This window comes from Pseudomonas sp. NPDC087342, from assembly GCF_044744265.1.
Classification (GTDB): domain Bacteria; phylum Pseudomonadota; class Gammaproteobacteria; order Pseudomonadales; family Pseudomonadaceae; genus Aquipseudomonas; species Aquipseudomonas nunensis.
Genome location: NZ_JBIUXZ010000003.1, coordinates 1 through 57,277, shown reverse-complemented (window position 1 = coordinate 57,277; position 57,277 = coordinate 1). Strand labels below are relative to the sequence as shown.

The window sequence follows — 57,277 nt, the reverse complement described above, 5'->3', positions numbered from 1 at the left end:
GTGCTGGAAGAACGGCAGTAAGACGTCTATCTCGACGATAAACTGGCTAAGTAGGCGAAACCGCCTAGCTTGAATGGATTGATGCGTATTTTTTCGGGGAGTGGTTTGTTTTGATGTCTTCGCCAAGTTGGACGGTCTCGCGGCTTTTGCTGGCGGCATTCGCGGCGCTATGGGTATTACCGTCCCAGGCGGCGCAACAGGTGCGTGTCGGCGCCGCGCATTTCCCGCCTTACACTGTGCGCCCGGAATCAGGTGCCGACACCGGTCTGTTGCCGCAATTGGTCGAAGCCCTGAATCAATTGCAAACCGATTATCAGTTCGTGCTGGTGCCCACTTCTATTCCCCGGCGTTTCGGTGATTTCAAGCAGGGCCGGGTGGACATGGCGATCTTCGAGAACCCGGATTGGGGCTGGAAGGAAATTCCGCACACCACGGTCGACATGGGCCTGGAAGACGCCGAGATTTTTGTCGCGCAACGTAAACCCGATCGTCAGCAGAGTTACTTTGCCGACCTCACGGGCAAGCGTCTCGCACTGTTCAGTGGCTATCACTACGAATTCGCCAACTTCAACGCCGACCCGAAATTCCTCGCGCAGAATTACAACGCCACGCTGACCTATTCCCATGACAGCAACCTGCTGATGGTGCTGCGTGATCGCGCGGACATTGCCCTGGTCACGCGCTCTTACCTGAGCGATTACCTGCTGCGTAACGAAAAAGTCGCCGATGAATTGCTGGTGTCCCAGCGCATCGATCAGGTCTATCACCACTACGCGCTGCTCAGCCCGAGCGCGCCGATCAGTGGCCCTGCGTTCAGCCAGTTGCTGCAAGGCTTGCGCGACAACGGCCAGATGCTGAAGATTTTCGAGCCGTACAAGATCGCCGTGGTGCCGGTGCCCAAGCCCTGACCGCTTATCTAAAGAAGCGGGTTTTTGCCACTGACCTGTCAGATCTGACAGTAGAAAGTCCGCGAGCCAAACGTTTAGATGGCCTCCTGTCGTCAGCTCTATTACTGGGCTGACTTTGTCGAGAGGTCCTTGTCATGGCACAACCCGTCTTCGTCAATCTGAAATGTGTTCCATCAATCAACGTTGCGCATACCCCTGATAATCGTCTCAGCGTAAGGCCCGCCGAAGATGCAGATGAGGGCATTGCGGTGCGCGTTGAACCGTGGCCGTTCATGGCGCCGTCCAACACGGCAACGCTGCATGTTTGCGGGACACACTATGACGATAGCCCCTTCATGTTGCGCGTGGCGTATGCGGAGCCGGTCACTGAAGTCGAAGTCTACGAGGGTTGGCAGCGAACGATCCCTTGGGATGAGCTCGGTGATCTGCGGCATGGCAGTTCACTGGTATTTATTTTCCAAGTGGCGTTCGACGATTGCTGCGGCGTCTGCCCGTTGCTGTTTGCGCCGTTGAGTCTGCGGGTGAATGTGCCGTGGCAGGACCTCACAACCTTCACTGATGATTACAACGGCTGGCAGGTCGGGCCGGCGGCTTCCGATCCAAGGGATCTGGTCATTGTCAGAATGCCTGACGGTAATGACGTGCTTCACAACAGGACCCACACGAATACCTCCAACGGCGTGGTTCTATTCAAAACCTATTCCGAATTGCGGGTGGGTGAGCTCTATGAGTTCAGCCTGAGGACTAGTCGATCTGGCATGGCGGGCACAAAGCCGATTCTCGCGCTTCAAGCCGATGATGTGGTGGTGGCCGGTCCGGAAGAAATCCCCACCACTGATTGGGTGATACTGTGCGGGAGCTTCATCCCGAGCAGTACGACGATGACGTTAAGTATCATCAGCGAAGTCGCCACCGGGGGAGGCAATGATTACTACGTGGACGATATTCTGGTCCGTACGTTGTAGTAGAGGAACTTGCGTCGAAGGGAGACCCGATACGTCTCAACCGCTTTCACACGGTTTGTCGATTATCGGGCCGGCCGGGTGAATGACTTGTTAAATTTCCTTCTCTCGCTTACGTCACTTGTTGAATTGTCGACGATACGTGAGCCCGACCCATGTCCAATCTGAATGACCTGTCTGCCCTGGCCCTGCCGTCAGGGCGCAGTCTTGTAGCCGATGAAACCGAAAACCGGCTGAGCCTCAGCCTGGAAGGGCAGCCGCTGATTCGTTTGCGTCTGTCCTGCGAACCCGGGTTGCACATCGAAGTGGAAGAACGCTTCGGGCTGCCTGCCGGTCAGGCGTTCTGGGCGGCGTGTTATTGGCTGTTTGCGCGTGATCCGGATTGCCAGCGCCTGACTTGGCGCCTCGGCGAAGCGCCGACCGAAGCCTTGCTCAGCGGTTTGCTGATCCCGACCGAAAAACTCGGTGAGTACCGTTGCGAGCGCACGCTGTTCTGGCAGTTGCCGCAGCCGTGGCTGGGGGAGTCGCTGACGGGCATTTATCCACAGCAAATGGTCATCAGTGCCGGCAAGCGCCATCCGTTGCGCCCGGCCAAACCTCGCGGTGAAGTCTATCGACGTTTCGACGCACGCCTCGGTACGTGGATTTCCTTGCGCACGGTAGAAATCGAACAGGACCTGCCGCGCTTCAATCGCTGGCAGAACAGCCCGCGAGTCGCGAGTTTCTGGGAAGAGCAGGGCAGCCTCGAGAAGCATCGCGAGTACTTGACCAAGCTCGACGCCGATCCGCACACCCTGACGCTGATCGGTTGTTTCGATGATCAGCCGTTCGCCTATTTTGAAGCCTACTGGGCCAAGGAAGATCGCATCGCGCCGTTCTATGACGCCGGCGATTACGACCGTGGCATTCACATGTTGGTGGGGGAGGAGGCGCATCGTGGCCCGCACAAAGTCGCGAGCTGGTTATCGGCGCTGGTGCATTACCTGTTTCTGGATGATCCGCGCACCCAGCGCGTAGTCGCCGAGCCTCGCGCCGACAACGCGAAGATGATCGGGCATATGCACAACCAGTGTTTCCACTGCGAGAAAGAGTTCGACTTCCCGCACAAGCGCGCGGCGCTGATGGTGCTGGGGCGTGAGCGGTTTTTTGATCGGTGCAGGTTGGCGTGATGCGTAGGGCTCAAGATTCTTTGCGGTCTTGAGTCAGCCTTCGCGGGCAAGTCGAATCGTCGCACCGCTCGCTCCTACAGGTAATGGCGCGATTGGCGCTAAACCTGTAGGAGCGAGGCTTGCCCGCGAAGCTTTTAACGCCGGGCAAACGTATCCGCCCGACTCCCCGACACCTTGCGGCAGTGCACCAGCGCATCGCGAATCATGAAATTCACCAAGGTCGGCGAGACGCCGAGTTCCTTGGCGATGTCCTTCTGCGGCACGCCGTGCAGGCGGTACATCTCGAAGGCATAACGCGTGCGGCTGGGCAGCTCGGTCAGCGCATCGGCGATGTGTTCCAGGGTCGAGAAATTGATGTGCGAGGTTTCTGGCGAAGCGCCCTGGATCACCACGTTCAGACCTTCCTCTTCAGGGCCCGAATACTTCTGCTCCAGCGCCTGTTTGCGGTAGTGATCGATCGCCAGGTTGCGCACGATCTGGAACAGGTAACTGAGCTGAGCCTTGAATGAAGACGTGATCTGCGGCGCCGATTGCAGCCGGAAAAACGCATCTTGCACCACGTCCTCAGCCCGCGACCGGCAGCCGGTAATGCGGGCTGCAATTTTGACCAGAATCAGTCGGTTGTCGACAAAAGCCTGAAGTAGCGGTGAATCGCACCTGCTTGTGGATACTTGTTCCGTCATGGAAATCACCTTGCTGCAAATAGGGTTGTGGGACGACAAGCGTTTCGGAGCCGTCCTACACATCGAGCGACAAATTATGTTGAATGATAATGATTGTCAATTGAGAAAGAGAATTAATGCTCCACAAAAGTGCAGAGTGCGAACTGCGACACGCTGTCGCGCCCCAGCCTGGTTGCCGTTCAAGGCTGCCGACTAATTATTTCAAGACATCAATCGTTCTCATTGGTGAATGGTTCCGGACACGTCCCGGCCAAAACAGCATTCCCAAGCCTTGCGCGGTCGGCGAAGACCGCGCCCTGCACGCCATTTGTATGAGCGTGACGTAGGAAAACCGATTCCAACTTGTAAGCCGAATTCAGGCAGGAAACCTCATGACCGACGCGTTCGAACTCCCCAGCACACTGGTCCAAGCCCTCCAGCGCCGCGCGGCCCTGACGCCGGATCGCGTGGCTTTGCGTTTTCTCGCCGAAACCCCGGATCAGACGGTGGTACTCAGTTATCAAGAGCTTGATCAGCGCGCCCGCACCATTGCCGGCGCATTGCAGGCTGAAGCAGGATTCGGCGATCGTGCGGTGCTGTTGTTTCCCAGCGGCCCGGATTACGTCGCGGCGTTTTTTGGTTGCCTATATGCCGGTGTCATCGCCGTGCCGGCCTATCCGCCGGAATCGACCAAGCGTCATCATCAGGAACGCCTGCTGTCGATCATCAGCGATGCCGAACCGCGTCTGCTATTGACCAGCGCCGGCCTGCGCGACGCCTTGCTGCAAATTGAGGGCGCGCCGCCGCTGCTTTGCGTCGACACCCTCGACAACGATCTGGCCGAACGCTGGGTCGCGCCGGATCTGGAAGACGACCACATCGCCTTCCTGCAATACACCTCCGGCTCCACCGCGTTGCCCAAAGGCGTGCAAGTCAGCCACGGCAACCTGGTGGCCAACGAACTGTTGATCCGGCACGGCTTCGGCATTGACCTGAACCCGGACGACGTGATCGTCAGTTGGTTGCCGCTGTACCACGACATGGGCCTGATCGGCGGCCTGTTGCAGCCGATTTTCAGCGGCGTGCCGTGCGTGTTGATGTCGCCGGCGTACTTCCTCGGCCGGCCGTTACGCTGGCTCGAAGCGATCAGCGAATACGGCGGCACCATCAGCGGCGGACCAGACTTCGCTTATCGACTGTGCAGCGAACGAGTCAGCGAATCGGCGCTGGAACGCCTCGACCTGAGCGGCTGGCGCGTGGCCTATTCCGGCTCCGAGCCGATTCGTCTCGACACCCTGGAACGTTTCGCCGAGAAATTCGCCCCGTGCGGCTTCACCCCGGACAGCTTCATGGCCTCTTACGGTCTGGCCGAAGCCACGCTGTTCGTGGCCGGCACCCCGCGCGGCCAGGGCATCGGCAATCTGCGCGTGGACGATCAGGCCTTGGCACAAAACCGTGCCGAAGCAGGCGAGGGCGCGGCGATCATGAGTTGCGGCATCAGCCAGCCGGATCACGCGGTGCTGATTATCGATCCGGTTGCTTTGACCGAACTTGCCGACAATGCCGTCGGCGAAGTCTGGGCTGCCGGCCCGAGCATCGCCCACGGTTACTGGCGCAACCCCGAGGCCAGCGCCAAGACTTTCGTCCAGCACGCGGGCCGTACCTGGTTGCGCACCGGCGACCTGGGCTTCAAGCGTGAAGGTGAGTTTTTTATCACCGGGCGCCTGAAAGACATGCTGATCGTGCGCGGCCACAACCTTTATCCACAGGACATTGAGCAAACCGTCGAGCGCGAAGTGGAAGTGGTGCGCAAAGGTCGCGTTGCGGCGTTCGCGGTGAATATCGACGGTCAGGAAGGCATCGGCATCGCGGCGGAAATCAGCCGCAGCGTGCAGAAAATCCTGCCGCCCGACGCACTGATCAAAGCCATCCGCCAAGCGGTGGCCGAGGCGTATCAGGAAGCGCCGAGCGTGGTGGTATTGCTCAATCCCGGCGCGTTGCCAAAGACCTCCAGCGGCAAACTGCAACGTTCGGCGTGCCGCAATCGCCTGGCGGACGGCAGCCTCGACAGCTACGCGCTGTTCCCGTCGGCAGAAGTAGAAAACGAAGCCACGGCGCAATCCGCTTCCGAGCTGCAAAGCCTGATCGCCACAATCTGGTGCGAGCAACTCAACGTCAAACAGGTCAACGCCGACGATCATTTCTTCCTGCTCGGCGGTAACTCCATCGCAGCCACTCAAGTGGTCGCGCGCTTGCGTGAAGAACTCGGCCTGGAGCTGAACCTGCGCCTGCTGTTCGAAGCTCCGACCCTCGGTGCTTTCGCCGAGGCCGTCGCCCGTCTGCAACAGGATGGCGGCCTCGCCCAAGGCGCGATCACAGCGTTGTCGCGCACTGACGCCATGCCGCAATCCCTGGCACAAAACCGTCTGTGGATCACTTGGCAACTCGACCCGCAGAGCAGCGCCTACAACATTCCCGGTGCCCTGCGTTTGCGTGGCGAGCTGGACGAAGACGCACTGCGCGCGAGTTTCCAGCAGTTGATCGAGCGCCACGAATCCCTGCGCACACGCTTCTTCGAACGTGACGGCGTGGCGCTGCAACGGGTCGATGCGGCCAGTGAGTTCAACCTGCAACTGATCGACATCAGCGATTTGCCCGTCGACAAGCGTGAACTGCGCGCGCAACAAATCCGCGAAGACGAAGCCCGTACCCAGTTCGATCTGGAGAAAGGCCCGCTGCTGTGGGTGACGCTGGTGCGCCTCGACGACGAAGACCATCAACTGCTGGTGACGATGCACCACATCATCGCCGACGGCTGGTCGCTGAACGTGTTGATCGACGAGTTCTCGCGGCTGTACGCCGCCGCGTCTCAAGGCCAGAAAGCCACGCTCGCGGCATTGCCGACTCAGTACGCCGATTACGGCAGTTGGCAGCGTCAATGGCTGGCGCAGGGCGAGGGCGAGCGGCAACTGGCCTACTGGAAAAACCAGTTGGGCGATGAGCATCCAGTGCTGAGTCTGGCCACTGACCACCCGCGTTCGGCGCAGCACATCCAAAGCGCCGCGCGCCACAGCGTGCGTTTGGGCGTGAGCCTGAGCGAGGCCATCCGCCAGACTGCCCAGGCGCATGAAGCCACGCCGTTCATGCTCTTGCTCACTGCGTTCCAGAGCCTGTTGCACCGCTACAGCGGCCAGCGTGACATTCGCGTCGGTGTGCCGAACGCCAACCGTCCGCGCCTGGAAACCCAGGGCCTGATCGGCTTCTTTATCAACACCCAAGTGCTGCGCGCCGAGGTCGATTCGCGCCTGCCCTTCGTTGAGTTGTTGGCACAAACCCGCCAAGCCGCGCTCGGCGCCCAGGCTCATCAGGATCTGCCGTTCGAGCAACTGCTTGAAGCCTTCCCACAGGCTCGCGAATCCGGATTGTTCCAGGTCATGTTCAACCACCAGCAACGGGATCTGAGCGCACTGCGCCGCTTGCCGGGGTTGCTCGCCGAAGAGCTGCCGTGGCACAGCCGCGAAGCCAAGTTCGACCTGCAATTGCACAGCGAAGAAGACCGTAACGGGCGTTTGAGCCTGTCCTTCGATTACGCCAGCGAACTGTTCGACGCCGCGACCATCGAGCGCCTGGCCGAACACTTCACCAACCTGCTGCGCGAGGTTTGCGAACAACCTCAACAAGCCATCGGCGACCTGCCACTGCTGACCTCAAACGAGCACGATCAGCAAGCCGCGTGGAGCGCGGCACCCTGCGCACCGGCCAGCCAATGGCTCCCGGAATTGCTCAACGAACAACTGCGCCAGACCCCGGAGCGCACCGCGCTGATCTGGGACGGTGGCCAACTCGACTTCGCCGAACTGCACGCCCAGGCCAACCGTCTGGCGCATTACCTGCGCGACAAAGGCGTCGGCCCGGATGTGTGCGTGGCCATCGCCGCCGAGCGCTCGCCACAATTGCTGATCGGCTTGCTGGCGATCATCAAGGCTGGCGGCGCCTACGTGCCGCTGGACCCGGATTACCCGGCGGAACGCCTGGCCTACATGCTCAGCGACAGCGGCGTCGAATTGCTCCTGACCCAGACTGTATTGCTCGACCGCTTGCCCGCCACCGACGGCGTCAGCGTGATCGCCATGGACGCGTTGCACCTGGAAAACTGGCCGAGTCAGGCACCGGGTCTGCACCTGCACGGCGACAACCTGGCCTACGTGATTTACACCTCGGGCTCCACTGGCCAGCCGAAAGGCGTCGGCAACACCCACGCGGCCCTCGCCGAACGCCTGCAATGGATGCAGAACACTTACCGCCTGAACGACACCGACGTGCTGATGCAAAAAGCGCCGATCAGTTTCGACGTGTCGGTGTGGGAATGCTTCTGGCCGCTGATCACCGGCGCACGCCTGTTGATCGCCGGCCCCGGCGAACATCGCGATCCTCACCGCATCGCGCAACTGGTCCAGCAATACGGCGTGACCTCATTGCACTTCGTGCCGCCGTTGCTGGCGCTATTCATCGAAGAGCCGCTGACTACCGAATGCACCAGCCTGCGCCGGGTTTTTTCCGGTGGCGAAGCCTTGCCCGCCGAGCTGCGCAACCGTGTGCTGGAGCAACTGCCAGCGGTGCAGCTGCACAACCGCTACGGCCCGACTGAAACCGCGATCAACGTCACCCATTGGCATTGCACCGCGGCGGATGGCGAACGTTCGCCGATTGGCCGGCCGTTGGGCAATGTGATCTGCCGCGTACTCGACAGCGATCTCAATCCTGTCCCGGCCGGTGTGCCGGGTGAACTGTGCATCAGCGGTATCGGTCTGGCCCGGGGGTATCTCGGTCGTCCGTCGCTGACTGCTGAACGCTTCGTGGTCGATCCATTGGGCGAGCAGGGCGCGCGTCTGTACCGCACCGGCGACCGTGCGCGCTGGACCGCCGATGGCGTGATCGAATACCTCGGACGCCTCGATCAGCAGGTCAAGCTGCGCGGCTTCCGGGTTGAACCGGAAGAAATCCAAGCGCGTTTGCTGGCCCAGGATGGCGTCGCCCAAGCCGTGGTGCTGGTGCGCGAAACGGCGTCTGGCGGGCAGTTGATTGGTTACTACACCTCAACGGATTCCTCCGAAGACATTGATGTTCAAACAGCACGCCTGAAAACCGCATTGGCCGCCGAGTTGCCGGAATACATGGTCCCGGCGCAACTGATGCGTCTGGATGAAATGCCCTTGAGCCCAAGCGGCAAGCTCGATCGCCGCGCCTTGCCGGAACCGCAATGGCAGGTGCGCGAACACGTCGAACCGGTCACCGCCCTTGAACAACAAATCGCTGGCATCTGGCGCGAGGTGTTGGGCCAGAAGCAAATCGGCCTGCGCGACGATTTCTTCGCGCTCGGCGGCCATTCGTTGCTGGCCACGCAAATCATCTCCCGCACCCGTCAGGCTTGCGACGTCGAATTGCCGCTGCGTGCGCTGTTCGAAAATAGTGAATTGGGCACGTTCGCCGAACAGGTGCGCTTGATCCAGGCCAGCGGCCACACCAACAAACAACCGCCAATCGAGAAAGTCGACCGCAGCCAAGCGGTGCCGTTGTCCTATTCCCAGCAGCGCATGTGGTTCCTCTGGCAGATGGAGCCGGACAGCCCGGCCTACAACGTCGGCGGCATGGCGCGGCTGCGCGGGGTGCTGGATGTCGGGCGTTTCGAAGCGGCGCTGCAAGCGCTGATCATCCGCCACGAAACCCTGCGCACCACGTTCCCGAGTGTCGACGGTGTGGCCCGGCAACAGGTGCATGCCGACACGGGCATGCGCATGGACTGGAAGGATTTCTCGGCCCTCGACGCCGAACTGCGCGAGCAACGGGTCCAGGCCCTGGCGGATAGCGAAGCGCACACACCGTTCAATCTGGAAACCGGCCCGCTGCTGCGTGCCTGCCTGGTCAAGACTGCCGAGCAGGAGCATTACCTGGTGCTGACCCTGCACCACATTGTCACCGAAGGCTGGGCGATGGACATCTTCGCCCGTGAACTGAGCGCGCTCTACGAAGCCTTCGTCGATGACCGCGAATCGCCGCTGGAAGCGTTGCCGGTGCAGTACCTGGATTACAGCGTCTGGCAGCGTCAGTGGCTTGAATCTGGCGAGCGCCAGCGCCAACTTGACTACTGGACCGCGCAACTCGGCCGCGAACATCCGCTGCTGGAATTGCCCGCCGACCGTCCGCGTCCACCGGTGCAAAGCCATCAGGGCGAACTGTTCCGGTTCGACCTGAGCGATGACCTCGCGGCGCGGGTTCGCGCGTTCAATGCGCAAAACGGTCTGACCCTGTTTATGACCATGACCGCCGCCCTCGCTGTGCTGCTTTACCGCTACAGTGGCCAGACCGATTTGCGCATCGGCGCGCCAGTGGCCAACCGTATTCGTCCGGAAAGCGAAGGGCTGATCGGCGCGTTCCTCAACACCCAGGTGTTGCGTTGCCAACTCGACGGACAGATGTCCGTCGGCGAGTTGTTCGAGCAAGTTCGCCACACCGTGATCGAAGGCCAGTCTCATCAGGACCTGCCATTTGATCATTTGGTCGAAGCCTTGCAGCCACCGCGCAGCGCCGCGTACAACCCGCTGTTCCAGGTGATGTGCAACGTGCAGCGCTGGGAATTCCAGCAGAGCCGCACCCTGGCCGGCATGACCGTCGAATACCTGGCCAACGATGCCCGGGCGACCAAGTTCGACCTCAACCTGGAAGTCACCGACCTCGACCATCGTTTGGGTTGCTGCCTGACCTACAGCACCGACCTGTTCGACGAACCGCGCATCGCACGCATGGCCGGACACTGGCGCAACCTGCTGGAAGCCCTGTTGGCCGATCCGCAGCAACGCCTCAGCGAACTGCCATTGCTGGAAGTCACGGAACAGAAAAACCTGCTGAACAGCCTCGGCATCGAGCCGGGCGAACATCGCCTGGACCAGTGCATTCATCACCTGTTCAGCGAGCAAGCCCTGGCGCGCAAAGATGCGCCGGCCCTGACGTTTGCTGGCGAAACCCTGAGCTACGCCGAACTCGACAGCCGCGCCAATCGCCTGGCCTGGATGCTGCGTGAGCGCGGTGTCGGCCCGCAGGTTCGTGTCGGCCTGGCACTGGAGCGCTCGCTGGAAATGGTCATCGGCCTGCTGGCGATCCTCAAGGCCGGCGGCGCCTACGTGCCGCTGGACCCGGAATACCCGCTGGATCGCCTGCATTACATGATTGAAGACAGCGGCATTGGTCTGCTTCTCAGTGACAAAGCCATGTTCAACGCCCTCGGTGAATTGCCACCGAGTGTGGCGCGCTGGTGCCTGGAAGACGACGCGGCGGAACTGGCCAATTACCCGGCCAGCGAGCTGCCGTTTATCAGCCTGCCGCAGCATCAGGCGTACCTGATTTACACCTCCGGCTCCACCGGCAAACCGAAAGGCGTGGTGGTGTCCCACGGTGAAATCGCCATGCATTGCCAAGCGGTGATCGAGCGTTTTGGCATGCGCCCGGACGACTGCGAACTGCACTTCTATTCGATCAACTTCGACGCCGCCACCGAGCGTCTGTTGGTGCCGTTGTTGAGCGGCGCACAAGTGGTGTTGCGTGCTCAAGGACAATGGGATGCGGAAGAAATCTGCGGTCTGATCCGCCAGCATCAGATCAACATTCTCGGTTTCACCCCGAGCTACGGCAGTCAGTTGGCGCAATGGCTGGCGACTCAGGGCGAAACCCTGCCGGTGCGCATGATCATCACTGGCGGCGAAGCGTTGACCGGCGAACACCTGGCGCGGATTCGCGCGGCGTTCAAACCGAGCCTGTTCTTTAACGCTTACGGCCCGACCGAAACCGTGGTCATGCCGCTGGCCAGTCTGGCGCCGGACGTGTTGGAAGAAGGCCTCGGCAGTGTGCCAATCGGCAGCGTGATCGGCGCCCGCGTGGCGTACATTCTCGACGCCGATTTGGCCCTCGTGCCGCAAGGCGCGACCGGCGAGTTGTACGTCGGCGGCGCCGGCCTGGCCCAGGGTTATCACGAGCGGGCAGGCATGACGGCGGAGCGCTTTGTTGCGGATCCGTTTGCCGACAATGGCGGGCGTATCTATCGCACCGGCGACCTGGTACGTCAGCGCGCCGATGGCTTGGTGGAATACCTCGGGCGCATCGACCATCAAGTGAAAATCCGTGGTTTCCGCATCGAGCTGGGCGAGATTGAAACCCGTCTGCTGGAACACGAATCCATTCGTGAAGCCGTGGTACTGGCGCTGGATGCACCGAGCGGCAAACAACTGGTTGGTTACTTGGTAACTGAGATTGCCGAGCAGGACGATACACAGCAAGCCGCACTGCGCGAAGCGCTCAAGGCGCATCTCAAATCGCAACTGCCGGACTACATGGTGCCGACGCACCTGATCCTGCTGGCGAGCATGCCGCTGACCGCCAACGGCAAACTCGATCGCCGCGCACTGCCGGCGCCGGATCCGGAGCTGAACCGCCAGCACTACGTGGCACCGAGCAATGAGCTTGAGCTGACGTTGGCCGGCATCTGGTGCGAAGTGCTGAACGTCGCGCAAGTTGGCCTCAACGATAACTTCTTCGAACTGGGTGGCGATTCGATTCTGTCGATTCAGGTGGTCAGCCGTGCGCGGCAGCAGCGCATTCACTTCAGCCCACGGGACCTGTTCCAGCACCAGACCGTGCAGACCCTCGCCGCCGTCGCGACCCGCACCGAGCAGGTCACCGCCGAGCAAGGTTTGCTGGTTGGCGAATCGGGTTTGACGCCGATCCAGCACTGGTTCTTCGACACTGATATCCCCGAGCGCCAACACTGGAACCAGGCGTTGCTGCTGGAACCGACCGTGGCGCTGGAACCGCATCGTCTGGAGCAAGCGCTGCTGGCGGTGATCGAACAGCACGACGCCTTGCGCCTGCGCTTCACTCAAGTGGACGCGCAATGGCACGCCGCGCACCAGGCGCTGGATGACACTCCGGTGTTGTGGCAGGTCCGCGTTGCGTCCATGGACAAGTGCAGTGCGCTGTTCGCCGATGCCCAGCGCAGTCTCGACCTCGAACAAGGCCCGCTGCTGCGTGCCTTGCTGGTCGATGGTCCCGAAGGCCAGCAACGCCTGTTCATCGCCATTCACCACTTGGTGGTAGACGGTGTTTCGTGGCGGGTTTTGCTGGACGATCTGCAAACGGTCTACCGTCAACTCGACGCGCAACAGTCGGTGAAACTGCCGGCGAAAACCAGCGCCTTCAAGGACTGGGCGGAACGCTTGCAGGCCTATGCCGGCAGCGAATCCCTGCGCGAAGAACTGGACTGGTGGCAATCACAACTGGCTGGACCAAGCGTCGAACTGCCATGTGATCGTCCACAAGGTGGCCAGCAAAATCGTCACGCGCAAACCGTCAGCGTGCGCCTGGATGCCGAGCGCACCCGGCAATTGCTGCAACAGGCGCCGGCCGCGTATCGCACTCAGGTCAACGATCTTCTGTTGACCGCGTTGGCTAGGGTTATGTGCCGTTGGAGCGGTCACGAATCGGCATTGATTCAACTCGAAGGTCACGGCCGCGAAACCCTGTTCGACGAGATCGACCTGACCCGCACTGTGGGCTGGTTCACCAGCGCTTATCCGCTGCGACTGATCCCGGCGCTGGAGCAGGGCGACTCGATCAAGGCGATCAAGGAACAACTGCGCGCTGTGCCGCACAAAGGCCTGGGTTATGGCGTGCTGCGTTACCTCGCCGACGACCTGTGCCGCCAGACCATGGCCGCGTTGCCGGTGGCGCCGATCACCTTCAACTACCTCGGCCAATTCGACCAGAGCTTCGGCACAGACGCGTTATTCCGGCCTCTCGATGAGCCAGTCGGCGCGGCCCATGATCCTCACGCGCCGCTGCCAAACGAGCTGAGCGTCGACAGTCAGGTCTACGGTGGTGAACTGGTGCTGCGCTGGACCTTCAGCGCCGAGCGCCATGACCCGCACACCATCAGCGATCTGGCGAATGCCTACCTGGGCGAGTTGCAAAGCCTGATCGAGCATTGCCTGCAGGATGAGGCGGGTGGCCTGACGCCGTCGGACTTCCCACTGGCGCGACTGACTCAGCCGCAACTCGATGCGCTGCCGATTCCGGCTGCCGTGATCGAGGACGTCTACCCGCTGACCCCGATGCAGGAAGGCATGCTGCTGCACACCTTGCTGGAACCGGGCACCGGCCTCTATTACATGCAGGACCGTTATCGCATCAACAGCGAGCTCGACCCCGAGCGTTTCGCCCAGGCCTGGCAAGCGGTGATCGCCCGTCACGAAGCCTTGCGCGCCTCGTTCTGCTGGAACGTCGGCGAAGACATGCTGCAAGTGATCCACAAACCGGGCAGCACGCCGATCGAGTATCTGGACTGGACTGCGGTCGCCGACATCGAGCAAGAACCGAAGCTGCAAGCACTGCTGAAAAGCGAGCGTGAGGCCGGTTTCGATTTGCTCAACCAGGCACCGTTCCACCTGCGCCTGATCAAGGTCGGCGCGGCACGCTACTGGTTCATGATGAGCAACCACCACATCCTGATCGATGCCTGGTGCCGCTCGCTGCTGATGAACGATTTCTTCGAAATCTACATGGCGCTCGGCGAAGGCCGCGACGCGCAATTGGTCGTGCCGCCGCGTTATCGCGACTACATCGGCTGGCTGCAACGCCAGAGCCTGGCCGAAGCGCGGCAGTGGTGGAAAACCAACCTGCAAGGCTTCGAACGGACCACGCCGATCCCGAGTGACCGCCCGTTCCTGCGCGAACACGCCGGCGACAGCGGCGGCATGATCGTTGGCGACCGCTACACCCGACTTGATGCCCGTGACGGCGCGCAATTGCGTGAACTGGCCCAGGCCCATCAGTTGACCATCAACACTTTTGCCCAAGCGGCATGGGCGTTGGTTCTGCGGCGCTTGAGCGGTGATCGCGACGTGCTGTTCGGCGTGACGGTGGCCGGGCGTCCGGTGGAAATGCCGGAGATGCAACGCACGGTCGGGCTGTTTATCAACAGCATCGCGCTGCGGGTGAAAATGCCGGAAGACGATCAGCGAGTCAGCGTGCGCCAGTGGCTGAGCGGTTTGCTCGACAGCAACATGCAACTGCGCGAGTACGAATACCTGCCGCTGGTGACGATCCAGGAAAACAGCGAACTGCCGAAAGGCCAGCCGTTGTTCGACAGCCTGTTCGTGTTCGAAAACGCCCCGGTGGAAGTCTCGGTGCTGGACCGGGCGCAGAGCCTCAACGCCACCTCGGATTCGGGCCGCACCCACACCAACTTCCCGCTGACGGCGGTCTGCTACCCGGGGGATGACCTTGGTTTGCACATCTCCTACGACCAGCGTTATTTCGACGAAACCACGGTCGAGCGCATGCTCGGCGAGTTCAAGCGTCTGCTGCTGGCGCTGGTGCAAGGTTTCCATGGCGACATGGCCGACTTGCCGTTGCTGGGCAGCGAGGAACAGGACTTCCTGGTCGATGGCTGCAACCAGAGCGAACATGAATACCCGCTGGAAAAAAGTTACGTCGAACTGTTCGAAGCCCAGGTCGCGCAGCATCCGCAACGCATCGCGGCGAGTTGCCTCGACCGGCTGCACAGTTACGTCGAGCTGAACCAGCGCAGCAACCGTCTCGGTCATGCGCTGATCGCGGCGGGAGTGCGGCTGGATCAACCGGTGGCGTTGCTCGCCGAACGTAACCTCGATCTGCTGGGCATGATCATCGGCAGTTTCAAGGCCGGTGCCGGTTATTTGCCGCTGGACCCTGGCCTGCCGAGTCAGCGCCTGAGCCGCATCATCGACCTGAGCCGCACGCCGTTGCTGGTCTGCACCGAGGCCTGCCGCGAGCAAGCGCTGGCGTTGCTGGACGAATTCGGCTGCGCCAATCGGCCGAAGTTGCTGGTCTGGGAAGACGTGCAAGCGAGCGATGCGTCGGTGCAAAACCCGGGCATCTACAGCGCCCCGGATAATTTGGCCTACGTGATCTACACCTCGGGCTCCACCGGTTTGCCGAAGGGCGTGATGGTCGAGCAGCGCGGCATGCTGAATAACCAGTTGAGCAAGGTGCCGTATCTGAACCTCAGCGCTAGCGATGTGATCGCGCAAACCGCTTCGCAAAGCTTCGATATTTCGGTCTGGCAGTTCCTCGCCGCGCCGCTGTTCGGCGCGCGGGTGGACATCGTGCCGAATACCATCGCCCACGATCCGCAAGGCTTGCTGGCCCACGTGCAGAACCAAGGCATCACCGTGCTGGAAAGCGTGCCGTCGCTGATCCAGGGCATGCTCGCCCAGGAACGCATGAGCCTCGACGGTCTACGCTGGATGTTGCCGACCGGTGAGGCAATGCCGCCGGAACTGGCGCACCAATGGCTGCTGCGCTACCCGGAGATCGGGTTGGTCAACGCCTATGGTCCGGCGGAATGCTCGGATGACGTGGCATTCTTCCGGGTCGACATGGCCTCGACTCGCGGCAGCTATTTGCCGATCGGTACGCCGACCGACAACAACCGTTTGTACCTGCTCGATGGCGCGCTGGAACTGGTGCCGTTGGGCGCGGTGGGCGAGTTGTGCGTCGCGGGTACGGGCGTCGGTCGCGGTTACGTCAGCGATCCGCTGCGCACCGCCCAGGTGTTCGTGCCGAATCCGTTTGGCGAGCCGGGTGATCGTCTGTATCGCACTGGCGACCTGGCTCGTCGGCGCAATGACGGCGTGCTGGAATACGTCGGCCGCATCGACCATCAGGTGAAGATTCGCGGTTACCGCATTGAGTTGGGGGAAATCGAGGCGCGTCTGCACGAGCAACCGGAAGTCCGCGACGGCGCGGTAGGTGTGCAGGAAGGTGTGAACGGCAAACATCTGGTCGGCTATCTGGTGGCGGCGGATTCGGCGCTTAACCCGAGCGAACGTCTGGAGCGGATCAAGCAACGCCTGCGCGCCGAATTGCCGGAATACATGGTGCCGCTGCACTGGTTGTGGCTCGACAAGTTGCCGTTGAATGCCAACGGCAAACTCGATCGTAAGGCGCTGCCGGCGCTGGAGATTGGCCAGTTGCAGAGCCAGGATTACCAGGCGCCGCGCAATGAACTGGAGCAGACCCTGGCAGATATCTGGGCCGAGGTGCTGAAGGTCGAGAAGGTCGGTATTCGCGACAACTTCTTTGAACTGGGCGGCCATTCGCTGCTGGCGACACAGATTGCTTCGCGGGTACAGAAATCGCTGCAACGGGACGTGCCGTTGCGGGCGATGTTCGAGTGCAGCACGGTGGAGGAATTGGCCGAGTACATCGACGGGTTGGCGGCGAATGACATGACCGAGGAGAAGGTGGATCGGTTGAATGATCTGATGGCGGAGTTGGAGGGGCTTTGATTCTCCAGTGTCAGTGAGGGCCTCTTCGCGGGCAAGCCTCGCTCCTACAGGAGATTTACGTATCCCTGTAGGAGCGAGGCTTGCCCGCGAAGGCGTCAGCACTTTCGCTACAATTTGCGCGTTGACTGTCGAGCTGTACCGGTTCAGCCTGCCAAGGCTTTTTCGGTAGACCCCTTCACAAAGGAGACACTCGATGCCCTTCGCAACAATAGACGGACAACCCCTGCACTACATCGACCAAGGCACTGGCCCGGCCGTGCTGCTGGCCGGCAGTTACCTGTGGGACCAGGCCATGTGGGCGCCGCAGATTGCCGCGCTGTCGCAGCACTACCGGGTGATTGCCCTGGACCTCTGGGGCCACGGCCAATCCGGTCAACTACCCGAAGGCACCACATCGCTGGATGACATTGCTCGCCAGGCCTTGGCGCTGCTCGATCATCTGGACATCGACCGCGTCACGCTGGTCGGTCTGTCCGTCGGAGGCATGTGGGGCGTGCGTCTGGCGCTGTCCGCACCGCAACGGCTCAACGGCCTGGTGCTGATGGACACCTACGTTGGCGTCGAGCCCGAGCCGACTCGCCAATACTATTTCTCGCTGTTCAAACAGATCGAAGACACCGGGGTGATCTCGCCGCAGTTGCTGGACATCGTGGTGCCGATCTTCTTCCGCCCGGGCATCGATCCGCAGTCAGCGCTGTATCAGGACTTCCGCGCATCATTGGCGGCGCTGCCGGCGGAACGTCTGCGCGAAAGCATCGTGCCGATGGGGCGGATTACGTTTGGGCGGGATGATTTGTTGCCGCGTCTGGGCGAGCTGAGTCCTGACACCACGCTGGTGATGTGTGGCGATCAGGACAAGCCGCGACCGCCAACCGAAGCCCGTGAGATGGCTGAATTGATTGGTTGCCCGTGTGTGCTGGTGCCGGAGGCGGGGCATATCTCCAATCTGGAGAATCCGGGGTTTGTGACGCAGGCTTTGTTGGGGTTTTTGGCTGAGAGGAATTAGTCGATCGTCCTGACGCCTTCGCGGGCAAGCCTCGCTCCTACAGACAACGTGAACCTGTAGGAGCGAGGCTTGCCCGCGAAGAGGCCAGTAAGGTCACTTAGGCCCGAGAATCTTCACCAACTTGTCCGGCGACGGCGCGCCTTGCTGTTGTTGCAGCTCACCCTTGTCATCCATGTAGAAAATCGCCGGGGTCGCCTGCAACTCCAAGTCTTCCATCAACTGCATGTTCGCCGCCAGTTTCGCCTGGATCGCCGGTGGCACGTCTTTCATCGCTTTAAGCGAGCTTTCCTTGCCGGATTTCTCGTGGTCTTCCAGGGCTTTGCTCGGGTCCTTGGCCGCCAGCAGCGCGGCGGATTTGCCGGGGCTGTCTTCGCGGATGATGCCGACCATGATGTGCCGCAGCTGCACTTTGCCGGACTTGACCCACGGCCGCGCCTGTTCCCAGAACATGTTGCAGTAAGGGCAGTTCGGGTCGCTAAACAGGTACACCACGCGTGGCGCATCCTTGTTGCCGTCGCCGATCCAGTTGCTCGCTTCCATCTTGCCCCAGACTTCCTTGGACATTGGCGCGTAGACCAGTTTCTGCAACGGCGCGCTGCTGAGGTCATTGCCGTCGGCGTCGTACAGGTTGCCGAGCAGCACGTGCTTGCCGCCCGGGGTCAGGTACAGCGCGATGCCACGGTTCTGGTACTGCGCCGCGTAACCGCGCAAACCGTCGGGCGCATCGAACTGGCCGACGATCTTCGCGCCCTTGGCTTCGATCTTCTTGATCGCCTCGGGCAATTCTTCAGCGGCCTGCGCCGACGGCAGGTGCAGCAGGGCTGCACCCAGGGTCAGCGTCAGCAGGTGGCGGAGGCGGGACATGGCAATTTCCTTGCAGAGGTGGCCGGTGCGGCAGGAGTGGGTGTGTCGAAGTTTTCCAGGGCGCGGGCCAGGCTGGCTTCGGACAATTCGCCCAGATGGCTGCCCAGCAGGCGACCGTCGTGGCTATAGAACAGCGTAGTCGGCAAGGCCATGGAGCCGACGGCCTGACCCAAGCGGCCGCTCCCATCGAACAATACGTTGGACAGGCTCAGGCCCTGGGTTTCCAGGAAGGTACTGACGCTTTGCATGCTTTCGGCCTGGTTGACGAACAGGAAGGTCAGGTCCGGGCGATGTTGCTGGGCGTTTTCCAGTACCGGCATTTCCCGGCGACACGGTGGGCACCAGGTGGCCCAAAGATTGATCACCAGCGGGCCGCCCTGATAGTCCGCCAGTTGCACGGTTTCGCCAGTGGCATTGCGCAAGGTGATTTCCGGCAGGCGCGTGCCTTGTTCGTAAAGACTCAGGGAGAACGTCGCCAGCAACCAGAACAGCAAGCCGCTGCCGACCCCGAAACCCAGTGGCCGGCGCAGACCCGGTCGGCGCCAGCCGCGATACAACGCCGCCAGCACCAGCACGATAACCCCCGGCCAGGCGAGAAAACCTCCGTCGCGCAAGTCGATGACCTGCCACGGATCGTCGCGATAGTGCGCCCAGTAGGCGATCACGAAACTGATCCGCGCCGCCAGCATGCCCAGCAGGAACAGGCTGAACAGCACCGACTCGGGGTTCTCGCCGCCGCGCTTGGCCACCCGCCAGCCAACGAAGGTGGCCAGCGCCAAAGCACTGATCAGCAGCAGGTGGTTAAGCGCGATGGCAAAGGTGCCGAGGGTAAAGGTCAGCATTAACGGGCATCTCGGGTGGTGGTCCAGCGTTGCAGAAAAGTCTCGGCATCGACCTCACCGGTGATGCGCTGGCTGCGGCGTTCACTGCCATCGGCACCGATCCACAACAGACTGGGCGGCCCCGGCACTTTGTAACGGCCGAGCAGCTCGCGACTGGCGGCATTGTCGGTGGTCACGTCCAGCCGTAGCAAGCGTACGTCTTTCAGGGCGTCGAGGACCTGCGGTTTGGCGAAGACCTGTTTTTCCATGACCTTGCACGACACGCACCAGTCGGCGTAGTAATCCAACAGCACCCATTGGCCCTGAGCCTGGGCCGCGTCGAGTTCCCGTTGCAGGGCGGCGGGGTCCTTGAGCGTAGTGAAGGCGTCGTGACCTACCGGATTTGCGGCATTGTTTGTATTGGATGCGGTGTACACCTGCAACGGCTTGAATAGGTCATCGCTACCCCCGGCCGCACCAACCACCAACAGACTGCCCCAGATCCCGAGCAACAACGCGCTGGCGCCGAACAACTGGGCGACGCGGCCGAAACCTTCGGATTGCTTCCAGGCGCTATAAGCGGCGATCAGCAGCAGGGCGCCGCACAGGCCGACCCACAAGGATTGATCCAGCACCGGGCGCAGCATCAGCAACGCCGTCGCCAGGAACAGGAAACCGAACACGCCTTTGAGCAGGTTCATCCAGGCGCCGGGCTTGGGCAGGAAACGGTTGCCGACAGTCACCAGCAGCAACAGCGGCACACCGATGCCGATGCCCATGGCAAACAGAATCAGCCCGCCGTGCAGCGCATTGCCACTCTGGGCGATGTAGAGCAGGGCGCCGGCCAGGGGCGCGGTCATGCATGGGCCGACCAACAAACCGGACAAGGCCCCGAGCACACCGGCGCCGATCAGACTGCCGCCGCGTTGATTGCGCGAGACGTTTTCCAGCCGATCCCGCAGCGCCACCGGCAATTGCAGTTCGAAGAAACCGAACATCGGCAGCGCCAGCAACACGAAGATCGCCGCGAAACTGCCCAGCAACCATGGATTTTGCAGCAGCGCCTGGAGGTTTGCCCCCAGCAGCGATGCGAGCACACCCATCGCCGCGTACACCAGCGCCATGCAGATCACATAGCTGCTGGCCAGGGCAAAACCACGTTTGGGCGTGGCGCCGCTGCCGACGATCAAACCGGCGAGGATCGGCAGCATCGGCAGGGTGCACGGCGTAAAGGCCAGCAACAGCCCAAGCCCGAAAAACACCAGCAAACTCCAACCCAGCGCCCGCTGTTGCAGGTTGCTGGCCAGCGCTTGGTCTGGTGCTTCATTGATCGTCGCGTTCGTTGCGCTGCTATTACCCAGGTCGACGATTTTGGTCTGTGGCGGATAACACAAGCCAGCATCCGCACAGCCCTGGAAGCCGACCTTGATCTGACCCGTGGCACCGGCGGGAATCTTCAATTCCAGGCCTTGGCGATAGACCTGCTGCTCACCGAAGAACTCATCGCTGTGGGACTCGCCCGCAGGCAACACCGGCTGCTGATCCGCCGCCAGGCCATCGAATTTCAGGCGTTTCTGATACAGGTAATAACCGTCGGCAATCTGCCAGAACAGCTGGGTTTCACCGGAGGCCAGACGTTCTGACGTAAAAACGAATGCCTGCTCGACGGGGAGGAAATCCGGTTTGGTCTCGAACGGATTGGTCCCTGCCTGGGCCAGACCCGAGATCAAGAGAGCAAAGAGGAAAAACAGTCGACGCATGGGTAAGCCTTGTCCCGGTGCAAGTGAGTTGCACAATGGTGGGCGGCGATTAACCGATGATTAACCGCCGCCGGGCGATCGCGTCAGCGAGAGTCAGTCGCGCAAGAGCCCCGGCCAGGTTTTCTCGCTGACTTTATACGGACCATACTCGACTCGATCTTCCATGATGTTGTAAGTGATGTACTCATTATTGGTCAGGAAGATGTAGTAGTAGCTGTCGGCAAATGTCCGGTCGTTTTGTACGGCTGTGATGATCCGGTCCTTGTACGGTTCCAGGCCGGGCCAGGTCGTGTTGTTGATGGGGACCACTTTCAATGTCGGATGCCCTTCGTAGTAAGCATCAAAGTTGAAAGGGGATATGTTCAAGTCAAGAAGCAGGGATTGACCATTTTTCATGAGAAAACGGAACTGTGCCATGCTGTCGGCGGAGTCCGTCCACCATGTGCCTGCGATGATGTCATCGAAATAGTAGCCAAGTCGGCTCCACATCGAATTATCAACTGTTTCGATGCTGACAACCTTGTCATTGTCTTGGTCGTATTTGCAAACCATCGGTATTTGGCGATCGACATAAAAGAGCCAAAGGTAGTCCTGGTCGAAGTTGAAGCTGTTAGCCTTTACGTGGATATCCGTGGTAGCGAAGCCGAATCTAAGATTTTTGGCATGGACATGAAAATCATGCCAGTTACTGTGGCTGATCGGAGCAGGGTATCCGTTGGGTACTCGATCGTCGCCAATATCGAAGCGGCTGTACGTATTACTGTCTTTGAAAAAGAAGTAGATTTTATCTTTGCCGACGCGCCAGTCGACGGCGACAACATTTTTTAGTGCGGGCATGAACTGATTCCTTTCAGTGGGTAGAGTCGTCTATGTTCAAATGTTAATCGTCATTGTCGACCTCCCAGCCATCGGGCTCCTCAATAATCAGGCCGGGCCAGGTTTGTTCGCTGACTTGGTAAGGGCCGTATTCGACCCGGTTTTGCTCAATGTTGTAAGTGATGTATTCGTTATTGGTCAGGAAGATGTAGTAATAGCTGTCGGCAAATGTCCGGTCGTTTTGTACCGCGGTAATGATCCGGTCCTTGTAGGGCTCCAGGCCGGGCCATGTGCTGTTGTTGATGGGTTCAACCGTTACTTTGGGGACTCGATCTTTTTTGAAATCGAGATTTACCGGCCTCTGCAGACTGACATCCCAGTCAAAGTAAAAGGAATTGCCGTTGTTCATGAGGAACCGAAACAGCGCAATTGGACTGTCAGAGGCCTGCCACCAGGTGCCCGCGACGATGCGATGAAAGTAAGGCAGGATCGGGTGCCATACGGTATCGATTACCGGTCGGGTACTGATGACCTTGTCGGTATCTTGATTGTATTTGCACACCATCGGGGTAATGCCGTCGATATAGAACAGCCAGAGAAAGTCCTGGTCCGCGCTGAAGATGTCTTCCTCTGCGAGGGACGTGGTGGTGAATCCAAAACGAACTTTTTTGGCGTATGCATGGAAATCATGCCAGTTACTGTGCCTGATCGGTGCGGGGTATCCGTCGGGTACTCGATCGTCGCCGATATCGAATCGGCTGTAGGTATTACTGTCTTTGAAAAAGAAGAAGATTTTATCTTTGCCCGCGCGCCAATCGACGGTAACAAAGTTTTTTAATATTTGCATTGAACGAATCCTTTCGTTAGTTGTGCAGCATGAACTTTCCAAGTGGTAAATTTATACGGTGTTTATTGTTTGAATGGTAATGCGAATATGTTTCTTTTTTTTAAGCCCGATAAGTCGACGTGATTAGCGTAAAGTTGCCCAGCGGTAACCGTTTAAATCGAGACGGACGCGACGGTTTTTTCGCGTGATCGATACGGGCTGACCAGCGAGCTTCTCGTCCGTCAGCGCGGTTGCCATAATTGCCCCTTAATACTCACCTGCTTGACTCACGTTTTTGCTCATGGAGCTCCCATGCACGTACTGGTTTGCGAAGACGACGAGTTGATCGCCAGCGGCATCGTCGCCGGCCTCACCGCCCAAGGCCTGACCGTGGAGCATGTGGCCACGGCTTCCGCTGCGCGGGCGATGCTCAAGGTCGCCGAGTTCGACGTCATGGTGCTCGACCTCGGCCTGCCGGACGAAGATGGCCTCAAGCTGTTGCAGCAGTTGCGCCATAACGGTCTGGAGACGCCGGTGCTGATCCTGACTGCGCGGGATTCGGTCACCGACCGGGTCGATGGCCTGCAGGCCGGTGCGGACGATTACCTGCTCAAACCTTTCGACCTGCGAGAACTCGCCGCGCGTCTGCACACGTTGCTGCGCCGGGTGGCCGGGCGCAGCGTCAACCTGATCGAGCACGGCGCCCTGACGTACGACCCGAGCAGCCGTGAAACCATGCTCGCCGGCCAACCGGTGGACCTGTCGCGGCGCGAACAATCGCTGCTGCAGGCCTTGCTGCATAACCGTGGTCGGGTGTTGTCCACCGAGCAACTGAAGGACAGCGTCTACGGTTTCAACGATGAGCTGGAAAGCAACGCGCTCAACGTTCATATCCATCACCTGCGGCGTAAACTCGGCAATGGCATCGTCGAAACGGTGCGTGGCCTGGGCTATCGCCTCGGGCCGGCGGATGGTGGAGATCAATCCAAGTGATGAGCCTGCGTTTGCGCCTGAGCCTGACCCTCGGCGCTGCTTTTGCGTTGATCTGGGCCCTGGCAGCAGCCTGGATGCTCAGCGACCTGCGTAACCAGATGATGTTTTCCCTCGACCAGCGCCTGGTCGCCTCGGCGCGTATGGTCGCCGGCCTGATGGAGCAATTGCCGGCGCTGCCGACCAAGGGCGAGGGCACGCATTTCAGCGCGGAGCAGTTGAACGTCCCCGGCGGCATGGCCTGTCAGGTCAGTTCGTTGCGCGGCGAAATCCTCGCGCGCAGTCACACCGACCCGCAACAAACCCTCGAAGCCGAGAAAATGGGCTTCCATGACCAGATGATCGATGGCGCGCCGTGGCGCAGTTTCACCCTGGCGCGCGGCGATCTGCGGATCACCACGGCGGACCGGCAGATCGAGCGCGAAGCCCTGAACATGTCGATCCTGTTGGCCGCTTCGGTGCCGGTGGGTGTGGCGTTGCTCGGGTGTCTGTGCCTGCTCTGGCTGGGGATCGGCCAAGGCCTGGCGCCGCTCAATCGCATGCGCGATGCATTGATGCGCCGCAGCGCCGACTCCCTCGAACCGTTGCAGATCCAACCGCTGCCCAGCGAGTTGCAGCCGTTGCTCGACACGCAGAATCAACTGTTCCAGCGCATCGGTCGGACCATTGAGCGCGAACGCCGCCTGACCGGGGACGCCGCTCACGAATTGCGCAGCCCGCTGACCGCAATCAAGACCCACCTGCAAGTGGCGCGTATGACCGACGGCGCGGCGCGGGATCAATCGCTGGCCCGGGCCGAAGAGGGCGCCGACCGTTTGCACCGCACGCTCGAGCAACTGTTGCTGCTGGCGCGGGTCGAGGGCAGTTTGTCGTTCGATGACGGCGTGCAGTGCAGCGCCGAGCAAGTCGCGAAACTGGCGATTCAGGATGCCGCCAGCGGTGATCGCCAGCGCATCAAGTTTCAGCCGCCGATCAAGTGTTCGGCTGCCCCGGTGCAAATGCCTGCGGTGCTGTCGATTGCCGCGCTGCGCAACCTGCTGGACAACGCCCTGCGCCATACCCCAAGCGACGGGGCCGTGGAGTTGAGCCTGGAAACCACTGGCAACCGCGTGCGCTTCGTGGTCCGCGACCATGGGCCGGGGATTGCCGCCGATGACCTGCAACACCTGACCCAACGTTTCTGGCGCAACGGCCAGAGCACCGGTTGCGGCTTGGGGCTGGCGATTGTGCAGGCGATTGTTCAGCGTTGTGCGTGCACGTTGCACTTCGACAGTCGGCCGGATGGGTTACGGGTCGAGCTGACCATGCCATTGCAAACGGTCTAGCCCTTGTAGGAGCGAAGCTTGCTCGCGAAAGCGGTGTGTCAGACAACGGCAATGTTTGATGACACACCGCTTTCGCGAGCAAGCTTCGCTCCTACAGGGGATCTGTGTTGCACATCAAATGTAACCTCTCTCCATTGGCATTCCGGCCCAAACCGGCGCTATCTTCCGGGCAGCTTTGACTCAATGGATTGAGGTATCAGCGCCATGGATGCACCCCTGCACATCTGCAAGGCAACCGCTGCCGACGTCGGCATTATCAGCCGGATCGTCGAGCGTTCGATCCGGGTCGGTTGCGCCCTCGACCACCGCAACGACGCGAAAATCGTCGCCGCCTGGACCCACACCAAAACCGCCGAACACATCCTCGCCTGGCTGACCGACCAACGGCTTTACCTGAATATCGCGTTGCTCCATGACAAACCGATCGGCGTCGCCATGGCCGCGAGCAGTGGCAAGATCGCCTTCTGCTACGTGCAACCGGAATGGTTTCGCCGTGGCGCCGGGCAGGCCTTGATCCGTGACCTGGAAGCCTGGTTGCGCGCCCGGGACTTGCCCCAGGCCCGACTCAATAGCACCCGCACCAGCGAAGCCTTTTATCGGCACATGGGGTATTGCGCCTGCGCTGAAACCTTCAGCGTGGCGGGGTTGTATGCCATTCCGATGCACAAGATGCTGGTGCCACCTTCATAGAAAGCTGAGCGCGGGTCTAAATCCTCACGCCCCTGATGCGTTTCCAGAACAGGAAAACCTGCAAGTGCGCCCCGTGACCGGAACGCGCACCTGCCCGGTGTGCAGTTTTGGTCACTATCAACAGCGTATTGAGGGGTCGAGAGATGTCAGTCGCTACCAGCCTTATCGAAGATCAGCCGGCCCGGGTTGCCCCGACGCCTGCCGAGACGCTTTACCAGTTCAACGAATCGCCGTTGCTGGCCCGTCAGAGCCAGCAGGAATCGAATGCCCGCAGCTACCCGCGACGCATTCCCCTGGCACTCAAGCGCGCCAAGGGCATCTATGTCGAAGACGTCGAGGGCCGCCGTTTCATCGATTGCCTGGCCGGTGCCGGGACATTGGCGTTGGGGCACAACCATGCGGTGGTGATCGAAGCGATCCAGCAAGTGCTGACCGATGAACTGCCGCTGCACACCCTCGACCTGACGACGCCGGTCAAGGATCAGTTTGTCCAAGACTTGTTTGGCCTGCTGCCGCCGGCATTAGCGGCGGAAGCCAAGATTCAATTCTGCGGCCCCACCGGCACCGATGCGGTAGAAGCCGCGCTGAAACTGGTGCGCACCGCCACTGGGCGCAGCACCGTGCTGTCGTTCCAGGGCGGTTATCACGGCATGAGCCAGGGCGCATTGAGCCTGATGGGCAGCCTGGGGCCGAAAAAGCCCTTGGGTGCCTTGCTCAGCAGCGGCGTGCAGTTTATGCCGTACCCGTACGATTACCGCTGTCCGTTCGGCCTCGGCGGCGCGCAAGGGGTGCAGGTCAACCTCAACTACCTGGAAAACCTGCTCAACGACCCGGAGGCTGGCGTGCAATTGCCGGCGGCGGTGATCGTCGAAGTGGTGCAGGGCGAGGGCGGGGTGATTCCGGCGGACCTTGACTGGTTGCGCGGCTTGCGGCGCATCACCGAGCAGGCCGGCGTGGCGCTGATCGTCGATGAAATCCAGAGCGGTTTTGCCCGCACCGGCAAGATGTTTGCCTTCGAACACGCCGGGATCATTCCGGACGTGGTGGTGCTGTCCAAGGCTATCGGCGGCAGTCTGCCGCTCGCGGTAGTGGTTTACCGCGACTGGCTCGACACCTGGCTGCCGGGCGCGCACGCCGGGACTTTCCGTGGCAATCAGATGGCCATGGCTGCCGGCTCGGCGGTGATGCGTTACCTGAAAGACAACAACGTCTGCGAACACGCCGCCGCCATGGGCGAACGCCTGAGCGAACACTTGCGCATCCTGCAACGGGACTTCCCGCAGATGGGTGACATTCGTGGTCGCGGCCTGATGCTTGGCGTCGAACTGGTCGATCCGACGGGCACGCCAGACGTGCAAGGCCATCCACCGGCCTTCGGTCGCCTGGCGCCGCTGGTGCAGCGCGAATGCCTCAAGCGCGGCTTGATCCTCGAACTGGGCGGTCGACATGGCGCGGTGGTGCGCTTCCTGCCGCCGCTGGTGATCACCGCCGCTGAAGTCGACCGGGTCGCGGAGATTTTCGGTCGTGCGTTGGCGGCGGCCACTGCCAGCCTCTAAATTTTCCGGGGCCTCGAACGTTCCTTCTACATACCGGCTGCACGCGCCGTGCAGCCCACCCCTACAACGATGGAGAGATAGCATGACGTCAGTATTCGACCGCGAGGACATCCTCTTTCAGGTCGTGGTCAACCACGAAGAGCAATACTCGATCTGGCCCGACTACAAAGCCGTGCCACAAGGCTGGCGCACCGTGGGCAAGAGTGGCCTGAAGAAAGAATGCCTGGCCTACATCGAAGAAACCTGGACCGACATGCGTCCGCTGAGCTTGCGTCAGAAGATGGAAGAGCAGGCAGTAGTGGCGCACTGAAGTCATCGCCCATAAAAAAACCGCTGAACCGGGTAACGGCCAGCGGTTTTTTTTGCCTGGAATTTGCGTTGGCTATGAAGTCGCCTTCGCGGGCAAGCCTCGCTCCTACAGGGATATGCGATCTTCTGTAGGAGCGAGGCTTGCCCGCGAAGAACGATGACGCGGTATTAAGCCCCACTCAACCCCTTGATCAACAAATCCACATTCCCCTCCAGCTCGGCCACCGGGTCCGCCCCGTCGGTGCTCAACACCACCAACCGGCTGCCGGCCTCGCTGATCACTGCTTTCAACGCCTCCGACGGCTGGCGATGATGCAACACCACCGCCACGTCATTGTCCTTGAGCGTCGTGCCCAATTGCTTGAGCGCTTCAGGTGTCCACTCGGCATCCGGCCGCGAATCGAGGCCGACCAGTTCCAGGTTGAGCCCACCGACCAGGTAGCCGAAGTGATCGCTCAGACTCATCACTGTAAGGTTATCAACGCTGGCCAGCCGCGCTTCGCTGTCGGCGCTGAGCTTGAGCAAACGCTGCTTGAGCGCCGCCAGGTTGGCTTCGATCTTCGGCTTGGCTTCGGGGGCCAGACGCACCAGGTCGGCGGCCATCACGTCGGCCATGCGCCCCATATTGTTGCTGGAAAACCATGGCTGACTGTTCAAGCCATCGACCTTGTTACCCGGCTGCACGGCGATGCCGGCCAGGGCGCCGTCCACCGGGCGGGCGGCATCGATTTCAATGATGCGGATGTTGCTGCGGCGCGCGTTCGGGTACAGCGGATCGTCCGGCCACAACGAGCGGATGCCAATCACCGCATCAGCGTCGGTCGCCAGTTTGCTCAGTTCCGCCGCGCCACGCCCGGTGAAGTAGGCGGTCTGCCGTGTACCGGGCAGGTTGGCCGGTGCCGCGCGCTCAATGGCGACATCGGTGCCTTCCAGCAACACGCTGCCCAGGCCATAGGTCACCGGCAATGACGCCAGCACCAGCATTTTGTGCGCTGACGACGAGGCGAACAGGGCCGTATTGCCGACCCCATGATTGGCCACCAGGCGCATCGGTTCGAAGTTGTCGCCCGCCGACGCATTGAAGGAGGCTGTCCCGCACAGGGCCACGGCCAGGCTCAATTGACGCAGAGTAAAAGACATTTATCCGAGATTCCCTTTCAGACTTGGAACGACACCGCGCGCGATGGCGGAGAGGGCGAAGGCGATACCGGCCACCAGAATGATCGCGGCACCGGACGGGATCGGCAGGTCGAAGACAATCGGCGCCAGAATCCCGCACAGGGTGCTGACCGTCGCAATCGCCACCGAGCACCAGAAAAACCCCTTCAGCGACTGGCTGAGCAACCGCGCGGCCGCTGCCGGAATCACCAGCAGGGCGCCGACCAGAATCGCGCCGATGACTTTCACCGCCGCGACGGTGATCAGGGTCACCAGAATCACGAACAGATAATCCAGGGTCTTCACCGCCACCCCGCGCACTGCCGCCAGTTGCGGGTTGAAACTGGCGAGCATGATGCGGTTGTACAACGGCAAGGCCAGGGCCATTACCAGCGATCCGACGATGGCCAACACCAGCAAGTCATTGCCGTTGACCGTCAGCACCGAACCGAACAGCACGTTTTCCAGAATGTGCACGTTGATCTTGCCCGCCAGAATCAACAGCAGGCTCGCGCCCAATGCCAGGGACACCGAAAGGAACACCCCGATCAGCGTGTCCGGCGCCAGGCCGGTGCGGTTGCGCAGGTAGTTGAGCAGGATGCCGAACAACAGGCAGTAACCGAACAGACTGCCATATGGACCCGTATAAGGTTCGCCGAGCAGGATGCCGATGGCCACGCCGGTCAGCGCCGCGTGGCCCACCGCTTCGGAGAAAAACGCGAAGCGCTTGACCACCACCAGCGTGCCCAGGCCGCCGAGCACCGGGCCGATCAACAGGCCGGCGAGTAGCGCATTCACCACAAATCCATAGGCCAGCGCTTCCGGCAAATAACCTGAAGAGGCCCAGCCCTGGACCATCAAACGAAAGGCTTCGTAACTCATCAGACAGCGCTCCGAGGATGGGTCGAGAACAGGGTCAGCAAGCGTTCCGGGGTTAGCGCCTGTTGCGGCGTGGCGTCGAACAGCACCCGGCGATTGAGCCCGGTGACCCGGTCCGCCAGGCGCCCGACGGCTTCCAGGTCGTGTTCGATCCAGAGCACGGTGATGCCGCTCTGGCGCCAGTCGCCGAGCAGTCGTTCGAACACCTGGATGCCGGCTTCATCAAGGGCCGACATCGGTTCGTCGAGCACCAGCAATTGCGGCGCCGGGATCAGCCCTTGGGCCAGCAACACACGTTGGCGTTCACCGCCGGACAACGCGCCCATGCGCCGCTTGCGTTTGTCCTGCATGCCGACCCGTTCCAGCGCTTCGCCAATCGCCGCCGCGTAATGCTTGCTCAAGCCGAGAAACGCCGGGCGCCGCTGACACATGGCGGCCATGAAATCGTCGACGGTCATTGGCAGGCCACGATCAAACTCCAGCGCCTGGGGCACGTAGCCGATGGTGCCGGGCTCGCCGGGCCATTGCAGGCTCAGGCGACCTTGATGGGGCATCTGTCCGAGCAGGGTTTTGATCAGCGAACTCTTGCCGCCGCCGTTCGGGCCGACCAGCGCATGCACGGTGCCGGGCTGAACGGTAAAGGTGACCTTGTCGAGGATCGTCGTGCGACCCAGCGTCAGGCTGACCTCCGCAAAATCCAGCGTCGGACCGAAGACTTGTGGGAGCGAGCCTGCTCGCGAAGGCGTCGTGTCAGTCGACATCAATGTTGACTGATCCACCGCATTCGCGAGCAGGCTCGCTCCCACAGGGGATTGGCTGATGCTTTCTTTCGCTGTCATGACCCCGACTCCTGAATCGCCCGCACCACGGTGTTGAGGTTGCCGGTCATTTCTTTTTCGTACTTGTCGGCGGTGTATTCGCCGTAGGAGATGTGCGACAGCGGGTACAGCTTCACGCCGGATTCACGCTGGATGGTGTCGACGTAGGTGGACGGGAAGTCCATCTCCGAGAAGATCACTTTCACGTCGAGTTCGCGCAGTTGATCGATGGTTTTTTTCAACTGGCTCGGGCTCGGTTCGATGCCGTGGGCCGGTTCGACCACCGCCGTCACTTCCAGGCCAAACTCGCGCAGCAGGTAGTCGTAGGCGGCGTGGACCGTGGCCACCCGCAGTTCGGCGTTCGGCGCCTGGGTCAGTTTGGCCAGGGCATCGGCACGCATCTGCCGCAGGCGTTTGCCGTAGGCGCGGGCGTTCTGGGTGTAGGTCTTGGCGTTGTCCGGGTCGAGCTTGCCGAGTTCCCGGGCGATGTTGTTGACCTGGGCGATCGAGGCGCTGATCGACAAAAACGTGTGCGGGTTGACCACCTTGCCGGCACCGCGTGCGGCAGTGCCGGTGGCGGCCAGCAGCGGAACGTTTTCGTTGGCTTCGATCACCGGGATGTTCGGGGTTTCGCTGGCGGCGATCATGCGGTCGGCGAAGTCGTCATGCCCGACGCCATTCAGCACGATCACGTCCAGCCCGCTGATGCGCTTGATGTCTTCAGCGCGCGGCTCGTAAGCGTGGGGGTTGAAACCGGCCGGGATCAGCGGCACCACTTCGGCTTTGTCGCCGACGATGTTGGCCACGTAGCTGTAATAAGGGTGCAGGGTGATGCCGATGCGCAGGCGCTTGGCCTGATCGGCGCTGGCCAACGGAGCCAGCAGCAAGGCGCACAGGCCGACCAGCAGCAGGCGCAAAAACGAGCGTTGAGATGAAATAGGCATGGGAAAGCGGTCTTCTCTCGGGTGAAGGCGAGGGGTCAGTGCCGATGCTGGCGGGTCACGCCGGCATCGAATTGCGCGACGATCTGCTGCCAGCCAGCGCTTTCCAGCGCGGCGTCAGTCAGGTCAGTCGGCGCAGCAAGCGTTTTGCTGCGGTTGAGCCAGACGTCCGGCGCATCGTCGTCAGCGGTCAAACGCATCAGGAACGAACCGGCCACACTCGGCGTCTGGCTCTGGCCGAAATAGGCCTTGGTGCTGAGCAACTGCCACGCATGGCCGCCGCGACTGACCGAACTGGCGTCTTGGGCAAACGGCGCGAAGCCTTCCTCGGCCAGCGCTTCAGGCGTCGGCAACGTGGTTTGCTCCTGGCGCAGCAAGTGAATCTCGTCCAGGGTCACCCGCAGATCGGCATAGATGCCTTGTTCGGAAGCGCTCAGGTCGCGGCGCGCATCCAGTTGATGGCTGCTGACAGTGCTCACGTCCTGGGACTCGTGGCGCCAAGCGACCACCGAGCCGGCCACCGCGAGGATCATCAGGCACAACAGCAACACATACAGGGTTTCATGACCGGCACCGGCGGGGCGCACGACTTGGGTAGTGGGTGTACTCATGTTCAGGGCGCCTCAATGTCGGCTTGGTCGATCTCGACTACGTGGCCGGGACCGGCGTCGAACAGTACATAGAACTCGGCGGCGGGTTTCTTGAACACCAGCGTCGAGTCGGTACCGAGCTTGCCCGGCACGAGGATGGTTTCGTCGTAGCCGATCACGTCCAGGGTCACCCCCGGTGCGCCGCTGCCGTCGGAAAAACCACCGGTGCATTTGATCTGCTCGGCGTCGATGGCCTTGCATTCGCACATCGGGTTATGGGCCAGGGCGCTCGCGCTGAAACCGGCGCCGAGCACCAGCAGCGCGACGCGCAGCGGGCGGAAAAGGTTGATCATGGTTTGCCTCCTTGTTTGTTCAGCCAGGCGATGGTGGCCGGGGATGCCTGGCTCAGGGGGATCGAGGCCTGATGCATGCTGCCGTCCCAGCCTTCCATGGTGATCCACAGTTCGGCGTCGGCCGGGGTCTTGACCGGCACCGGCAACGAGGCGCCCATGCGGTACGGCGTGCCGAAGAAAATCACCCCGGCAGCGCGCAGGCTGCGCGGTTTACCGATGCGCAGGTAGGTGGCCTTGACCTGTTCGACACAGGCGTTGCACAGGGCGGCGTTGAAGTTTTTCAGGTGACTGGCGGGGCCATCCGGGCGCGGTGCTTCGTCGCGAAGCTCGGCCAGGCGCATGCTCCACGGGCCGACCTGGATCTCGCCGACTTCGCGTTCGCCCAGGCCACTGTCACCGCGAAGCAGCGAGGCTTCGCTGAAGTATTTGGGCATGAAACCCAAGGGGATCAGCAGCAACAGGATGTTCAAATGGAAACGCCATTTGTGCCAGAACACACTCAGGCGCGACGGTTGCGGGGCGGCGGTGATTTTGCTCACAGGCTGGCCTCCGAGGTTTCGCGGCTGATGCTTGATTGCGCCGTGGCGGTTCGCTGTTTCTTTTCGCTGCGCTTGAGCGCATTGGCGGTGGCCAGGGCGGTGCGCTTGGTCCAGATCAGCAGCCCGCTAAGCACCATCATGCTCAGCACCAGGCCGAAGAAGAACCAGATCAGCTTGATCCACAGCCCACCGAAATCCCCGGTGTGCAGCGGTCGCATGGATTCGGTGACGAACTCCAGGGCGGTGCGGTCCGAGAGCAATCGCGAGGCGGCGATTTCACCGTTGTACGGGTTGATCGTCGCGGTCTGGAACATCAGCGGATACCAACCGCGACCACCGATGTCCAGGTGGCTGTAGCCATTGCCTGGCAGGCTGACGAAACTGGCTTCGAGCCCGGGAATTTTCTGCATGGCGATGTCAATCGCGCGATCCAGATCGATGCGCGGTGGCGGCGAGCCGTCAGCGGACAGCGGCACCGCTTCGCGGGACATGGCGGGAATGACCGGCTCGCTGGAGATGGAAATCTGGTTGTCGTACAGCAGGGCTTCAATCAAGAACCACAGGCCAGTGATGGAAATCACGGCGATGAACCAGATAGACCAGATACCGCTGAGGCGGTGAAAGTCGCCCCAGAAAATCCGCGCCCCGTGACGAAAGCGCAAAGTCGGTTTGAAGAAGCCTTTCCAGAATTTCTTGTAGACCACCAGCCCGGTGATCAAAGAAACCAGCAGCGGTAAGCCGAGGAACGACACCAGGTACCAGCCCCAGCTGTAGCCATTGGTGAACGGCACCAGCCACCAGCCATGCAAGGCGCGGGTGAAGGCCTTGAAGTTGAACGTGGGCGCGACGCCCTGGATCACACCGGTGTACGGGTTGACGTAGACCGTCGTCGAACGCCCGTCGGGGTAGCTGACGCTCACGTCGAGGGCGAAGTGCGATTCGTCGGGGCGCTTGATCGATTGCACCAGGGTCTGGGGTTCGGCTTGCTTGAGGGCCGCGAGGACCTGGTCGTAACTGAGCCGTGGCGCATCGTCCGACGGCGGGCTGGCACGCATTTGCGGGTTGGCCAGCCAGACGATCTCCTGGCTGACAACGGCCAGGGTCCCGGTGACGCAGACGATCAACACGAAAAACCAGATCGGCAGTGCCAGCCAGCTATGGACGAGAAACCAAAGTTTGGAGCGGGATTTCTTCGACATGATTAAAGGTCTTGTTTCGATGAAGGGACCTCTACTGCGGGCTTCGCAGCGTGATGGTCCTCGAAAAGCCCGGCCGTGGCTTTTGCCTACGCGGCCTGACTGCATCTAGATAAGACGGATGAGCAGTGAAAATCCCGAAGGCTTATATGAAAGTAAATGTTTCGCGTTCACCGAACACAGAAACCCTTGTGGGAGCGAGCCTGCTCGCGATGGCGGTGTAACAGTCGATATCAATGTTGGATGTGATGGCCTCATCGCGAGCAAGCTCGCTCCCACAGGGGTTATGTGCGTATTCAGGATCGCATCCAACACGAACCATGGTTCACGGGATCACTCTCCAGCCATTGATGGCCAACCCCCGCTCCCTATGATGGAACCCAGACGCCTGCGGCGTGCCGTCCTTTGAGCGAGTACTTCCATGACCCCAGCCAGAACCCTCTACGACAAACACATCGATGCCCACACGGTGTGTCGCCTCGATGACCAGGGCCACGTCCTGTTGTACATCGATCGCCAGGTCATCAATGAATACACCAGCCCGCAAGCCTTCAGCGGTTTGCGTGAGGCCAAGCGCAGGGTTTGGCGCCCGGAAACCGCGCTGGCGGTGGTCGATCATGTCAACCCAACGGCCCCGATGCGCATCGCCGCGATGCCGGATGCCGGCGGGGCGCGGCAGGTTTCGTACCTGGCGGAAAACTGCCGGGACTTCGGCATCGAACTGTTGGATATCCTCGATAAGCGCCAAGGCATCGAACACGTGATCGCCCCGGAGCAGGGTTTCATCCTGCCGGGCATGGTGATCGCCGCCGGTGACAGCCACACCACCACCTATGGCGCCCTCGGCGCTTTCGGTTTCGGTATCGGCACCTCGGAAATTGAACACCTGCTGGCGTCCCAGACCCTGGTGTACAAACGCCTGAAAAGCATGCGCGTGAGCGTGGACGGCGAACTGGCCACCGGGCTGACCTCCAAGGACGTGATCATGGCGTTGATCGGCCAGATCGGCGCATCTGGCGCTACCGGTTACGCCATCGAATTTCGCGGCTCGACCATCGATGCCCTGAGCGTCGAAGCGCGCATGACCATCTGCAACATGGCAGTGGAGGCGGGGGCTCGCGGCGCATTTATGGCGCCGGACGAAAAAGTCTTCGCCTACCTCAAGGACAAACCCCGCGCACCCAAAGGCGAATTGTGGGATCGCGCCGTCGAGCAGTGGCGCAGCTTGCACAGTGATGCGGACGCACAGTTCGACCGCGAGGTGTATCTGGACGCCAGCGCGCTGGAACCGATGGTCACCTGGGGCACCAGCCCCGATCAGGCTTCGCCGATTGGCGCGCGAGTCCCGGATCCGCAAGACGTCAGCGACCTGATCCTGCGCCAGGACATGCGCCGCGCCCTGAACTACATGGGCCTGGAGGCCGGCATGCCGCTGAGCGATATCGTGATCAGCCACGCTTTTATCGGCTCCTGCACCAATGCGCGCATCGAAGACCTGCGCGATGCCGCCAGCGTGGTGCGCGGCAAACACGTCGCCGAGCATGTGCGAGCGATGATCGTGCCCGGCTCCACCGAAGTGCGCGATCAGGCCGAAGCCGAAGGCCTGGCGGCGATCTTTATCGACGCAGGGTTCGAATGGCGTCAGTCCGGCTGCTCGATGTGCCTGGCAATGAACGACGACGTGCTCGCGCCGGGTGACCGCTGCGCCTCAAGCACCAACCGCAATTTCGAAGGCCGCCAGGGCGCCGGCGCCCGCACGCATTTGATGAGCCCGGCGATGGTCGCCGCCGCCGCGATCACCGGCCGCCTCACCGATATCCGCCACTTTGGAGCACGCGCATGAGCCAGCAACCCTTCACCCAGGTCAGTGGTAAAGCCGCGCCGATGCTTGCGGCCAATATCGACACCGACGTGATCATGCCCAAGCAATTCCTCAAGGGCATCGACCGCGCCGGGCTGGATCGTGGGTTGTTTTTTGATTTGCGGTTCCTGGCGGATGGTTCGCTTAATTCTGAGTTCGTGCTCAATCAACCGGCCTGGCAAGGCGCGAGTTTCATGGTGGTCGGGCCGAACTTCGGTTGCGGATCGAGCCGTGAACATGCGGTGTGGGGATTGAAGCAGATGGGGATTCGGGCGTTGATTGGTTCAAGCTTCGCCGGGATTTTCTATGACAACTGCCAGCGCAATGGGGTGTTGTTGATCACGCTCGATGAGCCGGTGTTGCAGCGGTTGGGTCGGGTCGTCAGTGAGCCCGACAGTGCACAGATCAGCGTCGACCTTGAGGCCCAAGAGATTCGTGTTCAAGGGGAAGTCATTTCGTTCGAAATCGACACCTTGCGCAAGACCGCGTTGCTGCTGGGGCTTGATGCCATTGGCAGCACGTTGCAGCGTGCCGAGCAGATCAAAGCCTTTGAGCGTGAGCATCTGGCGGCCAATCCCTGGTTGTCCTGAAATCGCATTCGCGGGCAAGCCTCGCTCCTACAGGGGATACCATCTTCTGTAGGAGCGAGGCTTGCCCGCGAAGAGGCCCGCCCAGACAACACATTTCAAACCGACAACCCCTTGAAATGCTCCTGCAAAAACTCCACACACGCCCGCAACTTCCCGGAATACGCCAGCCGCGTCGGGTACACCGCCCACACATTCGCACTCTGGGTGTAATCCGCCAGCACCTGCACCAACCGTCCTTGCTCCAGCAACGGCTTCACATCCCACAATGAGCGCAGCAAAACCCCGCGCCCATCGAGTGCCCACTGCAAGACAATCTCGCCGTTATTCGACGACAACGGCCCGCTGACCCGCACGCTCTCCTGAACCCCGTCATGCTCCAGGTTCCAGATGCCGAACGCGTTGTCGCGCTCCTTGATCACCAGGCAATGATGCTGCTCCAGATCATTGAGCGTTTGCGGCGTGCCGTGGCGTTGCAGATACGCCGGTGCCGCGCACAGCACCCGCCGATTGCTCACCAGGCGCCGGCCGATGTGTTGACCGGGAATGTCATCGCCGACGCGGATCTCCAGGTCGAAACCTTCGCTGACGATGTCCACCACCCGGTCGAACAAGTCCAGGCGAATCTCCAGCTCAGGATAACGCTCGGCCAGCAGCGATACCGCCGGCGCCACATGGTTACGGCCGAAACCAAAAGTGCAGCACACGTGCAAACGCCCGCGAGGGCTGTCGTGGGCGTCGGAGAGTTCGTCGTGCAGTTGCTGGAAGTCATCGAGGATGCGCAAGGCCCAGCGCTGCACCCGCTCGCCGTCTTCGGTCAGGGCGATGCGGCGACTGGTGCGATGCAGCAGGCGGGTGCCGAGGGTGGTTTCGAGAATCTGGATTCGTTTGCTGACGTAAGCGGGGGACAGGCCCAGCTCATCGGCCGCTGCGGCAAAACCGCTTTTGCGGATGACGGTGAGCAATACACGCAAGTCTTCGGGTAGGGGCACGGTGTCTTTCTTGGTGGTCATGGCAGAACGAGCACTGGCGGCATGAGCCGCCAGCATAGCATCGGTGTGTGGGCTTTCTATTCAGCGGAAAGCTTGGCGGCGGCCCGGGCATGTCGGCCACGCTTGAGGGCAATCGGCGCCATTTTGCTGCGGTCCAGTTCACCTTCCCACGCCGCCACCACCAGCGCTGCTACCGCGTTGCCGATGATGTTGGTCAGGGATCGGCATTCCGCCATGAAACGGTGTTGGTGCCGTCCAGGTTAAACGTGTAGCCAGTCGGCACCACGATGCCGACCACGCCTTTCGACGCGCCGAGGCTTTCCAGTTTCTGGATCAACTGCGGCAGCGCCGATTCCGAAGAACTGGTGCCGAGCACGATCAACAATTCAGCCTTGATATACGCCAGCAGTTTGAAAATGCTGAACCCGGCATACCGAGCGATGCTGCCCAGCACACAGGCGACGAAAATAAACGCGGTCAGGTAGAAAGTGCCGATCAGTTTCAGCAGCGGCAGCAACGAGCCGAGCCCGTACTTGCCGATGGTGAACGCAATCGCACCAAACGCGCCGATTGGCGCCACGCGGCTGATGATGCCGACGATACGGAAAAACACTTCGCTGGCCTGATTGATGATGCCCACCAGTGGCCGACCTTTTTCGCCGACCATCACCAGCGCAATCCCGAACAGCACTGAAACGAACAGTACCGGGAGGATTTCGCCTTGGGAGAACGCCTCGAAAAACGTGGTCGGAATCACATGCAGCAGAAACCCGGTTACGCCTTCGCCGTGTTGCGCCTGGCCGACGAAACCGGCGATGGCCGTTGAGTCCAGCGTCTTCACGTCGATGTTGAAACCGGCGCCCGGATGCAACGCATGCGCCGCCAGCAACCCGATCAGTAGCGCGATGGTCGAGACGATTTCAAAGTACAGCAACGCCTTGCCACCGACCCGGCCCACCTGTTTCACGTCGTGCATGCTGGTGATCCCGGAGACCACGGTGCAGAAGATGATCGGGCCGATGATCATCTTGATCAGCTTGATAAAACCGTCGCCCAACGGCTTGAGATCGATGCCGACCTGCGGCCAGTAATGCCCGATCGCGATGCCCAGGGCGATGGCGATAAGCACCTGCACATAGAGGGTTCCCAGCAGTTTTCTGATTGTCATTTTTATTATCTCGAGACGGTTTTTGGGCATGACGATCCCGCGCGGGCCAGTGACGGCCCGCGACGGGAGGTGGATTCAGGTCAGGCTGTTGCGGGTGTCAGCGCAGGAAACCGAGTACTTCGGCGAGCAGCAACTCGGGGGCTTCTTCGGCGATGTAATGGCCGGCGGGCAGCGCTTTGCCACGCACGTCGGTGGCTACCCGTTGCCATTCCTTGAGTGGCTCGAAGCAACGGCCGACGGTGCCTTCGGCGCCCCACAACACCAGCAGTGGCAGATTCAAATCGCGGCCCGCGTCGATATCCGCGCGGTCGTGTTCCAGATCGATGCTGGCGCTGGCGCGGTAGTCCTCGCAGATCCCGCGTGCGGTGCCGGGCAGTTTCAGGCAACGCAGGTATTCGGCGAACGCTTCGGGAGTGAACGGCTTGAGCCCGGCACTGCGGCTGCCCATCACGCTGCGCAGGTAGGATTCGGGGTCGGCTTCGATCAGGGTTTCCGGCAACGGTGACGGGCGGATCAGGAAGAACCAGTGCCAATAGGCGCGGGCGAACGCTTCGTTGGTTTGCGCGTACATCGACAGGGTCGGGGCGATGTCCAGCAACACCATGCGTTGCACGGTATCGGGATGATCCAGCGCCAGGCGATGGGCGACCCGGGCGCCACGGTCGTGGGCCAGCACCGAGAACTTATCGAAGCCCAGGGACTGCATCAGCTCGACACCGTCCTTGGCCATTTCGCGTTTGGAATAATTGGTGTGGTGATCGTTGGCCGGCGGTTTGCCGCTGTCGCCATAACCGCGCAGGTCGGCGGCGACCACGGTGAAATGCTCGGCCAGTTGCTCGGCGATCTTGTGCCAGATGACGTGGGTCTGCGGGTGACCGTGCAACAGCAGCAGGCCCGGCCCGCTGCCACCGATGCGGTAGGCAATGTCCACGCCGTTGACGTGGCGCTGGTCTTTCAGGAATCCGGCGAACATGGGGAATGACTCCTTGTTGTAGTTGCCTGCATCCTGAAATTGTTGAGCGGTTACGGCAAGGCGCAAAGCGTGGGGTGGTTGTTCATGAAGTGTGTTCAAGGGGATAGGCGGTGGCTGGGAGGCCGCCTTCGCGGGCAAGCCTCGCTCCTACAGGGGGGACGCGTTCTTCTGTAGGAGCGAGGCTTGCCCGCGAAGAGGCCCTGTCAGTCACCAAATATCTCAAGCCTGACTAAACATCTCCTTCGCCCGCTGCTCAATCTGTTCCTGAGTCAGATCCTCCTTGCGCGTCGCCAGAAACCACAAATGCCCATAAGGATCCTTCAAGGTCCCCGAGCGGTCGCCGTAAAACTGATCCTTGACCTCGGACACCACCGTGCCACCGGCGGCAATTGCCTGTTTATAGGACTTGTCGACATCGGTCACATACAAGTGCAGCCCCACGGACGGTGACCGGTCCGGGTTGCTCAACGGTCCTTGATCGCACGGCGTGCCGAGCATGATCGGGCAGTCGCCGATGCGCAGTTCGGCGTGGCCGATGCCGCCGTCGGGCATGCTCAGGCGCATCACTTCGATGGCGTTAAAGGCTTTTTTGTAGAAGTCGATGGCTTCGGCGGCTTTCTGGATGCCGAGGTAGGGGGTGATGCTGTGATAGCCCTCTGGAATGGGTTTGACGCTCATAACGGTTCTCCCTTTTTGTTGTGAGTTGGAGGTGTTACTTCGCCGATTTCCGGTCGGATAACTATAGGTCAGCGCCATTGGCGTCACCGAGTGCCCGACGAGCAGCAACGCCACTGTTCAGCCATCAACAGTGAAGCAGCAGATTGCTCGGGTTCATTACCATAAAACCTGGCAAAACCCCCGAAAACATTGGCCCATGCACTCGGCATAGAAGCTGCAATGACCCTCTCAAAACCCTGTTGTCGAGAGTCGTGTATGCCTGAATCTGCCGTTTATCCGATCAACCCGCCGGCCGCCCATCGGATCGCCGACGAAGCCGAAGCCCTGCGCGTCGCTGAACGCGTAGCCGCTGTGTTGCTGGAGCAGGACGCGGAGCGCGACCGCACTCGCCAGGTGCCGGCCGAGATCGTCGATCTGTATTCCAACAGCGGTTTGTGGGGCATCAGCGTGCCCAAGGAGTTCGGCGGCGCGCAGGTGTCCTACGCGGTGCTGGCGCAGGTGATTGCGATCATCTCGGCGGCGGATCCGTCCCTCGGACAGATCCCGCAAAACCACTATTGCCTGCTCGAAGACATTCGTCTGCAAGGCACGCCGGAGCAGCAAGCGCACTTCTTCGAACTCGCGCTGCAAGGACATCGCTTCGCCAATGCGCTGTCGGAAACCGGCGGCAAGAATGTACAGGACATTCAGGCGACGATCCGTCGTTACGGTGACGGCCATGTGATCAACGGGCGCAAGGGTTACTGCACCGGTTCGCTCTACGCCCATTGGCTGGCGGTGCTGGCCGTGGATGAGGAGGAGAAGGGCCAGTTGTCGTTTGTCGAGCGCGGCACCAAGGGGCTGGTGATCGTCGACGATTGGGACAGCATCGGCCAACGCACCACGTCCAGCGGCACGGTGTTGGCCGAGGACCTGCACGTCTCGCCGTTCAACGTGTTCCCGACTTATCGTTCCTATGAAAGCCCGACCCTGGCCGGCCCGTTCGCGCAATTGACCACCGCCGCCATCGACGCCGGCATCGCCCGCGCGGCCCTGCGTGACACCATCGCTTTCGTCCAGCAATTCGCCCGCCCGTGGATCGACGCGGGGGTGGAAAAGGCCAGCGAAGATCCGCTGACCATCATTCAAATCGGTGGCCTGGAGATTCGCCTGGAAGCCGCCGAAGCCTTGCTCGAACGCGCCGGTCGTGCGCTGGATGCAGCGCGCCCGGCACCCGATGAAGACAACGTCGCCCGCGCCTCGCTTGCCGTGGCTAAAGCCAAAGTGCTGACCACTGAAATCGCCATCGAAGCCAGCAACAAACTCTTCGAACTCGGCGGCACGCGCTCGACCCTGAAGAAGCACAACTTTGACCGCCACTGGCGCAACGCGCGGGTTCACACCCTGCATGACCCGGTGCGCTGGAAGTACCACGTGGTCGGCAACTGGCTGCTCAACGGCGTCAAACCGCCACACCACGACTGGTCCTGATCATGGCCGAGTGGTTTAAAAACATCTATTGGGCCGACATCGCCCAGGCCTGCCTCGACACCCTGACGATGCTCGGTGCCGCCCTCGGTTTTACCGTGTTGCTCGGGTTGCCGCTGGGGGTGGTGCTGTTCCTCACCGGCAAGCGCCAGTTGCACGAAGCCGTCGGGGTTTACCGGGTGTTGTCGGTGATCGTGAACATGCTGCGCTCGCTGCCGTTCATCATTTTGCTGATCGTGCTGATTCCCCTGACCACGCTGCTGGTCGGCACTTCCCTGGGCGTGCCGGGGACGATTCCGCCGCTGGTGGTGGGCTGCACGCCGTTCTTCGCGCGGCTGGTGGAAACCGCGTTGCGCGAAGTCGATCGCGGGGTGGTGGAAGCGACCCAGGCGATGGGCGGCACCACGTGGCAAATCATCCGCCACACCTTGCTGCCGGAAGCCCGAGGCGGGTTGTTGGCGGCGGTGACGGTGACCGCGATTGTGCTGGTGGATTACACGGCGATGGCCGGGGTGATCGGTGGTGGCGGGCTCGGCGACCTGGCGATCCGCTACGGTTATCAGCGCTTTCAGACTGACGTGATGGTGGTCACCGTGGTGTTGCTGCTGATCCTGGTGCAGGCCCTGCAAATGACCGGCGACCGCCTGGTGGCGCGTTACAGCCGACGCTAATTATTCGTTTCGACAAAACAATCAGGCCTCACGTCCACCCCACGACGGCCACTCAATCTGCCTTGGAGCACAGCATGAAAAAGACCCTGGCCATTCTGGCTGCCGTCCTGTCGTTCAGCGTTCACGCCAACGAAAAACTCATCGTCGGCGCCACCCCGGTACCGCACGCGGAAATCCTCGAATTCGTCAAACCGACCCTGGCCAAGGAAGGCGTGGACCTGGACATCAAGGTCTTCACCGACTTTATCCAGCCCAACCAGCAACTGGCGCTGAAAAACCTCGACGCCAACTATTACCAGTACCGACCGTTCCTCGATGACTTCAACAAGACTCGCCACACCGACCTGGTGCCGGTGGTCGGTGTGCACATCGAACCGTTTGGCGCTTACTCGACCAGGATCAAGAACATCAGCGAATTGAAGGACGGCGCCAGCGTGTCGATCCCCAATGACCCGGTGAACACGGGTCGTGCGCTGGTGCTGCTGCACGAAGCGGGGCTGATCAAACTCAAGGATCCGAGCAACACCCTGGCCACGCAACGGGACATTATCGACAACCCGAAACACCTGAAGATTCGTGAACTGGAAGGGGCGTTGCTCGCGCGTTCGGTGAGCCAGGTGGATTTGGCGTTTGTGTTTGCCAACTACGCGCTGGAAGCCGGGATCGACACCAACAGCGCGTTGATCGTCGAGAAGGGCAAGAGCCTGTACATCGAATTCCTGGTCGCGCGCCCGGACAACATCAACGATCCGCGCATCCAGAAACTGGCCAAGGCGCTGAATTCCGATGAGGTTCGGCAGTTCATCTTGACCCGCTATAAAGGGCAGATTGCGCCGGGGTTTTAATGATCGGTTGACCACGAGGACGCCTTCGCGGGCAAGCCTCGCTCCTACAGGGGGGACGCGTTCTTCTGTAGGAGCGAGGCTTGCCCGCGAAGGCCGCACCACTATTGCGGATCAATCCCCGATTCCAACAGCCTTGCACCCGGCCCACGCTCCCCCAGCACGTCGCCAAAGTTACGCAACGGACACGCCTCCATCGACAGACACCCACAGCCGATGCAGCCATTCAGACGATCGCGCAACAAGGTCAGTTGACGAATCCGCTGATCCAGATCCCGGCTCCACTGTGCCGACAACACCTGCCAGTCTGCCGCCGTCGGTGCGCGGTTATCCGGCAGCGCCTTCAACGCCTCGGCAATCTCCGCCAACGGAATCCCCAACCGCTGCGCAACCTTGATCAACGCCACCCGCCGCAACACTTCACGCGGATAACGCCGTTGGTTGCCCTGGTTGCGATGGCTTTTGATCAATCCCTTGGTTTCATAGAAGTGCAGGGCGGTGACGGCCACGCCGCTGCGGGCGGCGACCTGGCCGACGGTGAGTTCCTTGTGCAGGTTCTCCGGGGTGATCATCTGAAAAAGCCTCTTGACCTCTAGTTAACTTGAGGTTTTACCCTGCAGGCCTTCGGATCGCAAATCCGGTTTCAAGGTGAGTGGGGACTATTCATGCCAACGTCAGAGAAAAACCGCAGTTTCACCCAATTGATCGAATTCGAGATCGAGCCTCATCAACAACCCGCGCTGGTCTCGGCGCTGTCCGCCCAGACCGAGCGCCTGGCCCAGGATTTCAGTGGTTTCCTGAGCGCGAGCATCCAGGCCAGTGACGATGGCCGACGGGTGCTCAATTACCTGCAATGGCAGTCCCGCGAGGCCGGGGAAGCCGCGTTCCAGCGCTTTGAAAGCGGTGAGCAGGATTTCTGGCAACTGATTCGCGCCCATCAGGCGAAAACCGTGACCTTCGGTTCATTCCAGGTGCTGCACAGCCTGGAGCGCAGTCACGATGATGCGCTGCACTGCAATCTAGTGAGCTAGATCGACAACTGCATCAAACGCTCGCCCTGCACATTTTCCGTGGGCCGACGCTTGTTCACTGCCAGTTCGCCGATCTTGATCAACCGCGTGCGGGTCACGTTACGGCTCAGGCCGAGCAACGCAGCGGTGTGCACCTGGTTGTAATGGCTGAAGCGATACGCCGCGCGCAACAACGCGTCTTCGACCTTCTCGTGCAACGCTCCGGCCTGTTCCTCGAAGAGCTTTTGAAACGCACGGTCGAGCAAGGCTTCCGGTGAATCGTCGACGGTGCCGTGGTGATCGTCCTGACGCTCGATGCGCATGTTCGATAGGCGCAGGTCATCCCGTTCGATCACGCCATTACGGCAGATCAGCAGGGTGTGGTGAATCACGTTTTCCAGTTCGCGGATATTGCCCGGCCAACTGTAGCTGCGCAGTTTCAGCTCGGCTTCTTTGCTGATGGTGATGGTGCCGTAGCCGAGGCGCTGGCTGTAGGCTTCGACGAAGTGGCGGGTCAGCGGCAGGATGTCGCCGGGACGGTCGCGCAACGGGCTGAGTTCCAGGCTGACCACGTCGAGGCGGTAGTACAAATCCTCGCGGAAATGCCCGGCGTTGATGGCTTTCTCCAGTTGCACGTTGGTCGCGGCCAGCACCCGCACATTGATCGGAATGCTTTTGCGCGAACCGAGGCGCACCACTTCCCGCTCCTGCAACACCCGCAGCAACTTGACCTGAATCGCCATCGGCAAATCGCCGATTTCATCGAGGAACAAGGTGCCGCCATCGGCCTCTTCGAACCACCCGGCCTTGGCGCTCAGGGCGCCAGTGAACGCGCCTTTTTCGTGGCCGAACAGCTCGGCTTCCACCAGGGATTCGGAGAACGCGCCGCAGTTCACCGCCACGAATGGCCGGTTGCGCCGTGCGCTGAGGTTGTGGATATGCCGCGCCACCAACTCCTTGCCGGTGCCGGTTTCACCGATGATCAGCACGCTGGCTTCACTCGGTGCGACCTGTTGCAAATGCGCGAGCAAGGCTTGGGATTTCGGGTCTTCGAACACCTGCGCGGTGGCGCGGATAGACGTGGCCAGGGCGGGCGAGGGCGGTAGGGTCAGCAGTTGCATGGCAGGCTCCATGAAGAGAAGGTCAGGAATAGAAAGTCGGAATCGGCAGGGACTGGTTCAACGCCCAATCACCCAGTTCATGGAGTTTGTAATCCACAGGGTCGTGCAGGGTTTGCGTGCGCAGATTGCGCCAGTGCCGGTCCAGTCGCAGCGAGGCGTGGGTCGAACGCGCGCCGGTCACTTCGAACAGTCGGCTACAGAGTTCCAGGCCATTGCGAGTGGCGGCGACCTTGGCCGTGGCAATCGCCGTCGCCAGATGTCCACGCTCTTCGGCGCTGAGATTCGGTCCTTTGGCCCAGGCTTTGTCGAGCAGATCGGCGGCACGTTCCACCAACAAGCGAACGCCTTCTAGGGCCACCCAGAATTCGCCGTAATGGGCGAGCACATACGGATCTTCCCGCACATCCTGGGTGCTGGATTTATGCCAGGGCCGGGTTTCGGTGAGGGTGTATTGCCGCGCTTCTTCAAACGCACCTTCGGCAATGCCGAGGAACATGTGGGTGAAGGTCAGTTGCGCGATCAACGGCCGCAGGCAGGCGAACGGTGTGCTCAATGGACCGGGATCGAGCAGCAATTCAGACTCTTCGACCCGCACCCGTTCGAAGGTGGCGCTGCCGCTGTCGGTCTGGCGCTGGCCCATGTTGTTCCAGTCGTTGTGCAGGGTAATGCCACTGCGACCACTGGGGATCGCGGCGATCAACAGTTTGCCGCCAGCAGTTTCATCCACCGCCGAGGCGATCAGCATCTGTGAATCGCTGGCGCCGGAGCAGAAGCTTTTCTTGCCGGAAAACTCGCGCCAGCCGCCGAGGTTTTTCACCACGGTGCGGGTGTCCAGCGGATTCAGGGCGTTGCCCCAGAACCAGTTTTTGCGCGCGGTTTGCTCGAACCATGGCTGCCACTGCTCGGGTTTGGCGAACAGGCGCACGGTGGCGAGCATCAGGTGATGGAAACCGAAGACGTGGGCAATCGAACTGTCGACCTTGGCGAACTCGCGCACGATGGTCAGGGTTTCACTCCAGCTCGCGCCGAGGCCGCCGTACTGGGTGGGAATGCTCAGCGCGAGCAGACCGCTGTTGCGCAGGGCGTCACGCTCAGCCTTGGGCGTACCGCCACGTTCGTCGCGTTCGACGGCGGTCAGGGCAAACTCGGCCGCCAATTGGCGGGCGGTGTGCAAGGGAGAGAGCAGGGCGCTTTGTGGTTTGGCCGTCACGCGGGGAATTCCTTATATGGACGACGCTTTCTGTAGGAGCGAGGCTTGCCCGCGAAGCAGGCGCCGCGGTGGTTCCGATGCACCGCGTGATCGTTCTTCGCGGGCAAGCCTCGCTCCTACAGGAGCAGTGTCAGGCAGTGTCAGGCCGACGCTTTTGCCGGCAGCACATCATTGGCAATCATTTCGCCAAACGGCCCGGTGAGGTTGGTCACGCCACGTCCCGCAAGACTGGCATACGGCTCCGGCAGCAGCGGGAACACCAGTTCGGCAAAGCGATACGCCTCTTCGAGGTGCGGGTAACCGGAGAAGATAAAACTCTCGATCCCCAGGTCCGCGTATTCCTTGATCCTCGCCGCCACTTGCTGTGGATCACCTACCAGCGCCGTCCCGGCACCGCCGCGCACCAGGCCGACGCCGGCCCACAGGTTAGGGGCGATTTCCAGGTTGTCGCGCCGCCCGTCATGCAACGCTGCCATGCGCCGCTGGCCTTCGGAATCAAACCGCGAGAACGACTTCTGTGCCGCGGCGATGGTCTCGTCGCTGATGTGCTCGATCAGTTTGTCCGCGGCTTTCCACGCCTCTTCGGCGGTTTCGCGCACGATCACGTGCAGACGAATCCCGAACTTCACCGTGCGCCCGTTACGCGCGGCACGCTCGCGCACATCGGCGAGTTTTTCCGCCACGGCGGCCGGTGGCTCGCCCCAGGTCAGGTACACGTCGACCTGCTCGGCGGCGAGTTCATGGGCCGCTTCCGAAGAGCCGCCGAAGTACAGCGGCGGATAGGGTTTTTGCACCGGCGGATACAACGCCTTGGCGTTCTGCACTTGCAGGTGTTTGCCTTCGAAGTCGACGGATTCGCCTTGCAGCACCCGACGCCAGATGTGCAGGAATTCGTCGGTGACTTCGTAGCGTTCGCTGTGATCGAGGAAGATCCCGTCGCCACGGTTTTCGTCCGGGTCGCCACCGGTCACCACGTTGATCAGCAAGCGGCCGTTGGACAAACGGTCCAGGGTGGCAGCCATGCGCGCTGAAACGGTCGGCGAGATGATCCCCGGACGAATCGCCACTAGGTATTTCAGGCGTTCGGTCAACGGCACCAGCGCCGAAGCGATCACCCATGAGTCTTCGCAGGAGCGCCCGGTGGGAATCAGCACGCCGTAGTAGCCAAGGCTGTCGGCGGCTTGCGCCACTTGTTTCAGATAGTTGAGCGTCACCGGGCGGGCGCCCTGGGTGGTGCCCAGGTAATGGCCGTCGCCGTGGGTGGGCAGGAACCAGAAAACATCCATGAAGAGATCCTTAAGCGATTTTCAGCAGATTTTTGGGGTGCACGCCAAACAACGGCGCGGCGCGTTCTGCAGCAAGACGAATGCGGGCCTTCAAGGGCTCACTGGTTATTTGATAATTCGAGAAATCGGCTTCGGTGGCGTACACGCCAATCGGCAGCGTCAGGGCCTGGAAGAAACTGAACAGCGGCCGCAGCTGATGATCGAGTACCAGGGCATGGCGTTCGCTGCCACCGGTAGCAGCCAGCAACACCGGGGTGTTGATCAGCGCATTCAGGTCGATCAGGTCGAACAGGTGCTTGAGCAGGCCAGGGTAGGAGCCGCGATAAACCGGCGCGGCGACGATCAGCAGGTCGGCGCTTTCGATGGCTTGCAGCTCGGCTTCGATCTCCGCACTCAATTCCTGACGGGCGAGGGCGGCGCCCAATGGTCGGGCGATGTCGCCCAGTTCGATCAACTTGCTCTCGATCGGCAATTGCTCGCCGAGTTCGGCCAACAGCGCTTGGGTCAGCACCAAGGTGCGGGACGGACGCCAGGTACCGCCGGAGAGGGCAACGACTTTCAATGGACGCGACATGATCAGTTCCTTTTTAAACAGTTGCTCAGGGAGCAGTGAATAGTCACTGGGCTTGAGCAAGACCTGTACCAATCCTTCGAAGCCCCGTATCCCGGGGCTTTCAGCGTTATGGTCGACGCAGACTGTGTGACTGGCAGGGCCATTTGTTGAATGGCTGTTGCCTGGCAAACAGTTGCGTGGGCAACAGCGGGTGAAGCAATGCAGTTGTTATAAAGGCTTGCTGTTATTCCGTAAAAGATCATTAAAAGATATTTATAGATCTTTATAGAATATGCGGCGCTGCGGTCCCGCGGCCCCTGATACCCACTATCGAGAGCGTTGATTTCTGCCAAACGCAGGCCGGGCGTAGCCTTCACACATCGCCAAACACAACCTTGTCAGGACGCTCACCATGAACCGCTTACTCACTGTTTCCTTGCTCCTCGCCGTCTCCGTTCTCGCTGGATGTGCCAGCCATGTTTCGCCTGAACTGCGGCCCTACACCGCCGAGGAAACCAAGGAACTGGCGATGGAAGCGTTGAATCGCCAAGGTCTGTCGTTTGAGGAATACCACGCGAAAAAAGCTGCATTGCTCGGCCAGCCAACCAAGTCGTTTGGCTTTGATAGCCAGGGCGAAATGAACGCTGAACGTGCCGTACACCTTCACGGTCGTCCTAGCTGATCCGCGACTGTACTGCTTGAACTTTTACCCAACTGTCCATGGGTTTCCCGCAAGGCGTGCGATAGGGTCAATACCTGACTGACCCTGACGGACTGCCACCCATGCTCTCGCTTGATCTGTTGCTGGGCTTCGCCCTGTTTGCCCTCGTGACATCGATCACACCCGGCCCGAACAACACCATGTTGCTGGCATCGGGCGTGAACTTCGGCTTTAACCGCACCATCCCCCATATGCTCGGTATCACCTGCGGCTTCTTCGTCCTGGTGGTCGCAGTGGGTTTTGGTTTGGGCGCGGTGTTTCAAACCTATCCGTTGCTCTACACCGTCCTGCGCTACGTCGGCGCGGCGTATTTGCTGTATCTGGCGTGGAAAATCGCTCACTCCGGCCCGGTGTCCGACAACGAACAGGGCGAAAGCAAACCGATCACTTACCTCAGCGCCGCCGCGTTCCAGTGGGTCAATCCCAAGGCCTGGATCATGGCTATCGGCGCGATCAGTACTTACACGCCGATGCAGGGCTACTTCACCAATGTGATCGTGATTGCCGCCGTGTTCGCCCTGATTAACCTGCCGAGTGTCGGCATGTGGGCGGGTTGTGGAACGTTGTTGCGCAATGTGTTGAAGGATCGCCGCTGGTTGCGGATCTTCAACTGGGGCATGGCCCTGCTGCTGGTGGCTTCGCTGTATCCGTTGTTGATCGAAAGCTTTAGCTGACGCATTGCTTCAACCGGTTGGCCGATGCCTGTTAAGCTCGACTTCAGGAGCGTTCCTACGCACTTTTAAATGAAGTTGTTCTTCTTTAACGGCCTCCGATCAGGTATTGCTGAGGTGCGGATAATTCGGCGTCGCCCACAAGGTGACGCTTTGAACTGTTCAGTCACGAGCCTCCTGATCCCGGAACACGCTCTGCGAGTCTTTTTATGAATAAACGTCCGTTGTATTTCGACTACGCCGCCACCACGCCGGTGGATGAGCGGGTCATCAAGGTTATGGTCGAGTGTCTGGGTTTCAACGGCAATTTCGGCAACCCGGCGTCCAGCTCCCATGCGTTTGGCCAGCAGGCCCGGCAATCGGTCGAGCAGGCGCGCCAGCAGGTGGCCGAACTGGTCGGTGCCCAGGCGGACCAGATCGTCTGGACCTCTGGCGCCACCGAATCGAATAACCTCGCGCTCAAGGGCGTCGCCCAGGCCCGCGGTGTGTCCGGCGGCCACATCATCACCAGCCAGATTGAACACAAGGCGATTCTCGACACCGCGAAACAATTGCAGGACGCCGGTGTGGCGGTGACCTATCTGGTGCCGGATGCTGAAGGCCTGATCACACCGCAAGCGGTCAGCGAAGCCATGCGCGACGACACCTTTTTGGTCTCGCTGATGCTGGTGAATAACGAACTGGGAACGGTCAACGACATCCCGGCCATCGGCCAGGTCGTGCGTAATCGTGACGCGTTGTTTCACGTCGATGCGGCCCAAGGCGCCGGTAAAGTCGTGATCGATTTGGCCGAATGGCCGGTGGACCTGATGTCGTTCTCGGCACACAAGATCTATGGCCCCAAAGGCATCGGCGCGCTGTATGTCGGTCCGCGTGCGCAACAGCGGTTGCAGGCGCAGATTCACGGCGGCGGTCACGAGGGCGGCTTGCGTTCCGGCACCCTCGCCACGCACCAGATCGTCGCCATGGGCGAAGCGTTTGCGTTGGCGGCGAGTTTGTTTGATGACGAGAAAGCCACCATCGTGCATCTGCGCGAGCGCTTGCTCGAACAACTGCTGAGCCTCCCCGGCGTGCGCCTCAACGGCAGCGCGACCCAACGAATTCCCCACACCTTGAGCCTGACCTTCAATGAAGGTGAGTTCAACGCGGCGGCGCTGGGCCATTCGATCGCGTTTTCCGCGACCTCGGCCTGCAATTCCGCCAGCAATGCGCCATCCCATGTGTTGCTGGCCCTGGGGCACGACGCCCGTACGGCCGGTCGCACTATCCGTTTGAGCCTCGGGCGATTCACCACCGAGCAGGACATCGACCAAGCGATCGAACTGATTAAAGCGGCCAATGCCAGCGCCCCGGCGTTCTGGCAATAAGCCGGTAAAGCGCCGACTCAGATCGGCACTCAACAATAATGATGAAGTGGTTAGCAGGAGACATGATGAGTACGCAGCCTTTGACCAATGGATTGGTACCCCAGCGCCTGGCGCAAACCCGTGAGCTGATGAACCGCGAGGGCATTCACGCCCTGTTGGTGCCGTCGGCCGACCCGCACTTGTCGGAATACCTGCCGGGTTACTGGCAAGGTCGGCAATGGTTGTCGGGCTTCCACGGCTCGGTCGGCACCCTGATTGTTACGCCGGATTTCGCCGGCGTCTGGGCCGACAGCCGTTACTGGGAACAAGCGAGCAAGGAGCTCAAGGGCAGCGGCATCGAACTGGTCAAGCTGCAACCGGGTCAACCCGGGCCGCTGGACTGGCTGGCCGAACAAACCCCTGAAGGTGGCGTGGTTGCCGTCGATGGCGCGGTGATGGCTGTGGCCTCGGCGCGTACGCTGGGCGGCAAACTCGAAGAACGCGGTGCTCGTCTGCGCACCGACATCGATCTGTTGAGCGAAGTCTGGAGTGATCGCCCAAACCTGCCGAACGAACCGATTTATCAACACTTGCCACCACAAGCGACGGTCAGTCGTGGCGAGAAGCTGGCCAATCTGCGCGAAGTGCTGCAGGAGCGCGGTGCCGACTGGCATTTCATCGCCACCCTCGACGACATCGCCTGGCTGTTCAACCTGCGCGGCGGCGATGTGTCGTTCAACCCGGTGTTTGTGTCCTTCGCCTTGATCAGTCAGGAACAGGCAACTTTGTTTGTGGCCTTGAGCAAAGTCAGCACCGAGTTGCGCGCCATCCTTGAACAGGACGGCGTGACCCTGCGCGATTACAGTGAAGTGGCCGATGCCTTGCGCGGCGTGCCGAGCGGTGCGAGTTTGCAGGTCGATCCAGCCCGCGTCACTGCCGGGTTGCTGGATAACCTGGACAGCGGCGTCAAACTGCTGGAAGGCTTGAACCCGACCACGTTGGCCAAATCCCGCAAAAGCCTGGACGACGCTGAGCACATTCGTCGGGCCATGGAGCAGGACGGCGCGGCGCTGTGCGAATTCTTCGCCTGGCTGGAATCGGCCTGGGGTCGTGAGCGCATCACTGAACTGACCATCGACGAACACCTGACCGCGGCCCGTACCCGGCGCCCGGATTATGTTTCGCTGAGTTTCAATACCATTGCCGCGTTCAACGCCAATGGCGCGATGCCGCACTATCACGCCACCGAAGAAGAGCACGCGGTGATCGAAGGCGGCGGTCTGTTGCTGATCGACTCCGGCGGCCAGTACCTGGGTGGCACCACCGACATCACCCGCATGGTGCCGGTCGGCACGCCAACCGACGAGCAGAAGCGCGATTGCACGCGTGTGCTCAAGGGCGTGATCGCGTTGTCCCGTGCGCAATTCCCTCGGGGCATTTTGTCGCCGTTGCTGGACTCGATTGCCCGCGCGCCGATCTGGGCGGAGAGCGTTGATTACGGTCACGGCACCGGGCATGGCGTCGGTTACTTCCTGAACGTTCACGAAGGCCCGCAAGTGATTGCCTATCAAGCCGCCGCAGCACCGCAAACCGCGATGCAGCCGGGGATGATCACTTCCATTGAGCCAGGGACTTATCGTCCGGGTCGCTGGGGAGTGCGGATCGAAAACCTGGTGTTGAACCGTGAAGCAGGCAAGAGCGAATTCGGCGAATTCCTGAAATTCGAAACCCTGACCCTTTGCCCGATCGACACTCGATGCCTGGAGCCATCGTTGCTGACTGACGACGAGAAACAGTGGTTCAACGGCTATCACGCTGAAGTGCGTGAGCGTTTGAGCCCGCTGCTCGATGGTGCCGCGCTTGAGTGGTTGAACACCCGGACCGCGGCTATCTGATCGACTTGAGTTCAGGCGCTCGCTCGAGCGCCTGGCTCATTTCATTCAGCTCAAGGCTTCAAGGACGAAGTCCAGTCGGTCCTGGCCGAAGAACAGCTGATTATCGATAAACATACTCGGCGCACCGAACACGCCGCGTTGCACGGCTTTCTCTGTGTTGTCCTTGAGTGCGGCTTTGACCTCCTCATCGGCGGTCAGGGCCAGCACTTCGTTCGGGTCAAAATCGTTTTCCTTCAATACGGCCGCGACGGTCGCCGGGTCATCAAGGCCGCGGCCTTCCACCCACAGTGCTGTGAACAAACAATCGATGAAGTCCTGGAAACGCTCCGGTTGGCGCAATTGCACGCCAGTCACGGCGCGCATCAACAGCAGCGTATTGATCGGGAAGTGCGGGTTGTATTTCAGCGGCACGTCGTAGCGTTTGGCGTAGCGGTCCAGGTCCTGAAACATGTAGCGACCCTTGGCCGGGATCATCGCCGGTGAGGCATTGCCGGTGGCCTTAAAGACGCCGCCCAACAGCATCGGAATGTAGATCAACTGGCTGCCGGTCTGCGCACAGATCTTCGGTAGTTGGGTGTACGCCAGGTAGGTGGCAGGGCTGCCAAGGTCGAAGTAAAACTCCACGGTTTTGCTCATGGTCGATGCACTCTGCTTATTGTTGTAGGGGGAGGGCTTACCAGCGTTCGTTCCAGGGGCGCAGGTCGAGCTCGAAGGTCCAGGCATCCCGTGGCTGACTGTGCAGGTACCAGTAGTTTTCGGCAATGTGCTCGGGGTTGAGAATGCCATCCTGATCCTTGGTCGCGTACTTTTCCGGGAAGCTTTCGCGGATGAAGTCAGTGTCGATGGCGCCGTCGACTACGACGTGCGCGACATGGATGTTCATCGGCCCCAGTTCCCGGGCCATGCTTTGGGCCAGGGCACGAATGCCGTGCTTGGCACCGGCGAACGCGGCAAACCCCGAGGCACCGCGCAAGCCGGCGGTGGCGCCGGTAAACAGGATGGTGCCCCGTTGGCGAGTGGCCATGCGCTTGGCCACTTCGCGGGCATTGAGAAAGCCGGAGAAGCAGGCCATTTCCCAAATCTTGAAATATTTGCGCGCGGTTTCTTCGAGGATGCTGCACGGCACGTTGGCGCCGATATTAAAGACGAACGCTTCGATGGGACCGATCTGGGTTTCAATCTGCTCGACCAGCGCAATCACGTCCTCTTCCTTGCGCGCATCACAGGCAAAACCATGGGCTTCACCGCCGCTGGCCTTGATGGCGTCGACCAACGGTTGGAGTTTATCGGCGCTGCGGCGAGTGACGCAGGCGATGAAACCTTCCTGTGCGAAACGCTTTGCGATGGCGCCGCCAGTAGCATCCCCCGCGCCGACAACCAGTACGACCTTCTTGTTATTCATGGGTAGATCCCTTTGGTAAACGATCGTTAACTAAACGAACGTTATGCTACGATCCGGCCAGCGTCAAGGCGATCAATCTGAGGACAAGGCAATGCGTTACTCGCCCAATCACAAGCTGGAAACCAAAGAGAAGTTGCTGGAAAGCAGCGCGTTGTCGGCCAAGAAGTCGGGTTTTGCCACGGTCGGTGTCGATGGTTTAATGAAGGCGATCGGTTTGAGTGGCGGGGCGTTCTACAGTCACTTCTCGTCGAAGGATGAACTGTTCGCTGCCATCGTCGAGCGAGAACTCTGCCAAAGCCTGGACCGATTGGGTGGGCATGGTGAGCAAGATCGCGCCAGGCTCGAGCGCTGCCTCAAGCATTACCTGAGCATGTCTCACGTCGAGCAGCCGGAGGCCGGGTGTGCGCTGCCTGCGTTGGGGGCGGAGATTGCTCGTTCAGATCTGGTGGTACGCCAACAGGCAGAGATCTGGATTTGTCGGCTTCAGGAGAGCTGGGCGCGGATTCTGGACAGCGACAGCCTGGCCTGGGCGATTCTGTCGCAATGCATTGGCGCGCTGGTGGTGGCGCGAATGTTGGCCACTCCTGATATCCAGAGAACCGTGCTGCAGTCCAGTCAAGACGAGATTGGCCGCCAGATTGCCGGGCGGGGTCCGTCTATTTGCAAATGACGATCATGCTGCGACTGGTGTAGCCGGCGGGGTTGAGACCGAACGGATAGTCGCCGGGCTCTTCCACCGAGTCTCCCGACTTGGCGATGACCTTGTAGCCTTTGGGCGCGCACGAATTGGCGGCGCTGGTGTAGCACTTGTCCCAGGAGGACGAGAGCCCCGAACAGTTGATATGCAGCCCTTTCTTGCCGTGTTTGACCTGGGTTCTCGAGGTCGCCGCGCAGCCTGCAACTGCAAGTATGGCGATCAGTATCAAAATTCGTTTCATCACTTTCCTTATTGCGGCCCGGATCTGGCGCCCGGGTCTGCGTTCGCTTTTGCTATCGCTTGACGCGCTCCGATGTCCTTATCTGAAAAAGTCCATGTGTGGCACTGGGTTGCGGGCCTAAACATGGCCTAATTGCGCGGCAAATACCAGAGCTTCGTCAAATCCGCTATCAATCTGCCGCGACCGCGGGCTTGGCGGCACTCCCCATGGTCATGGTGGCGCCGATAGAGGCCAGAATAATGCAGAGGATGGCCATCCATTGTGACAAGGAAAGGTATTCATGGAGGAACAGCAGGCCTGAGAGCGCGCCGATGGCGGGCTCGATGCTCATCAGTGTGCCGAAGGTGCGTGCCGGCATCCGGGTCAGTGCGATCATTTCCAGGGTGTAGGGCAGGGCGGTAGACAGAAGCGCGACACCGATGGCGACAGGGATCAGCGACGGGGTCAGCAAGGCGGCACCCGCGTGGACGATGCCGATAGGGGCGACAAACAGTGCGGCGATCATCACGCCCAGGGCGGCGGTCGTTACACCATTGTCTGCCCCGGCCTTCTGGCCAAACAGAATGTACAGTGCCCAGCAGACACCGGCGCCGAGCGCATAGCCTGCTCCCACCAGATCGATACCGGCCGTTGCGGCTCCCGTTGGTATCAATAGCAGCAAGCCGACGGCGGCGAGTGCGATCCACAAAAAGTCGATGGCACGACGTGAGGCGTAGATGGCGACAGCCAGTGGTCCGGTGAACTCCAGCGCTACCGCGATCCCGAGCGGGACCGTGCGCAAGGACATATAGAAGAGGAAGTTCATGCCACCCAGCGCCATCCCATAGATGATGACGGTGCGCAGGGATTTTGCGGTGAGTTTCGCCCTCCATGGACGCAATAGCAGCAGCATGATCACGCTGGCAAAGATCAGCCGCAGGGTGGTGGTCCCTTGAGCGCCGACAATGGGGAACATGCTTTTGGCCAGGGAGGCGCCAGACTGGATGGATGCCATGGCTATTATTAGCAGGCCAACCGAGAAGAGGGTCGAGGCAAGGCTGCGGGGTTGGTCATTCATTGCTAGGCATCGTCCAAGGCAGGAAGCGAAAGTGTTGTTTTATGTGTTGGGCAATATACTGCGCATTCGTAGAGGTCGCGTCTATATATAAGCAGGGATTTTGCGTGTCCTGATAGAAAAGCTGAATCAGGGGTTGACGGCAGATTCTGGAAGTCTATAATTCGCCCCACTTCCGGCGCAGTCGAAACGGAAAACTCCTTGGTAAACAAAGAGTTACGCAGGTTTCGGCAGTGAGTTGCTTCAGTTCATCGAGGCGCGAAAGGAGTTGAAAAAGAGGTGTTGACAGCAGCGAGTAACGCTGTAGAATTCGCCTC

The 57,277-nt window shown here is 60.9% G+C and carries 48 protein-coding genes and 1 pseudogene (1 of these 49 cut by a window edge); 22 read left to right on the top strand and 27 right to left on the bottom strand.

The genetic code is table 11. From position 1 onward, the window contains the following. The 4 genes from ACIOYV_RS10615 to ACIOYV_RS10600 all read left to right on the top strand — a co-directional run. Positions 1 to 21: the final stretch of a TetR/AcrR family transcriptional regulator gene (locus ACIOYV_RS10615; RefSeq protein ID WP_401323512.1), read on the top strand. 606 nt of this gene lie to the left of the window's left edge; the window shows 21 of its 627 coding nt (coding positions 607-627); its start codon lies off the left edge, out of view; its stop codon occupies positions 19 to 21. Positions 22 to 113: 92 nt separating this feature from the next. Further along, a complete protein-coding gene (locus ACIOYV_RS10610) occupies positions 114 to 908 on the top strand; it encodes a substrate-binding periplasmic protein (protein ID WP_401323510.1) in 795 nt (264 codons plus the stop codon). A gap of 134 nt (positions 909 to 1,042) precedes the next feature. Then, a complete protein-coding gene (locus ACIOYV_RS10605; RefSeq protein WP_401323508.1) occupies positions 1,043 to 1,873 on the top strand; it encodes a sugar-binding protein in 831 nt (276 codons plus the stop codon). A gap of 152 nt (positions 1,874 to 2,025) precedes the next feature. Next, positions 2,026 to 3,039 carry a GNAT family N-acetyltransferase gene (locus tag ACIOYV_RS10600; RefSeq protein ID WP_401323506.1) on the top strand — a complete coding sequence of 338 codons (1,014 nt, stop codon included), beginning with the start codon at positions 2,026 to 2,028 and terminating at the stop codon, positions 3,037 to 3,039. A gap of 134 nt (positions 3,040 to 3,173) precedes the next feature. On the opposite strand, the gene ACIOYV_RS10595 is transcribed toward ACIOYV_RS10600, so the two are convergent. Beyond that, positions 3,174 to 3,722, bottom strand: a complete 549-nt coding sequence (locus ACIOYV_RS10595) for an RNA polymerase factor sigma-70 (RefSeq protein ID WP_054614033.1) — start codon at positions 3,720 to 3,722, stop codon at positions 3,174 to 3,176. Between the two features lie 371 nt (positions 3,723 to 4,093). On the opposite strand from ACIOYV_RS10595, the gene ACIOYV_RS10590 reads away from it, so the two are divergent. Continuing rightward, positions 4,094 to 17,077 (top strand): non-ribosomal peptide synthetase, encoded by a 12,984-nt coding sequence (locus ACIOYV_RS10590; RefSeq protein WP_401323504.1) that lies wholly within the window; start codon positions 4,094 to 4,096, stop codon positions 17,075 to 17,077. Positions 17,078 to 17,270: 193 nt separating this feature from the next. Continuing rightward, entirely contained in the window at positions 17,271 to 18,083 is an 813-nt protein-coding gene (locus ACIOYV_RS10585; protein WP_401323503.1) for an alpha/beta fold hydrolase, read from the top strand. Positions 18,084 to 18,176: 93 nt separating this feature from the next. Here ACIOYV_RS10585 and dsbG read toward each other — a convergent pair whose 3' ends face one another. The 5 genes from dsbG to ACIOYV_RS10560 form a co-directional block, all read right to left on the bottom strand. Then, on the bottom strand, positions 18,177 to 18,947 hold the full coding sequence (gene dsbG, locus ACIOYV_RS10580) for a thiol:disulfide interchange protein DsbG (protein ID WP_401323502.1): 771 nt from the start codon (positions 18,945 to 18,947) through the stop codon (positions 18,177 to 18,179). Beyond that, the gene (locus tag ACIOYV_RS10575) at positions 18,923 to 19,789 is read right to left on the bottom strand and encodes a prolipoprotein diacylglyceryl transferase family protein (RefSeq protein ID WP_401323500.1); all 867 of its coding nucleotides are present in this window, start codon (positions 19,787 to 19,789) and stop codon (positions 18,923 to 18,925) included. Before ACIOYV_RS10575 ends, dsbG begins: the two co-directional genes overlap by 25 nt. Continuing rightward, positions 19,789 to 21,528, bottom strand: a complete 1,740-nt coding sequence (gene dsbD, locus ACIOYV_RS10570) for a protein-disulfide reductase DsbD (protein WP_401323498.1) — start codon at positions 21,526 to 21,528, stop codon at positions 19,789 to 19,791. The genes ACIOYV_RS10575 and dsbD overlap by 1 nt, the downstream gene beginning before the upstream one ends. Positions 21,529 to 21,621: 93 nt before the next feature. Then, positions 21,622 to 22,365 (bottom strand): hypothetical protein, encoded by a 744-nt coding sequence (locus ACIOYV_RS10565; protein ID WP_401323496.1) that lies wholly within the window; start codon positions 22,363 to 22,365, stop codon positions 21,622 to 21,624. Between the two features lie 43 nt (positions 22,366 to 22,408). After that, positions 22,409 to 23,191 (bottom strand): hypothetical protein, encoded by a 783-nt coding sequence (locus ACIOYV_RS10560; RefSeq protein ID WP_401323494.1) that lies wholly within the window; start codon positions 23,189 to 23,191, stop codon positions 22,409 to 22,411. A 291-nt stretch (positions 23,192 to 23,482) separates the two neighbouring features. Here ACIOYV_RS10560 and ACIOYV_RS10555 point away from each other — a divergent pair, with 291 nt between their 5' ends. The 5 genes from ACIOYV_RS10555 to ACIOYV_RS10535 all read left to right on the top strand — a co-directional run bounded on the left by ACIOYV_RS10555 (position 23,483) and on the right by ACIOYV_RS10535 (position 28,041). Further along, complete coding sequence (locus tag ACIOYV_RS10555; RefSeq protein WP_054052145.1) at positions 23,483 to 24,163, top strand: response regulator; 681 nt, start codon at positions 23,483 to 23,485, stop codon at positions 24,161 to 24,163. Beyond that, the gene (locus ACIOYV_RS10550) at positions 24,160 to 25,485 is read left to right on the top strand and encodes an ATP-binding protein (protein ID WP_163913283.1); all 1,326 of its coding nucleotides are present in this window, start codon (positions 24,160 to 24,162) and stop codon (positions 25,483 to 25,485) included. The genes ACIOYV_RS10555 and ACIOYV_RS10550 overlap by 4 nt, the downstream gene beginning before the upstream one ends. A 204-nt stretch (positions 25,486 to 25,689) precedes the next feature. After that, positions 25,690 to 26,175 carry a GNAT family N-acetyltransferase gene (locus tag ACIOYV_RS10545; protein WP_401323492.1) on the top strand — a complete coding sequence of 162 codons (486 nt, stop codon included), beginning with the start codon at positions 25,690 to 25,692 and terminating at the stop codon, positions 26,173 to 26,175. Between the two features lie 143 nt (positions 26,176 to 26,318). Beyond that, complete coding sequence (locus ACIOYV_RS10540) at positions 26,319 to 27,731, top strand: aspartate aminotransferase family protein (protein WP_401323490.1); 1,413 nt, start codon at positions 26,319 to 26,321, stop codon at positions 27,729 to 27,731. A gap of 82 nt (positions 27,732 to 27,813) precedes the next feature. Continuing rightward, positions 27,814 to 28,041, top strand: a complete 228-nt coding sequence (locus ACIOYV_RS10535) for an MbtH family protein (RefSeq protein ID WP_401323488.1) — start codon at positions 27,814 to 27,816, stop codon at positions 28,039 to 28,041. Between the two features lie 167 nt (positions 28,042 to 28,208). On the opposite strand, the gene ACIOYV_RS10530 is transcribed toward ACIOYV_RS10535, so the two are convergent. From ACIOYV_RS10530 to ACIOYV_RS10495, 8 genes are all read right to left on the bottom strand, one after another. After that, positions 28,209 to 29,180 (bottom strand): metal ABC transporter substrate-binding protein, encoded by a 972-nt coding sequence (locus ACIOYV_RS10530; protein ID WP_401323486.1) that lies wholly within the window; start codon positions 29,178 to 29,180, stop codon positions 28,209 to 28,211. Then, on the bottom strand, positions 29,181 to 30,080 hold the full coding sequence (locus ACIOYV_RS10525) for a metal ABC transporter permease (RefSeq protein ID WP_054052155.1): 900 nt from the start codon (positions 30,078 to 30,080) through the stop codon (positions 29,181 to 29,183). It abuts the gene before it with no gap. Continuing rightward, entirely contained in the window at positions 30,080 to 30,838 is a 759-nt protein-coding gene (locus ACIOYV_RS10520; RefSeq protein WP_401324005.1) for a metal ABC transporter ATP-binding protein, read from the bottom strand. The genes ACIOYV_RS10525 and ACIOYV_RS10520 overlap by 1 nt, the downstream gene beginning before the upstream one ends. Before the next feature lie 74 nt (positions 30,839 to 30,912). Beyond that, on the bottom strand, positions 30,913 to 31,839 hold the full coding sequence (locus tag ACIOYV_RS10515; protein ID WP_054052159.1) for a metal ABC transporter substrate-binding protein: 927 nt from the start codon (positions 31,837 to 31,839) through the stop codon (positions 30,913 to 30,915). Between the two features lie 35 nt (positions 31,840 to 31,874). After that, complete coding sequence (locus tag ACIOYV_RS10510) at positions 31,875 to 32,447, bottom strand: DUF6162 family protein (protein WP_401323484.1); 573 nt, start codon at positions 32,445 to 32,447, stop codon at positions 31,875 to 31,877. Between the two features lie 2 nt (positions 32,448 to 32,449). Further along, positions 32,450 to 32,779: a hypothetical protein gene (locus ACIOYV_RS10505; RefSeq protein ID WP_265039940.1), complete on the bottom strand. Its 330-nt coding sequence runs from the start codon at positions 32,777 to 32,779 to the stop codon at positions 32,450 to 32,452. Continuing rightward, complete coding sequence (locus tag ACIOYV_RS10500) at positions 32,776 to 33,318, bottom strand: thiamine pyrophosphate-binding protein (RefSeq protein WP_401323482.1); 543 nt, start codon at positions 33,316 to 33,318, stop codon at positions 32,776 to 32,778. The genes ACIOYV_RS10505 and ACIOYV_RS10500 overlap by 4 nt, the downstream gene beginning before the upstream one ends. Further along, positions 33,315 to 34,517 carry a PepSY-associated TM helix domain-containing protein gene (locus ACIOYV_RS10495; RefSeq protein ID WP_401323480.1) on the bottom strand — a complete coding sequence of 401 codons (1,203 nt, stop codon included), beginning with the start codon at positions 34,515 to 34,517 and terminating at the stop codon, positions 33,315 to 33,317. Before ACIOYV_RS10495 ends, ACIOYV_RS10500 begins: the two co-directional genes overlap by 4 nt. A 418-nt stretch (positions 34,518 to 34,935) precedes the next feature. Between ACIOYV_RS10495 and leuC the strand changes: the two genes are divergently transcribed. After that, positions 34,936 to 36,357, top strand: a complete 1,422-nt coding sequence (gene leuC / locus ACIOYV_RS10490) for a 3-isopropylmalate dehydratase large subunit (protein ID WP_401323479.1) — start codon at positions 34,936 to 34,938, stop codon at positions 36,355 to 36,357. Next, positions 36,354 to 36,965 (top strand): 3-isopropylmalate dehydratase small subunit, encoded by a 612-nt coding sequence (leuD, locus tag ACIOYV_RS10485; RefSeq protein WP_401323478.1) that lies wholly within the window; start codon positions 36,354 to 36,356, stop codon positions 36,963 to 36,965. The genes leuC and leuD overlap by 4 nt, the downstream gene beginning before the upstream one ends. Positions 36,966 to 37,060: 95 nt before the next feature. On the opposite strand, the gene ACIOYV_RS10480 is transcribed toward leuD, so the two are convergent. The 4 genes and pseudogenes from ACIOYV_RS10480 to ACIOYV_RS10465 form a co-directional block, all read right to left on the bottom strand. Continuing rightward, entirely contained in the window at positions 37,061 to 38,011 is a 951-nt protein-coding gene (locus ACIOYV_RS10480; protein ID WP_401323476.1) for a LysR substrate-binding domain-containing protein, read from the bottom strand. A gap of 20 nt (positions 38,012 to 38,031) precedes the next feature. Further along, positions 38,032 to 39,122 (bottom strand): annotated as a pseudogene (locus ACIOYV_RS10475) (cation:dicarboxylate symporter family transporter). 97 nt (positions 39,123 to 39,219) lie between these two features. Further along, a complete protein-coding gene (locus tag ACIOYV_RS10470; protein WP_401323474.1) occupies positions 39,220 to 40,095 on the bottom strand; it encodes an alpha/beta fold hydrolase in 876 nt (291 codons plus the stop codon). Positions 40,096 to 40,314: 219 nt separating this feature from the next. Continuing rightward, positions 40,315 to 40,773, bottom strand: a complete 459-nt coding sequence (locus ACIOYV_RS10465) for a VOC family protein (RefSeq protein WP_401323473.1) — start codon at positions 40,771 to 40,773, stop codon at positions 40,315 to 40,317. 255 nt (positions 40,774 to 41,028) lie between these two features. Here ACIOYV_RS10465 and ACIOYV_RS10460 point away from each other — a divergent pair, with 255 nt between their 5' ends. From ACIOYV_RS10460 to ACIOYV_RS10450, 3 genes are all read left to right on the top strand, one after another. Continuing rightward, a complete protein-coding gene (locus ACIOYV_RS10460) occupies positions 41,029 to 42,243 on the top strand; it encodes an SfnB family sulfur acquisition oxidoreductase (RefSeq protein WP_401323471.1) in 1,215 nt (404 codons plus the stop codon). A 2-nt stretch (positions 42,244 to 42,245) separates the two neighbouring features. After that, entirely contained in the window at positions 42,246 to 42,911 is a 666-nt protein-coding gene (locus ACIOYV_RS10455; protein WP_054052181.1) for a methionine ABC transporter permease, read from the top strand. 74 nt (positions 42,912 to 42,985) lie between these two features. Continuing rightward, the gene (locus ACIOYV_RS10450; RefSeq protein WP_401323469.1) at positions 42,986 to 43,756 is read left to right on the top strand and encodes a MetQ/NlpA family ABC transporter substrate-binding protein; all 771 of its coding nucleotides are present in this window, start codon (positions 42,986 to 42,988) and stop codon (positions 43,754 to 43,756) included. Positions 43,757 to 43,857: 101 nt separating this feature from the next. Here the strand turns inward: ACIOYV_RS10450 and soxR are convergent, their stop codons facing one another. Further along, positions 43,858 to 44,325, bottom strand: coding sequence for a redox-sensitive transcriptional activator SoxR (gene soxR, locus ACIOYV_RS10445; RefSeq protein ID WP_401323467.1), 468 nt, complete (start codon positions 44,323 to 44,325; stop codon positions 43,858 to 43,860). A 93-nt stretch (positions 44,326 to 44,418) separates the two neighbouring features. Between soxR and ACIOYV_RS10440 the strand changes: the two genes are divergently transcribed. Beyond that, entirely contained in the window at positions 44,419 to 44,784 is a 366-nt protein-coding gene (locus ACIOYV_RS10440) for an antibiotic biosynthesis monooxygenase (protein WP_401323465.1), read from the top strand. On the opposite strand, the gene ACIOYV_RS10435 is transcribed toward ACIOYV_RS10440, so the two are convergent. The 4 genes from ACIOYV_RS10435 to msuE form a co-directional block, all read right to left on the bottom strand. After that, a complete protein-coding gene (locus ACIOYV_RS10435; protein ID WP_054052190.1) occupies positions 44,781 to 45,884 on the bottom strand; it encodes a sigma-54-dependent Fis family transcriptional regulator in 1,104 nt (367 codons plus the stop codon). The two genes, ACIOYV_RS10440 and ACIOYV_RS10435, sit on opposite strands and share 4 nt — an antisense overlap. A gap of 22 nt (positions 45,885 to 45,906) precedes the next feature. Next, the gene (locus ACIOYV_RS10430) at positions 45,907 to 47,094 is read right to left on the bottom strand and encodes an acyl-CoA dehydrogenase family protein (protein WP_054614054.1); all 1,188 of its coding nucleotides are present in this window, start codon (positions 47,092 to 47,094) and stop codon (positions 45,907 to 45,909) included. 140 nt (positions 47,095 to 47,234) lie between these two features. Further along, positions 47,235 to 48,380 (bottom strand): FMNH2-dependent alkanesulfonate monooxygenase, encoded by a 1,146-nt coding sequence (ssuD, locus tag ACIOYV_RS10425; RefSeq protein WP_054052194.1) that lies wholly within the window; start codon positions 48,378 to 48,380, stop codon positions 47,235 to 47,237. A 10-nt stretch (positions 48,381 to 48,390) separates the two neighbouring features. Beyond that, a complete protein-coding gene (gene msuE / locus ACIOYV_RS10420; protein ID WP_123510419.1) occupies positions 48,391 to 48,954 on the bottom strand; it encodes an FMN reductase in 564 nt (187 codons plus the stop codon). Between the two features lie 391 nt (positions 48,955 to 49,345). Between msuE and ACIOYV_RS10415 the strand changes: the two genes are divergently transcribed. From ACIOYV_RS10415 to ACIOYV_RS10400, 4 genes are all read left to right on the top strand, one after another. Beyond that, the gene (locus tag ACIOYV_RS10415) at positions 49,346 to 49,615 is read left to right on the top strand and encodes a hypothetical protein (RefSeq protein ID WP_054052195.1); all 270 of its coding nucleotides are present in this window, start codon (positions 49,346 to 49,348) and stop codon (positions 49,613 to 49,615) included. Between the two features lie 101 nt (positions 49,616 to 49,716). Then, complete coding sequence (locus ACIOYV_RS10410; RefSeq protein ID WP_401323461.1) at positions 49,717 to 50,328, top strand: LysE family translocator; 612 nt, start codon at positions 49,717 to 49,719, stop codon at positions 50,326 to 50,328. Positions 50,329 to 50,534: 206 nt separating this feature from the next. Further along, positions 50,535 to 51,692, top strand: coding sequence for an aminotransferase class V-fold PLP-dependent enzyme (locus ACIOYV_RS10405; protein ID WP_401323460.1), 1,158 nt, complete (start codon positions 50,535 to 50,537; stop codon positions 51,690 to 51,692). Between the two features lie 65 nt (positions 51,693 to 51,757). Beyond that, complete coding sequence (locus tag ACIOYV_RS10400) at positions 51,758 to 53,566, top strand: aminopeptidase P family protein (RefSeq protein ID WP_401323458.1); 1,809 nt, start codon at positions 51,758 to 51,760, stop codon at positions 53,564 to 53,566. A 45-nt stretch (positions 53,567 to 53,611) separates the two neighbouring features. Here the strand turns inward: ACIOYV_RS10400 and ACIOYV_RS10395 are convergent, their stop codons facing one another. Beyond that, the gene (locus ACIOYV_RS10395; RefSeq protein WP_401323457.1) at positions 53,612 to 54,202 is read right to left on the bottom strand and encodes a 2-hydroxychromene-2-carboxylate isomerase; all 591 of its coding nucleotides are present in this window, start codon (positions 54,200 to 54,202) and stop codon (positions 53,612 to 53,614) included. 37 nt (positions 54,203 to 54,239) lie between these two features. Continuing rightward, positions 54,240 to 54,968, bottom strand: a complete 729-nt coding sequence (locus ACIOYV_RS10390; RefSeq protein ID WP_290024891.1) for an SDR family oxidoreductase — start codon at positions 54,966 to 54,968, stop codon at positions 54,240 to 54,242. A 91-nt stretch (positions 54,969 to 55,059) separates the two neighbouring features. Between ACIOYV_RS10390 and ACIOYV_RS10385 the strand changes: the two genes are divergently transcribed. Then, a complete protein-coding gene (locus tag ACIOYV_RS10385) occupies positions 55,060 to 55,638 on the top strand; it encodes a TetR/AcrR family transcriptional regulator (protein ID WP_401323455.1) in 579 nt (192 codons plus the stop codon). Here ACIOYV_RS10385 and ACIOYV_RS10380 read toward each other — a convergent pair. Together ACIOYV_RS10380 and rhtA are read right to left on the bottom strand one after the other, a co-directional pair. Continuing rightward, complete coding sequence (locus ACIOYV_RS10380; RefSeq protein ID WP_054052208.1) at positions 55,625 to 55,906, bottom strand: hypothetical protein; 282 nt, start codon at positions 55,904 to 55,906, stop codon at positions 55,625 to 55,627. The two genes, ACIOYV_RS10385 and ACIOYV_RS10380, sit on opposite strands and share 14 nt — an antisense overlap. A 169-nt stretch (positions 55,907 to 56,075) precedes the next feature. Continuing rightward, positions 56,076 to 56,963: a threonine/homoserine exporter RhtA gene (gene rhtA, locus ACIOYV_RS10375; protein ID WP_401323453.1), complete on the bottom strand. Its 888-nt coding sequence runs from the start codon at positions 56,961 to 56,963 to the stop codon at positions 56,076 to 56,078. Positions 56,964 to 57,277: the final 314 nt, after the last annotated feature.

Bases quoted from the DNA above. Each gene is read 5' to 3' on its own strand.
- ACIOYV_RS10610 (WP_401323510.1), top strand. From the start codon at position 114: ATGTCTTCGCCAAGTTGGACGGTCTCGCGGCTTTTGCTGGCGGCATTC.
- ACIOYV_RS10605 (WP_401323508.1), top strand. From the start codon at position 1,043: ATGGCACAACCCGTCTTCGTCAATCTGAAATGTGTTCCATCAATCAAC.
- ACIOYV_RS10600 (WP_401323506.1), top strand. From the start codon at position 2,026: ATGTCCAATCTGAATGACCTGTCTGCCCTGGCCCTGCCGTCAGGGCGC.
- ACIOYV_RS10595 (WP_054614033.1), bottom strand. From the start codon at position 3,722: ATGACGGAACAAGTATCCACAAGCAGGTGCGATTCACCGCTACTTCAG.
- ACIOYV_RS10590 (WP_401323504.1), top strand. From the start codon at position 4,094: ATGACCGACGCGTTCGAACTCCCCAGCACACTGGTCCAAGCCCTCCAG.
- ACIOYV_RS10585 (WP_401323503.1), top strand. From the start codon at position 17,271: ATGCCCTTCGCAACAATAGACGGACAACCCCTGCACTACATCGACCAA.
- dsbG (WP_401323502.1), bottom strand. From the start codon at position 18,947: ATGTCCCGCCTCCGCCACCTGCTGACGCTGACCCTGGGTGCAGCCCTG.
- ACIOYV_RS10575 (WP_401323500.1), bottom strand. From the start codon at position 19,789: ATGCTGACCTTTACCCTCGGCACCTTTGCCATCGCGCTTAACCACCTG.
- dsbD (WP_401323498.1), bottom strand. From the start codon at position 21,528: ATGCGTCGACTGTTTTTCCTCTTTGCTCTCTTGATCTCGGGTCTGGCC.
- ACIOYV_RS10565 (WP_401323496.1), bottom strand. From the start codon at position 22,365: ATGCCCGCACTAAAAAATGTTGTCGCCGTCGACTGGCGCGTCGGCAAA.
- ACIOYV_RS10560 (WP_401323494.1), bottom strand. From the start codon at position 23,191: ATGCAAATATTAAAAAACTTTGTTACCGTCGATTGGCGCGCGGGCAAA.
- ACIOYV_RS10555 (WP_054052145.1), top strand. From the start codon at position 23,483: ATGCACGTACTGGTTTGCGAAGACGACGAGTTGATCGCCAGCGGCATC.
- ACIOYV_RS10545 (WP_401323492.1), top strand. From the start codon at position 25,690: ATGGATGCACCCCTGCACATCTGCAAGGCAACCGCTGCCGACGTCGGC.
- ACIOYV_RS10540 (WP_401323490.1), top strand. From the start codon at position 26,319: ATGTCAGTCGCTACCAGCCTTATCGAAGATCAGCCGGCCCGGGTTGCC.
- ACIOYV_RS10535 (WP_401323488.1), top strand. From the start codon at position 27,814: ATGACGTCAGTATTCGACCGCGAGGACATCCTCTTTCAGGTCGTGGTC.
- ACIOYV_RS10530 (WP_401323486.1), bottom strand. From the start codon at position 29,180: ATGTCTTTTACTCTGCGTCAATTGAGCCTGGCCGTGGCCCTGTGCGGG.
- ACIOYV_RS10525 (WP_054052155.1), bottom strand. From the start codon at position 30,080: ATGAGTTACGAAGCCTTTCGTTTGATGGTCCAGGGCTGGGCCTCTTCA.
- ACIOYV_RS10520 (WP_401324005.1), bottom strand. From the start codon at position 30,838: ATGTCGACTGACACGACGCCTTCGCGAGCAGGCTCGCTCCCACAAGTC.
- ACIOYV_RS10515 (WP_054052159.1), bottom strand. From the start codon at position 31,839: ATGCCTATTTCATCTCAACGCTCGTTTTTGCGCCTGCTGCTGGTCGGC.
- ACIOYV_RS10510 (WP_401323484.1), bottom strand. From the start codon at position 32,447: ATGAGTACACCCACTACCCAAGTCGTGCGCCCCGCCGGTGCCGGTCAT.
- ACIOYV_RS10505 (WP_265039940.1), bottom strand. From the start codon at position 32,779: ATGATCAACCTTTTCCGCCCGCTGCGCGTCGCGCTGCTGGTGCTCGGC.
- ACIOYV_RS10495 (WP_401323480.1), bottom strand. From the start codon at position 34,517: ATGTCGAAGAAATCCCGCTCCAAACTTTGGTTTCTCGTCCATAGCTGG.
- leuC (WP_401323479.1), top strand. From the start codon at position 34,936: ATGACCCCAGCCAGAACCCTCTACGACAAACACATCGATGCCCACACG.
- leuD (WP_401323478.1), top strand. From the start codon at position 36,354: ATGAGCCAGCAACCCTTCACCCAGGTCAGTGGTAAAGCCGCGCCGATG.
- ACIOYV_RS10480 (WP_401323476.1), bottom strand. From the start codon at position 38,011: ATGCTGGCGGCTCATGCCGCCAGTGCTCGTTCTGCCATGACCACCAAG.
- ACIOYV_RS10470 (WP_401323474.1), bottom strand. From the start codon at position 40,095: ATGTTCGCCGGATTCCTGAAAGACCAGCGCCACGTCAACGGCGTGGAC.
- ACIOYV_RS10465 (WP_401323473.1), bottom strand. From the start codon at position 40,773: ATGAGCGTCAAACCCATTCCAGAGGGCTATCACAGCATCACCCCCTAC.
- ACIOYV_RS10460 (WP_401323471.1), top strand. From the start codon at position 41,029: ATGCCTGAATCTGCCGTTTATCCGATCAACCCGCCGGCCGCCCATCGG.
- ACIOYV_RS10455 (WP_054052181.1), top strand. From the start codon at position 42,246: ATGGCCGAGTGGTTTAAAAACATCTATTGGGCCGACATCGCCCAGGCC.
- ACIOYV_RS10450 (WP_401323469.1), top strand. From the start codon at position 42,986: ATGAAAAAGACCCTGGCCATTCTGGCTGCCGTCCTGTCGTTCAGCGTT.
- soxR (WP_401323467.1), bottom strand. From the start codon at position 44,325: ATGATCACCCCGGAGAACCTGCACAAGGAACTCACCGTCGGCCAGGTC.
- ACIOYV_RS10440 (WP_401323465.1), top strand. From the start codon at position 44,419: ATGCCAACGTCAGAGAAAAACCGCAGTTTCACCCAATTGATCGAATTC.
- ACIOYV_RS10435 (WP_054052190.1), bottom strand. From the start codon at position 45,884: ATGCAACTGCTGACCCTACCGCCCTCGCCCGCCCTGGCCACGTCTATC.
- ssuD (WP_054052194.1), bottom strand. From the start codon at position 48,380: ATGGATGTTTTCTGGTTCCTGCCCACCCACGGCGACGGCCATTACCTG.
- msuE (WP_123510419.1), bottom strand. From the start codon at position 48,954: ATGTCGCGTCCATTGAAAGTCGTTGCCCTCTCCGGCGGTACCTGGCGT.
- ACIOYV_RS10415 (WP_054052195.1), top strand. From the start codon at position 49,346: ATGAACCGCTTACTCACTGTTTCCTTGCTCCTCGCCGTCTCCGTTCTC.
- ACIOYV_RS10410 (WP_401323461.1), top strand. From the start codon at position 49,717: ATGCTCTCGCTTGATCTGTTGCTGGGCTTCGCCCTGTTTGCCCTCGTG.
- ACIOYV_RS10405 (WP_401323460.1), top strand. From the start codon at position 50,535: ATGAATAAACGTCCGTTGTATTTCGACTACGCCGCCACCACGCCGGTG.
- ACIOYV_RS10400 (WP_401323458.1), top strand. From the start codon at position 51,758: ATGAGTACGCAGCCTTTGACCAATGGATTGGTACCCCAGCGCCTGGCG.
- ACIOYV_RS10395 (WP_401323457.1), bottom strand. From the start codon at position 54,202: ATGAGCAAAACCGTGGAGTTTTACTTCGACCTTGGCAGCCCTGCCACC.
- ACIOYV_RS10390 (WP_290024891.1), bottom strand. From the start codon at position 54,968: ATGAATAACAAGAAGGTCGTACTGGTTGTCGGCGCGGGGGATGCTACT.
- ACIOYV_RS10385 (WP_401323455.1), top strand. From the start codon at position 55,060: ATGCGTTACTCGCCCAATCACAAGCTGGAAACCAAAGAGAAGTTGCTG.
- ACIOYV_RS10380 (WP_054052208.1), bottom strand. From the start codon at position 55,906: ATGAAACGAATTTTGATACTGATCGCCATACTTGCAGTTGCAGGCTGC.
- rhtA (WP_401323453.1), bottom strand. From the start codon at position 56,963: ATGAATGACCAACCCCGCAGCCTTGCCTCGACCCTCTTCTCGGTTGGC.